55 protein-coding genes and 1 riboswitch (1 of these 56 running past the window's edge) are annotated in these 57,671 nt (G+C 58.8%); of the genes, 11 read left to right on the plus strand and 44 right to left on the minus strand.

Annotated elements, in window-relative coordinates; translation table 11 throughout:
* Positions 1-152 precede the first annotated feature (152 nt).
* Positions 153-578: a 50S ribosomal protein L31 gene (rpmE, locus tag ACQRAP_RS04245; protein WP_154516018.1), complete on the minus strand. Its 426-nt coding sequence runs from the start codon at positions 576-578 to the stop codon at positions 153-155.
* Between the two features lie 349 nt (positions 579-927).
* Here rpmE and ACQRAP_RS04250 point away from each other — a divergent pair, with 349 nt between their 5' ends.
* From ACQRAP_RS04250 to ACQRAP_RS04260, 3 genes are all read left to right on the plus strand, one after another.
* The gene (locus ACQRAP_RS04250) at positions 928-1,215 is read left to right on the plus strand and encodes an ACT domain-containing protein (protein WP_006235289.1); all 288 of its coding nucleotides are present in this window, start codon (positions 928-930) and stop codon (positions 1,213-1,215) included.
* 74 nt (positions 1,216-1,289) lie between these two features.
* Entirely contained in the window at positions 1,290-2,708 is a 1,419-nt protein-coding gene (locus ACQRAP_RS04255) for a citrate synthase (protein WP_427794981.1), read from the plus strand.
* 87 nt (positions 2,709-2,795) lie between these two features.
* Entirely contained in the window at positions 2,796-3,638 is an 843-nt protein-coding gene (locus tag ACQRAP_RS04260; RefSeq protein WP_427794982.1) for a Cof-type HAD-IIB family hydrolase, read from the plus strand.
* Between the two features lie 118 nt (positions 3,639-3,756).
* On the opposite strand, the gene ACQRAP_RS04265 is transcribed toward ACQRAP_RS04260, so the two are convergent.
* The 4 genes from ACQRAP_RS04265 to ACQRAP_RS04280 form a co-directional block, all read right to left on the minus strand.
* Positions 3,757-4,551, minus strand: a complete 795-nt coding sequence (locus ACQRAP_RS04265) for a Cof-type HAD-IIB family hydrolase (RefSeq protein ID WP_427794984.1) — start codon at positions 4,549-4,551, stop codon at positions 3,757-3,759.
* Positions 4,552-4,757: 206 nt separating this feature from the next.
* The gene (locus ACQRAP_RS04270) at positions 4,758-6,578 is read right to left on the minus strand and encodes an adenine deaminase (protein ID WP_427794985.1); all 1,821 of its coding nucleotides are present in this window, start codon (positions 6,576-6,578) and stop codon (positions 4,758-4,760) included.
* A 402-nt stretch (positions 6,579-6,980) separates the two neighbouring features.
* Positions 6,981-8,192, minus strand: coding sequence for a tyrosine--tRNA ligase (gene tyrS / locus ACQRAP_RS04275; protein ID WP_427794987.1), 1,212 nt, complete (start codon positions 8,190-8,192; stop codon positions 6,981-6,983).
* A gap of 96 nt (positions 8,193-8,288) precedes the next feature.
* Positions 8,289-10,247 carry a U32 family peptidase gene (locus ACQRAP_RS04280; protein ID WP_427794988.1) on the minus strand — a complete coding sequence of 653 codons (1,959 nt, stop codon included), beginning with the start codon at positions 10,245-10,247 and terminating at the stop codon, positions 8,289-8,291.
* Positions 10,248-10,407: 160 nt separating this feature from the next.
* Between ACQRAP_RS04280 and ACQRAP_RS04285 the strand changes: the two genes are divergently transcribed.
* A complete protein-coding gene (locus ACQRAP_RS04285; RefSeq protein WP_427794989.1) occupies positions 10,408-12,588 on the plus strand; it encodes a transglycosylase domain-containing protein in 2,181 nt (726 codons plus the stop codon).
* A gap of 172 nt (positions 12,589-12,760) precedes the next feature.
* Here ACQRAP_RS04285 and ACQRAP_RS04290 read toward each other — a convergent pair whose 3' ends face one another.
* From ACQRAP_RS04290 to yqeB, 24 genes are all read right to left on the minus strand, one after another.
* Positions 12,761-13,198 carry an arginine repressor gene (locus ACQRAP_RS04290; protein ID WP_154516043.1) on the minus strand — a complete coding sequence of 146 codons (438 nt, stop codon included), beginning with the start codon at positions 13,196-13,198 and terminating at the stop codon, positions 12,761-12,763.
* Between the two features lie 132 nt (positions 13,199-13,330).
* Positions 13,331-14,491: a glycosyltransferase gene (locus ACQRAP_RS04295; RefSeq protein ID WP_427727171.1), complete on the minus strand. Its 1,161-nt coding sequence runs from the start codon at positions 14,489-14,491 to the stop codon at positions 13,331-13,333.
* Between the two features lie 35 nt (positions 14,492-14,526).
* On the minus strand, positions 14,527-15,351 hold the full coding sequence (gene truA / locus ACQRAP_RS04300; RefSeq protein ID WP_427747848.1) for a tRNA pseudouridine(38-40) synthase TruA: 825 nt from the start codon (positions 15,349-15,351) through the stop codon (positions 14,527-14,529).
* Positions 15,352-15,443: 92 nt separating this feature from the next.
* Complete coding sequence (rplQ, locus tag ACQRAP_RS04305) at positions 15,444-15,926, minus strand: 50S ribosomal protein L17 (RefSeq protein WP_427727167.1); 483 nt, start codon at positions 15,924-15,926, stop codon at positions 15,444-15,446.
* Between the two features lie 30 nt (positions 15,927-15,956).
* Positions 15,957-16,898, minus strand: coding sequence for a DNA-directed RNA polymerase subunit alpha (locus tag ACQRAP_RS04310; protein WP_154516055.1), 942 nt, complete (start codon positions 16,896-16,898; stop codon positions 15,957-15,959).
* A 32-nt stretch (positions 16,899-16,930) separates the two neighbouring features.
* The gene (gene rpsD, locus ACQRAP_RS04315) at positions 16,931-17,527 is read right to left on the minus strand and encodes a 30S ribosomal protein S4 (RefSeq protein ID WP_006235275.1); all 597 of its coding nucleotides are present in this window, start codon (positions 17,525-17,527) and stop codon (positions 16,931-16,933) included.
* A gap of 19 nt (positions 17,528-17,546) precedes the next feature.
* Positions 17,547-17,951, minus strand: coding sequence for a 30S ribosomal protein S11 (gene rpsK, locus ACQRAP_RS04320; protein WP_006235274.1), 405 nt, complete (start codon positions 17,949-17,951; stop codon positions 17,547-17,549).
* Positions 17,952-17,965: 14 nt separating this feature from the next.
* Positions 17,966-18,340, minus strand: a complete 375-nt coding sequence (gene rpsM / locus ACQRAP_RS04325) for a 30S ribosomal protein S13 (RefSeq protein WP_154516058.1) — start codon at positions 18,338-18,340, stop codon at positions 17,966-17,968.
* Between the two features lie 14 nt (positions 18,341-18,354).
* Complete coding sequence (gene rpmJ / locus ACQRAP_RS04330) at positions 18,355-18,468, minus strand: 50S ribosomal protein L36 (protein WP_006363204.1); 114 nt, start codon at positions 18,466-18,468, stop codon at positions 18,355-18,357.
* A 150-nt stretch (positions 18,469-18,618) separates the two neighbouring features.
* Positions 18,619-18,837, minus strand: a complete 219-nt coding sequence (infA, locus tag ACQRAP_RS04335) for a translation initiation factor IF-1 (protein ID WP_035137443.1) — start codon at positions 18,835-18,837, stop codon at positions 18,619-18,621.
* Between the two features lie 232 nt (positions 18,838-19,069).
* Positions 19,070-19,858 carry a type I methionyl aminopeptidase gene (map, locus tag ACQRAP_RS04340; protein ID WP_427794990.1) on the minus strand — a complete coding sequence of 263 codons (789 nt, stop codon included), beginning with the start codon at positions 19,856-19,858 and terminating at the stop codon, positions 19,070-19,072.
* On the minus strand, positions 19,855-20,481 hold the full coding sequence (locus ACQRAP_RS04345) for an adenylate kinase (protein WP_347486596.1): 627 nt from the start codon (positions 20,479-20,481) through the stop codon (positions 19,855-19,857). The genes map and ACQRAP_RS04345 overlap by 4 nt, the downstream gene beginning before the upstream one ends.
* Before the next feature lie 18 nt (positions 20,482-20,499).
* Positions 20,500-21,786 carry a preprotein translocase subunit SecY gene (secY, locus tag ACQRAP_RS04350; protein WP_370450586.1) on the minus strand — a complete coding sequence of 429 codons (1,287 nt, stop codon included), beginning with the start codon at positions 21,784-21,786 and terminating at the stop codon, positions 20,500-20,502.
* Positions 21,780-22,229 carry a 50S ribosomal protein L15 gene (gene rplO, locus ACQRAP_RS04355; protein WP_006235267.1) on the minus strand — a complete coding sequence of 150 codons (450 nt, stop codon included), beginning with the start codon at positions 22,227-22,229 and terminating at the stop codon, positions 21,780-21,782. Before rplO ends, secY begins: the two co-directional genes overlap by 7 nt.
* Before the next feature lie 3 nt (positions 22,230-22,232).
* Positions 22,233-22,415, minus strand: a complete 183-nt coding sequence (gene rpmD / locus ACQRAP_RS04360; protein WP_154516067.1) for a 50S ribosomal protein L30 — start codon at positions 22,413-22,415, stop codon at positions 22,233-22,235.
* A gap of 2 nt (positions 22,416-22,417) precedes the next feature.
* Positions 22,418-22,942 (minus strand): 30S ribosomal protein S5, encoded by a 525-nt coding sequence (gene rpsE, locus ACQRAP_RS04365; protein WP_154516070.1) that lies wholly within the window; start codon positions 22,940-22,942, stop codon positions 22,418-22,420.
* 14 nt (positions 22,943-22,956) lie between these two features.
* Positions 22,957-23,325, minus strand: coding sequence for a 50S ribosomal protein L18 (gene rplR, locus ACQRAP_RS04370; protein ID WP_118270231.1), 369 nt, complete (start codon positions 23,323-23,325; stop codon positions 22,957-22,959).
* Positions 23,326-23,400: 75 nt separating this feature from the next.
* A complete protein-coding gene (rplF, locus tag ACQRAP_RS04375) occupies positions 23,401-23,937 on the minus strand; it encodes a 50S ribosomal protein L6 (RefSeq protein ID WP_370450587.1) in 537 nt (178 codons plus the stop codon).
* A gap of 33 nt (positions 23,938-23,970) precedes the next feature.
* Positions 23,971-24,369, minus strand: a complete 399-nt coding sequence (rpsH, locus tag ACQRAP_RS04380; RefSeq protein ID WP_006235262.1) for a 30S ribosomal protein S8 — start codon at positions 24,367-24,369, stop codon at positions 23,971-23,973.
* Positions 24,370-24,488: 119 nt separating this feature from the next.
* The gene (locus ACQRAP_RS04385; RefSeq protein WP_022094280.1) at positions 24,489-24,674 is read right to left on the minus strand and encodes a type Z 30S ribosomal protein S14; all 186 of its coding nucleotides are present in this window, start codon (positions 24,672-24,674) and stop codon (positions 24,489-24,491) included.
* 79 nt (positions 24,675-24,753) lie between these two features.
* Positions 24,754-25,311, minus strand: coding sequence for a 50S ribosomal protein L5 (rplE, locus tag ACQRAP_RS04390; RefSeq protein WP_154516073.1), 558 nt, complete (start codon positions 25,309-25,311; stop codon positions 24,754-24,756).
* Positions 25,312-25,594: 283 nt separating this feature from the next.
* Entirely contained in the window at positions 25,595-25,777 is a 183-nt protein-coding gene (locus ACQRAP_RS04395; RefSeq protein ID WP_427717692.1) for a hypothetical protein, read from the minus strand.
* A gap of 219 nt (positions 25,778-25,996) precedes the next feature.
* Positions 25,997-27,040 carry an XdhC family protein gene (locus ACQRAP_RS04400; protein ID WP_427794991.1) on the minus strand — a complete coding sequence of 348 codons (1,044 nt, stop codon included), beginning with the start codon at positions 27,038-27,040 and terminating at the stop codon, positions 25,997-25,999.
* Positions 27,041-27,049: 9 nt separating this feature from the next.
* Positions 27,050-27,844 (minus strand): selenium-dependent molybdenum cofactor biosynthesis protein YqeB, encoded by a 795-nt coding sequence (gene yqeB / locus ACQRAP_RS04405; protein WP_427794992.1) that lies wholly within the window; start codon positions 27,842-27,844, stop codon positions 27,050-27,052.
* Positions 27,845-27,946: 102 nt separating this feature from the next.
* Here yqeB and yqeC point away from each other — a divergent pair, with 102 nt between their 5' ends.
* Positions 27,947-28,684 carry a selenium cofactor biosynthesis protein YqeC gene (yqeC, locus tag ACQRAP_RS04410; protein WP_427794993.1) on the plus strand — a complete coding sequence of 246 codons (738 nt, stop codon included), beginning with the start codon at positions 27,947-27,949 and terminating at the stop codon, positions 28,682-28,684.
* 113 nt (positions 28,685-28,797) lie between these two features.
* Here the strand turns inward: yqeC and ACQRAP_RS04415 are convergent, their stop codons facing one another.
* Positions 28,798-29,388: a nucleotidyltransferase family protein gene (locus ACQRAP_RS04415; protein WP_427794994.1), complete on the minus strand. Its 591-nt coding sequence runs from the start codon at positions 29,386-29,388 to the stop codon at positions 28,798-28,800.
* A 267-nt stretch (positions 29,389-29,655) separates the two neighbouring features.
* Between ACQRAP_RS04415 and ACQRAP_RS04420 the strand changes: the two genes are divergently transcribed.
* From ACQRAP_RS04420 to ACQRAP_RS04430, 3 genes are all read left to right on the plus strand, one after another.
* Complete coding sequence (locus tag ACQRAP_RS04420) at positions 29,656-30,309, plus strand: helix-turn-helix transcriptional regulator (RefSeq protein WP_427717686.1); 654 nt, start codon at positions 29,656-29,658, stop codon at positions 30,307-30,309.
* A 124-nt stretch (positions 30,310-30,433) separates the two neighbouring features.
* Positions 30,434-31,123, plus strand: a complete 690-nt coding sequence (locus ACQRAP_RS04425) for a hypothetical protein (RefSeq protein WP_427794996.1) — start codon at positions 30,434-30,436, stop codon at positions 31,121-31,123.
* Positions 31,124-31,421: 298 nt separating this feature from the next.
* Positions 31,422-31,512: riboswitch (SAM riboswitch) on the plus strand.
* Between the two features lie 8 nt (positions 31,513-31,520).
* Positions 31,521-31,943: a hypothetical protein gene (locus ACQRAP_RS04430; RefSeq protein WP_427794997.1), complete on the plus strand. Its 423-nt coding sequence runs from the start codon at positions 31,521-31,523 to the stop codon at positions 31,941-31,943.
* A gap of 239 nt (positions 31,944-32,182) precedes the next feature.
* Here the strand turns inward: ACQRAP_RS04430 and ACQRAP_RS04435 are convergent, their stop codons facing one another.
* The 11 genes from ACQRAP_RS04435 to ACQRAP_RS04485 form a co-directional block, all read right to left on the minus strand.
* On the minus strand, positions 32,183-32,767 hold the full coding sequence (locus ACQRAP_RS04435) for a DUF4230 domain-containing protein (protein ID WP_427794998.1): 585 nt from the start codon (positions 32,765-32,767) through the stop codon (positions 32,183-32,185).
* Complete coding sequence (locus ACQRAP_RS04440; RefSeq protein ID WP_427794999.1) at positions 32,760-33,488, minus strand: DUF4230 domain-containing protein; 729 nt, start codon at positions 33,486-33,488, stop codon at positions 32,760-32,762. Before ACQRAP_RS04440 ends, ACQRAP_RS04435 begins: the two co-directional genes overlap by 8 nt.
* A gap of 451 nt (positions 33,489-33,939) precedes the next feature.
* On the minus strand, positions 33,940-34,575 hold the full coding sequence (locus ACQRAP_RS04445; protein ID WP_427795000.1) for a hypothetical protein: 636 nt from the start codon (positions 34,573-34,575) through the stop codon (positions 33,940-33,942).
* 14 nt (positions 34,576-34,589) lie between these two features.
* Positions 34,590-35,585, minus strand: coding sequence for a restriction endonuclease (locus ACQRAP_RS04450; RefSeq protein ID WP_427795001.1), 996 nt, complete (start codon positions 35,583-35,585; stop codon positions 34,590-34,592).
* Between the two features lie 118 nt (positions 35,586-35,703).
* Positions 35,704-37,845, minus strand: a complete 2,142-nt coding sequence (gene brxL / locus ACQRAP_RS04455; RefSeq protein ID WP_427795002.1) for a BREX system Lon protease-like protein BrxL — start codon at positions 37,843-37,845, stop codon at positions 35,704-35,706.
* 8 nt (positions 37,846-37,853) lie between these two features.
* On the minus strand, positions 37,854-41,321 hold the full coding sequence (gene pglX / locus ACQRAP_RS04460; RefSeq protein ID WP_427795003.1) for a BREX-1 system adenine-specific DNA-methyltransferase PglX: 3,468 nt from the start codon (positions 41,319-41,321) through the stop codon (positions 37,854-37,856).
* Between the two features lie 10 nt (positions 41,322-41,331).
* Positions 41,332-43,911, minus strand: a complete 2,580-nt coding sequence (gene pglZ, locus ACQRAP_RS04465) for a BREX-1 system phosphatase PglZ type A (protein WP_427795004.1) — start codon at positions 43,909-43,911, stop codon at positions 41,332-41,334.
* Positions 43,912-43,916: 5 nt separating this feature from the next.
* Entirely contained in the window at positions 43,917-47,489 is a 3,573-nt protein-coding gene (brxC, locus tag ACQRAP_RS04470) for a BREX system P-loop protein BrxC (protein WP_427795005.1), read from the minus strand.
* A gap of 11 nt (positions 47,490-47,500) precedes the next feature.
* Entirely contained in the window at positions 47,501-48,106 is a 606-nt protein-coding gene (locus ACQRAP_RS04475) for a DUF1788 domain-containing protein (protein WP_427795007.1), read from the minus strand.
* The gene (locus ACQRAP_RS04480) at positions 48,103-48,711 is read right to left on the minus strand and encodes a DUF1819 family protein (protein ID WP_427795008.1); all 609 of its coding nucleotides are present in this window, start codon (positions 48,709-48,711) and stop codon (positions 48,103-48,105) included. The genes ACQRAP_RS04475 and ACQRAP_RS04480 overlap by 4 nt, the downstream gene beginning before the upstream one ends.
* Complete coding sequence (locus ACQRAP_RS04485) at positions 48,701-49,096, minus strand: YlcI/YnfO family protein (protein ID WP_427795009.1); 396 nt, start codon at positions 49,094-49,096, stop codon at positions 48,701-48,703. The genes ACQRAP_RS04480 and ACQRAP_RS04485 overlap by 11 nt, the downstream gene beginning before the upstream one ends.
* Before the next feature lie 73 nt (positions 49,097-49,169).
* Here ACQRAP_RS04485 and ACQRAP_RS04490 point away from each other — a divergent pair, with 73 nt between their 5' ends.
* Positions 49,170-51,071, plus strand: a complete 1,902-nt coding sequence (locus tag ACQRAP_RS04490; RefSeq protein WP_427795011.1) for a hypothetical protein — start codon at positions 49,170-49,172, stop codon at positions 51,069-51,071.
* 34 nt (positions 51,072-51,105) lie between these two features.
* Here ACQRAP_RS04490 and ACQRAP_RS04495 read toward each other — a convergent pair whose 3' ends face one another.
* Positions 51,106-51,840 (minus strand): exonuclease domain-containing protein, encoded by a 735-nt coding sequence (locus ACQRAP_RS04495; protein ID WP_427795012.1) that lies wholly within the window; start codon positions 51,838-51,840, stop codon positions 51,106-51,108.
* Between the two features lie 968 nt (positions 51,841-52,808).
* The gene (locus ACQRAP_RS04500) at positions 52,809-53,402 is read right to left on the minus strand and encodes a solute carrier family 23 protein (protein ID WP_427795013.1); all 594 of its coding nucleotides are present in this window, start codon (positions 53,400-53,402) and stop codon (positions 52,809-52,811) included.
* Positions 53,403-53,643: 241 nt separating this feature from the next.
* On the opposite strand from ACQRAP_RS04500, the gene ACQRAP_RS04505 reads away from it, so the two are divergent.
* The gene (locus tag ACQRAP_RS04505) at positions 53,644-54,300 is read left to right on the plus strand and encodes a helix-turn-helix transcriptional regulator (RefSeq protein WP_427727132.1); all 657 of its coding nucleotides are present in this window, start codon (positions 53,644-53,646) and stop codon (positions 54,298-54,300) included.
* Positions 54,301-54,544: 244 nt separating this feature from the next.
* Here ACQRAP_RS04505 and ACQRAP_RS04510 read toward each other — a convergent pair whose 3' ends face one another.
* The gene (locus ACQRAP_RS04510) at positions 54,545-54,922 is read right to left on the minus strand and encodes a RidA family protein (protein ID WP_152077077.1); all 378 of its coding nucleotides are present in this window, start codon (positions 54,920-54,922) and stop codon (positions 54,545-54,547) included.
* A gap of 299 nt (positions 54,923-55,221) precedes the next feature.
* On the opposite strand from ACQRAP_RS04510, the gene ACQRAP_RS04515 reads away from it, so the two are divergent.
* Positions 55,222-57,671, plus strand: partial view of a DUF3656 domain-containing U32 family peptidase gene (locus tag ACQRAP_RS04515; protein ID WP_427795014.1) — the 5' portion only. It continues 46 nt past the right edge of the window; the window shows 2,450 of its 2,496 coding nt (coding positions 1-2,450); it begins with the start codon at positions 55,222-55,224; the stop codon falls past the right edge of the window.

Below are 57,671 nucleotides of genomic sequence, written 5' to 3' on the forward strand. Positions count from 1 at the left end.
AGTAGACACACATTTTGTCCTATAAGCCGAAAAATCCCCACCGTTCGGTGCAAAGAGGACGTGCTACTTTGCGTCGATAAGAAAAGGGCCGTGCACCCAATTGGATGCACGGCCCTTTTGCCATGAATGCGAGCGATTCCTCGGCGAGCTATTTACTCAGCAGCCTCGGTGGTCTCGGCCTCGGCAGCGGCCTCCTCGACGGGAGCCTCTGCGGGAGCCTCGGCGGCCTGCTTGGCAGCCTCCTCGGCAAACTTAGCGGCACGCTTGGCCTTCTCGGCAGCCTTAGCCTCAGCGGCGGCCTTGCGAGCGGCCTCGGCCTCAGCAGCCTTGGCGGCCTTGGCAGCCTTGGCCTCCTCGGCCTTCTTGAGCTGGGCGGCAGCGGCGCCACCGAACTTGTCGGCGAAGCGCTGGACGCGTCCACCGGTGTCGACGAACTTCTGCTGGCCGGTGTAGAACGGGTGGCACTCGTTGCAAAGCTCGACCCTCATCTCGGACACGGTAGCGTGCGTCTTGAAGGTGTTGCCGCAGGAGCACGTCACCGTGCACTCGACATACTGGGGATGGATACCCTGCTTCATGGTAGGACTCCTTATTGGTCAGGCGCTGGTTACCGATCAGCGCATAAGGCGTCTTGGTTTCCGACCAAGACAACAAACTCGGCTATGTTACCACGGCGTCGAGCGTCCCACAAAAGGTTCACGGTCTTTACGCCGGAGCGCACAGGCGAATCTGCCCGATCGCGGCGCCAACAGAGCCGCCCGAGCTGTCCAGGGTGCCAAAAAAACACCCTGCGAGACAAGCGCTCCATGTTGCAGACGTGTAACGCCGCAGCAAAGGCGCCCCTTTTTGCACAGGACAGGTACAATGATGAACACTGTACCGTAGCGGAGCGCCGCCGCGCGCCGCCAACACGCGAAAGGGTTTCCCATGGCCGAGATCTCGTCCTCCCGTATCGTCATCACCGTCCTTGGCAAGAACCGCCCCGGCATTGTCGCCGGCGTCACCCGCGTCCTGGGCGAAGCCAATGTCGACATCCGCGACATTACGCAGTCCATTATCGAGGACATCTTCACCATGACCATGCTGGCCGACACCGCCGAGTCCAAGCTCGACTTCGCCGAGCTGCAGAAGGCCCTGGCCGAGGCCGGCGAGCTTTCGGGCGTCAACGTGTCCATCCAGCGCGAGGACGTCTTTAACTTTATGTACCGCCTGTAGCGAACAGGCTGCGTGACGACGGCCCAACGTGCGCCCAGGCGCAACGTCGCCACATAGCCCGGAGAGGAGCGCGCATGGCCTACGACGCCAAGAAAATCTATTACCGCTTCGACGACCACCTGAGCCGCCTGGTCCTGGACTACGAGGCCAGCCGCCAGATTGCGCCCGAAAGCGAAAATTTGTATTACGGCATGCCCACCGAGCCTTATGACGAGGGCCTGTTTGTCGAGCACAATGTTAAGCGCGGTCTTCGCAATGCCGACGGATCGGGCGTGGTCGCGGGCCTCACCCGTATCTCGGACGTGCACGGCTACAACAAGGTCGACGGCCAGGTCGTGCCCGACAAGGGTCGACTCACGCTGCGTGGTTACAACATCGAGGACCTCGTCAACAATGCCCAGGCTGAGAACCGCTACGGCTACGAAGAAGTCGCCTACCTGCTCATCACGGGCTCTCTGCCCACCAAGGAAGAGCTTGACGGTTTTTGCGAACGCCTGGGTGCTTTTAGGCACCTGAGCGACGAATACGTCCGTGTGTTCCCCATGACCACGGTATCCTCGAGCATCATGAACGTGCTTCAGCGCGCCGTGTTGCTGCTCTATGCCTTCGATGCCGAGCCCGATGCAATCACACCCGAGCACGAGATCGACGTTGCCATTTCCATGCTGGCACGCCTGCCTCGCATCGCCGCCTTTGCGCACATGGCATCGATCGCAAAGTGCCACGGTTCGGAGATGCACGTGCCGCACCCCACGCCCGGTCTCTCCACCGCCGAGACCATTCTGCAGGTCCTGCGCGGCGGCATGGCGTTCACCCGCGACGAGGCCATGCTGCTCGACGTGATGCTCATGCTCCACGCCGAGCACGGCGGCGGCAACAACTCCACCTTCGCCTGCCGCGTGCTGTCTTCTTCGGCCACCGACCCGTATTCCGCCTACGCCGCGGCTATCGGCTCGCTCAAGGGCCCGCGTCACGGCGGTGCCAACGCCAAGGTCGTATCCATGCACGAGGACATTCGCGCGCATGTTTCCAACTGGGAAGACGATGACGAGGTCGCTGCATATCTGAGCAAGATTCTCGACAAGCAGGCCTTTGACGGCACGGGGCTCATCTACGGCATGGGTCACGCCGTCTACACGCTCAGCGACCCGCGCGCCGAGGTCTGCCGCCACTACGCACGTTCGCTCGCCGCCAAGAAAGATCTGGGCGAGGAATTCGCGCTGATCGAGCGCATCGAGCGCCTGGCGCCCCAGGTCATGCGCGACCACGGCATGACCAAGCCTATCTGCGCCAATATTGACCTGTACACGGGCTTTATCTACAAGATGCTCGGCGTACCCGAGACGCTCTTTACGCCGATGTTCGCCGTGGCCCGCATGGCAGGCTGGTCGGCACACCGCATGGAAGAGCTCTTCTGCGCACACCGTATTATTCGCCCGGCATACCGTCCGGTAATCGAGCCACTGGAGTACAAGCCACTCGCCGACCGTTAGGACGCGCACCGTTATAGAACACGAGCGTGGCCAGGGTATCACCGCCCTCGGCCACGCTTTTTATGCCAGCAGAAAGGGCTGTATCGAATGATTGTTTTTTCCGATATGGATGGAACACTGTTGACGAGTGACAAGCAGATGAGCGACGCCACCTGGGCGATGCTCGACGAGCTCGCACGTCGCGGCATTGAGTTTGTACCGTGCACGGGGCGTCCGCTGTCGGGCGTCTTTGAGGACATCCTCGCCCATCCTGCCGTGCACTACGCGGTCTGCGCCAATGGTGCTAGCGTCTGGCAGCTCGACGAGGATGTGCCCACCGATGCCTCACGCGCCACGTGCATATTGAGCCGACCGCTCGACCGCGCCATCGCCCACCGCGTCCATAGCATTGCCGCTGGCCACGATGTGACCTTCGATATCTTCGCGGATGGGCAGTGCTTCCTCCCCCGCTCGCTCTACACGCGCCTGGACGAATTCTGCGGCGGAGATCCTCACATCGCGGCTTCGCTCAAGCGCACGCGAACGCCGATCGACATGGATATCGACAGCAAGATCGACGAGGTCGAGGTGCTCGAACGCATCGCCATGTACTGGCACGACCCGGCCGATCGCGACGCCATCGCGGCTGAGCTCGACACGCTCGGAGGCATTGAGGTCACGCGTTCGTACGCCATGAATATCGAGGTCATGGGCGAGGGCGCCACCAAGGGAACGGCCCTCACGTGGCTATGCGAGCACCTGGGCGAGCCTCTCGCCGACGCCTGGGCGTTCGGCGACAACATCAACGACATCCCCATGCTGCAGGCAGCGGGCCACGGTACGGCGATGATCAATGCCGAGCCCGAGGACCGCGAAGCCGCCGGCGCCATCACCGAATACGACAACGACCACGACGGCGTCGCCCGCGCCATCATGGCCGCCCTCGCCTAGCAACAGCAACCCGGCAGGGTAGCTAATTTGGGACGGGGCTTTTTTAGCTACCCTGGTCACAGTAGTCGTTGGGGGCACTCTTCGCGGGGCGCTGCAAGGACTGTCCCCATCTGCCGAATTAGGCGAGACTCTCCAGCACGCGACGGAGCTCCTGCTGGACGGCGTGGTCGCGGTTGCACCCCACCACGCGATCGGCGACTGCCTTGAGCGCGGGGCGCGCGTTTTCCATCGCGCAGCCCGTGCCGACAAAGCGAATGATCTCGTAGTCGTTCATCGAGTCGCCAAACGCCATGACCTCGTCGCGTTCGACGCCATAGTGCTCCATGAGCTGTGCGATGCCCGAGGCCTTCGACACACCGGGCTGCATGGCATCGATCCACGCGTTGCCCGAAGGCGCAAAGGTAAAGAACTGGCCGAGCTCGCGCTGCAGTACGTAAGCGCTGTCCATAACGGCACCATCATCGCAAAAGATACTCGCCTTGATGATATTTACGCTGGGATCGGGCAGCTCCCAAATGCGCTCGGCATTGGGAAGGTCCTTATCCACCTCGCGCACGAACTTACTCTCGTCATCGAGCAAGAAGGACTTGGTTCGGTCAAAGAGCGCAAGATGCAGATTGGGAAACGTCGCGACGGCCTGGGCTAGCTTTCGAATCGCCAGGTGCGAATACACCTCACGGCCTACCATTTTGCCGTCGGCGTAGACCTGGGCACCGTTAGCTGCGACAAAGTCCATTTTGTCGCGAACGGGCGCAAAGAACTCGCACAGGCGATCGTAGCGGCGGCCTGACGATGCGGCAAAATGCACGCCATGCTCGCGTAGCGCCAAAATCAGTTCGTAGGTCTCGGGAGGCACCTGGCCATTTTCGTCAAGCAGTGTGCCGTCCATATCGGATGCAATCAGCTTAAACATAGAAAAGCTCCCTTCGGGCTTGCTGGAATCGAACGTGTATCCGATTCCAACGTACCCAAAGGGAGCTCAAATAAGACCCCGCAGTCATAAACGTTACATAGACCTGGCAAATAGCTCACGCGCGCCAGAGAGCCCACGGTCGCGGCGTCAGGCGACACGCCAAAGAGTGTCCCCAGCGACTAGTCGTTTAAGAACGTCCCCAATGATTAGTCGGCGTAGGTGAAGGTCGTGACGTCGAACATGCCCTCGGGGCGGATGCGGAGCGTCGGGATGACCGGCAGGGGCAGGAAGATGATGCCCATGATGGGGTCGAGCGGCGGCTCAATACCCATGGTGCGCGCCTTGACCATAAAGTCGTCGTGCTGCGCTGCGACATCCTCGGCCGTGCCCTCGCTCATCAGGCCACCGAGCGCCAGCGGAATGCGCGCCACGACCTCGCCGTTGCGCACCAGCACGTGACCGCCCTGGCCCACGGCCTCAACAGCAGCCATCATATCGGCGGCGTTGTCGCCCACCACGCACACGTTGTGCGAGTCGTGGCCGATCGTGGAGGCAATGGCACCACCGGTGATGGTGAAACCGCGCACCCAGCCGCGACCGATATGCTTGCCGACCAGGCCCAGGCCAGCGGGGCCGTCGCCGTCGACGCCCTCGGCTTGCAGCGACACGCCGCGGCCATGGCGCTCAATCAGCATAATGCGGCGCAGGCCCTCGGCGCTCTCGGGGCGAGCCATACCCGTGATGGCCTTACCCGGCACCACGTCAATCACAGCCTCGCCCGGCTTAAAGGCATAGTCGAAAACGTCGAGCGAAAGCTTCGGCAGCTTAACAGAGGCGCGCAGCTCGTCGGCAAGGGCTGCAACCTCAGCCATCTCGGGTGCGATCTCGCCCACAAAGGCGCCATCCTGCGCCACCAGAGCACCGGCGGCATATACGCGATGCGGGGCCGTGGCAAACGTCAGATCGTTGAGCACCAGCAGGTCGGCACGCTTACCCGGAGCGATGGCGCCGCGGAGCTCATGCGGATCGCGGCAACCGTGGTCCAGACCAAAGGCCTCGGCCGTGGAAAGGGACGCCATGGAGATGGCGACCACCGGGTCGATGCCGGCCTCGATGGCCACGCGGCAGGCGTTGTCGATCATGCCGGTCGAAAGCGCGTCGGAGGGGGCGCGGTCGTCGGTCGCAAAGCAGCAGCGGCGAGCACGGGCGGGGTTTTCCAGCAGCATAGGCGACAGGTTGGCAAGGTCATGGCTGCAGGTGCCCTCGCGCAGCATGACATACATGCCGCGGGATAGCTTGTCGAGCGCTTCCTCGGGAATCGTCGACTCGTGGTCGGCGATAATACCCGCCGCGGCATAGGCGTTGAGATCCTTGCCGGCAACAAGCGGAGCATGACCGTCAACCTGCTTGGACGGTGTCTGGTTGGCAGCATCGATGCGAGCGCAGGTCTCGGGGTCGGCCATAAAGACACCCGGCAGGTTCATCATTTCGCCCAGGCCAAAGACGTCGCCCGGATGCTCGGCAAAAAACGCCTGCATATCGGCAGCAGTGATGACGGCACCGGCCTGCTCGTCGGGCAGTGCGGGCACGCACGAAGGCATCATGTACTTGATGGAGATGGGCGCGCGACAACCGTCCTCGATCATAAAGCGCAGGCCGTCTAGGCCGGAAACGTTAGCAATCTCGTGGCTGTCGGCAATAGCGGTGGTGGTACCACGCGTCGCCGCCATGCGCGCATACTCGGCAGGGCGGATGTTCGAAGACTCGATATGCAAGTGTCCGTCAATAAAACCGGGTGCGAGATAGCGACCCTGACAGTCGATGACCTCAGCTGCCTCGTACGTACCAGCAGCTTCATCTCGACCATCGTAGAGAACACCGACGATCACGCCGTCCTTGACGGCGACGCTACCGGGCGCCACGCGCTGACCGTACACATCAACGATCTGTGCGTTGGCAAACAGCGTGTCGACGGGCACGCGGCCCTCGGCGGCATCGATCACAGACCTCATGACCTCAACGGACATACATACTCCTTTAACCGTAGAAAAAAGCTGCGGAGCGGACAGACCTTCACCGCAGCAAGCCAATAGCCATTGTATTCCCAAACGATGGGCCAGCAATACGCCCCTCTGCTTAACGGCACACACCACTTGGCGCAATGGGGACAGGCTGCTTTGCACCAAAAAGAAACGTCCCTAAGTGCCAACCGGGACAACGCCGTAGGTGGAGGACGGACAGCGAGCGGACTCCAGAGCGAACAAATTGGCATGAAAAGAGGACGGCATAGACCTTCTGGTCATGCCGTCCTCTTTGAATGACAAGTTGTCGCTCTGGTGCCCGCGCAGCGTCGACCGGTCCGCCGTTCGTTAGAACGGCGGAACTGAGGGCAGCGTCAAGCTGTTACGCGGTTTGGTAAAACCGCGTAACTAAATAAGCTTAAAGCCCTTGCGCTTGCCCACGGAGAGGGTGTCGCCCAGCTTGAGGGCACTGGGGTCGATGTTGTAGCTCTTGGGAGCCACGGCCTTGCCGTTGATCTTGACACCGCCGCCATCGATGTCGCGACGAGCCTGGCCGGCGCTGGCCGAAAGACCCAGGTCCTTGAGCAGGCCGGCAAGGTAAATCTGGCCCTCGTCGTTTACGGTCAGCTCAATATGCTTCTCGGGGAAGTCGGCGAGCTGGCCCTCCTTGAACACGTGGTCGAACTCGGCCTGAGCCTCGTCGCCGGCACCGGCGCCGTGGTAGGTGTCGCACAGGTCGCGGCCCAGAGCGCGCTTGAGCTCATAGGGATCGGCAGAGCCATCGGCCAGGGCAGCGTCGATCTTGTCGACCTCGGCCGGGGTGAGCGAGCTCGCCAGGCGGTAGTACTTGCCGATCATCTCGTCGGGGATGGACATGGTCTTGCCGAACATATCCTTGGGCGCGTCGGTCAGACCGATGTAGTTGCCATAGGACTTGGACATCTTACGGACGCCATCGGTGCCCTCGAGCAGCGGCATGGTGAGCGCGATCTGCGGCTCCATGCCCATCTTCTCCATGAGCTCACGGCCGGCGAGCAGGTTGAAAAGCTGGTCGGTGCCGCCCATCTCCACGTCAGCCTTGATCATGACCGAATCGTATGCTTGCATCACGGGATACAGGAACTCGTGCAGGGCGATCGGCGTCTGGGACTGATAGCGCTTGGTAAAGTCATCGCGCTCAAGAATGCGGGCGACGGTGAACTTGGAGCACACCTGCAGCAGACCGGCCAGGTCCATCGACAAGATCCAGTCGCCGTTGTGCACGATGGTGGTCTTCTCGGGGTCCAAGATCTTCATGGCCTGGCTCACGTAAGTCTCGGCGTTGGCCTCGATCTGCTCCTGAGAAAGCTGCGGGCGGGTGGAGTTCTTGCCCGAAGGATCGCCGATCAGCGCGGTACCGTTGCCGATGATCAGGGTGACGTTGTGGCCCAGGTCCTGGAACTGGCGCATCTTGCGCAGGGGCACGGCGTGGCCCAGGTGCAGGTCGGGGCTGGTGGGATCGACGCCGAGCTTGATGTTGAGGGGCTCACCCTTCTCAAGCTTCTTACGAAGGTCGGCCTCGGGGACGATCTTCGCGGCGCCCGAGGTGATGATACGCATTTGCTCGTCAACAGACAGCATTGGGTATCCTCCTTTTGCTATAGCACCCTCGCCGAAAACGGCGGTGCTGGAAGTCCATAAACTCTCATATGATAACAAACTGACGCGACGCGGCACCTACGACAGGAAAATCCTCGTCCTGCCGCATGCGTCGATGGCAACTGGCAGACGTGTACCGTCACGATCGACCAGATAGCGCGTCTGCCGGCGACGCAAGCAGTCGCGGCAACAGGCCTGTCCCGTCGCATCGGTGGCACAGATGCCCTCGGCGGTCAGCAGGCAGTGCTCGCACACCATGAGCTCGGGACGATCGGTATCGACGGGGCCCAGGACGCCAGGACAGGCGGCAAGCTCGGCAACGCGTTTCGCATCGTGAGCGACAAGTTCGGCAGGCAAAAACACGCGCTGCGCCCCAAGCCCCCGCAACCAGGCGAGCGTTGCCCGGTTCGCACAGAACACCGGCGCTGCCACGTCAAAGACGACGCGCAGTTCGCGAGCTATCGCCACTTGTCCCAGATTACGACAGACGATGCGGCCGGCGCGCTGCATGAGCGACCGAGTCCGCTCGATATCGCCCACACGGCAGACCTCGTCGAGCACAACAGTCGCATCGGACAGGTCGAGCTCTTCGTTCGGGTCCTGGTCCATCAGCTGCCAGGCAAAGACCAAGCGAGCGGCGACAGACTCTGCAGGTTCTTCCGGCTGCGTTCCGCTATCCATCAGAACGCCCGCAAACGGCAGCGTCTCGACAGCGCGTTTCGCAAGCGCGACCGCATCGGCCTCGGCCCGCATGCGCTCCAGTGCCGCCGCCGTTTGCTCAAGCACACCAGCGCTGCGAATCAGATACACTTCGCAGCCTGCGTCGACCTTGCGCTTGCAATGGACAACGATGCGCTCCCCCGCCTCGGCATCCACCGGGCAGGGAACTTGCGGCCAGCGTTTAGGTACATCGGGACGCGCGTCGGCGCCCGGGTAAAACCTGATCTCGAGCGTATCGCCCGCCGCCACGGCGGCATCGAGCTCGACGGTCACTTCCTCGTGTCCCACGGCAACCAAACGGCCCACACGCACGCCCTGGTTGATCGCGCGTTCAAAACTCATAAGCTCCGCGCCCGAGCGGCCTCGCAGATACGCGTCGGTAAACCCGCGGTTAAACGACCTTCCCAGCTCACGTTCGAGCGCCCGCACGGCATCGGGATCCCACGCGCCATCACGCAGCATATCGAGCGCCCGGCGCCACGCCCGCACCACGTTGTAGACGTAGTCGGGGTTCTTCATACGCCCCTCGATCTTGAGCGACGCCACCCCGGCAGCAACAAGCTCGGGTAAATGAGCAATGCCCAGATAGTCACGCGGGCAGAGCAGACGATCGCCTTCGACGGCAACGACGCCCTCCCCAGCCTCATCCACCAAATCGTATGCCAGGCGGCACGGCTGCGTGCAGTCGCCACGCATCGCCGACCGTCCGCGCCGCAGGGCCGAAAACTCGCACGCGCCCGAATAGCCAATGCATATGGCGCCATGGCAGAACACCTCGATGGGCACACCGGTAGCGCAGAGCGTCGCAATCTCTGCCACGGTCAGCTCACGCGCCGTCGTCACGCGCTCGACCCCCAGCTCGTCAGCCGCCAAACGCACGGCCCCCTTGCTATGGACGCCCGCTTGGGTGGACAGATGAATCTCGACCCCCGGAATTGCCGCATGCAGCGCGCGGGCTAGGCCCGCATCTGCCACGATCAGTGCATCGGCGCCCAGCGCATGCGCATGTGCCCCCAGTGCCACAGCTTCGGACAGCTCGTCGTCGAACACGAATACGTTGAGCGTCACGTACACGCGCACACCATGGGCGTGCGCCACGGCACACCCGCGCGCAAATTCGTCATCACTAAACCCGTGCGCACTCACGCGGGCGTTAAATCCGCTCAACCCGGCATAAATGGCATCGGCACCTGCCGCGATCGCGGCGAGCATCTGATTGAGCCCGCCAGCCGGAGCCAACAGCTCGGGCAGTGCCAGACCCGATGTTGGCGTCCCATTCCCGCATTGTCTGCTAGGCTCCGTCGCCCAAATCGCCATCGGCAAACTCCTTACCAAGGTATGCAATCACTCTGTTAATTGCCGTCAACCAGCATACACGAGGCTTCGCGCGGCTCGATTGGTTTATCGTGTAATAACTTATGTCCATCCTGCCCGACGCATACCCGCCGCCTGGCACGACATACTTGGAGGTCAACATATGGGTCCTCGCCAACGACAGGGACACGGTCGCTCTAAGACGCACGCTCTGCCCGTCATCCTGCTTTCGCTTTTGGGCTTTTTGCTCATCGCGGGCGTAGCATTTGGCATCGGCATGATCGGCAACGTCAACCGCTGGCTGTCCGACCTGCCCGACTACACCGACGCCAACGCCTATCTGGTCAGCGAGCCTACCGAGATTGTTGACTGCAACGGCAACAAGATCGCCAGCTTCTATACCCAAAACCGCAAGTCCATCACCAAGGACCAGGTCTCCCCGTACGTCCTGCAGGGCACGATCGACGTCGAGGACGAGCGTTTCTACGAGCACGGCGGCATCGACCTCTTGGGCATCGCGCGTGCCTCGGTGGCAACCCTTGCCGGCGGCCACGAAGGAGCCTCGACCATCACCCAGCAGCTGGTGCGCAACACCATCCTGCAGGAGGAGCAGTTCGACTCGACCATCGAGCGTAAGGTGCGCGAGGCCTATATCGCCATCAAGATGGAGGACATGTACTCCAAAGACGAGATCCTCATGATGTACCTCAACACCATTTACTATGGCCACGGCGCCTATGGCATCGAGGCCGCCGCCGAGACCTACCTCTCCAAGAGTGCTTCCGACCTCACCCTGAGCGAGGCCGCGCTGCTCATCGGTCTGCCCAACTCGCCTTCACAGTACGACCCCACGGTCAATCCCGACCTGGCGCTTTCCCGCCGCAATAAGGTGCTCGACAACATGCTGCGCCTGGGCCACATCACGCAGGAAGAGCACGATGCCGCGCAGGCTGAGCCCATCACCCTCAACGTGACCGAGATCTCGGGCAGCGGCGTCGACGTATACTCACAGCCCTACTTTGTCTCCTACGTCAAGCAGCTGCTCGAGCAGGAGTTCTCCACCGACGTACTCTTTAAGGGTGGCCTGACTGTTAAGACCACCATCGACCCCACCATGCAGCAGGTGGCCGAGGAGGCTGTGCGCGCCCAGCTCGACACGCTTTCGCTCGATGGCCTGGACATGGGCATGGTTGTCGTTGACCCCAAGACCGGCTACATCAAGTGCATGGTGGGCGGCTACGACTACAACGCCGACGAGAATCACGTGAACCACGCTACGGCAAAGCGCCCCGTGGGCTCCACGTTTAAGGCCTTTACGCTGGCAACTGCCATCCAAAACGGCATGAACCCCAACGTCATTCTCAACTGCAACTCGCCACTCAAGGCCAAGGGCACCACGACCGAGGTGCAAAACTATGGCAACCAGAGCTATGGCAACATCACGCTTAAGCAGGCAACGGCATACTCATCCAACACCGGCTATATTCAGGTGGCCGAAGCCATCGGCAATGACAAGATCATGTCGCTCGTCAAAAAGCTCGGCATCGATCCCGCCAAGGACAATATCGAGGACGTTCCCGTCATGACGCTCGGCACCGGGTCCATCTCACCGCTCGAGATGGCATCGGCCTACGCCGCTTTTGCCAACGGCGGCTATTATCGCCAGCCGATCGCCATCACCGAGATCGACTCGCGTACCGGCTCGGTTCTGTACCAGCACACCGACAATCCCACGCGGGTGCTCACCGAAGGTGAGGCTGCCGCGGTTACCGACGTTCTATCCGGCGTCATGCAGGGCAGCGGCACGGGTGCCGCCGGCGCGCTGAGCGTCAACCAGCCCTATGCCGGCAAGACGGGCACCACTGACAACACCACCAACCTGTGGTTCTGCGGCTACACGCCGCAACTGGCATGCGCCCTGTGGACCGGTTATTCCGCAGGCGAGATTCCCATCCAAAAGTACGGTTCGGACCTGCTGGGCGACAGCACCAACCTGCCCGTCTTTAAGAAGTTCATGAACACCGTTCTTGCGGGCGCCGAGCGCGAGGAGTTCCCGACCGGAACGGCTCCCACGTACAAGAACAATAACGTCTGGAAGTTCTACGGCACAAACAACAAGAAGAAGGAAGAGGACGAGGATAAGGACGAAGACGAGGAAGAAGAGACGGAGACCACCGGCGGGAGCGGCAACGAGGGCGGCAACACCGGCGGCGAAGGCGATGGCGGCAGTACCACCCCTACTCCCGACCCCAGCCCCAGCCCCGATCCCAGCCCCAGCCCCGACCCTGGCCCGACCCCCGATCCCAGCCCTAGCCCGACCCCCGATCCCTCCACAGGTCAGTAGATAGCAAAGCGCCCGAGCAGCTCAAATGCTCGGGCGCTTTTTGCTGGGACATACATGGCATATCGCGCGCAATCGAGATGCCACGATAGCACCGTCACAAATAGGGCGTCGGCTCAAAACCGACGCCCCTGTATTTCCACCGTCTTAGCTGGCGTTGTATACGCGCGTAAAGCTATTTACGCGCGGCGCTGAGCTTGTTAATCAGCGCTTCGAGGCGTTCGCCATCCTCGGCAGTCTGAGCGATAACCAAAATCGTGTCATTGCCGGCAAGCGATCCGAGCACATCGGGCAGCTCGGCCGCATCGACAGCCGCGGCAATGCCCGAGGCGGTGCCGGGCTGAGCCTTAATCATAACCAGGTTGTCGGTGCGCAACACACCGGTAACCAGCTCGGAGACCATGCGCTGCAGGTGCAGGTCCTCAGCCAGAACATAGATGCCCTCGGGCAGTTTGCGCAGCCCCATATCGGCGATGTCACGCGAAACCGTCGCCTGCGTGCAATCAAAGCCCATGGCGCGGAGTTCGTCCACCAGCACGCGCTGCGTACGCACGTCTTTATTGCGCACGATATCTCTGATGGCATCCTGGCGCCCGTTGCGTTTTTTAGCCATATAAAACCTCACTCCATAGATGGCGAAGACAATCTATCAGTGATTGAATAGTTTAGCGCTATTTGAGGCTATTTGTGAATAAGAACGCATTTCGAAACAATTCTATGCAAATTATTTGCGAATATGACACAGCTAGGCTATCCTTGCGCCCGTTCTGTTCAAAAAAGCAGCCAGATGCGCATACATAACGCAGCGCATAGGCTTAACGTTGGCAATCGGCCCAAACAAAAGCCCAAGGCCTCGGCGCTCTCCCTTAAGGGCCACCGCCATCTGGCGGGTCCGCACGTCGTTGAGCATATCACGCAATCGTGCCGTGCGCTCAATTGAAGACACCCCATGGGGGCTCAGGCACAAATTCTCGATACAAGCAACCAAGCGGCCATAGTAAAACCGTTGGCAGGCCAGCTTTAGATGGTTATCGTCATCTATTGCGTCAAATGGCACGCAAAGCTCTTCAAGCGCCTTGGCGTCGTCGGAAAGTCGCGAGAACATGGTGGGGTCGAATGAATCCGCAACCGATGGCGCGGCCGTATGGAAACAAGCTTCGGCGCACCCAAATACGCGTTCCGCATGCGAAAGGGCAGGCGCCAAAAAGGCGATCGCACGATACGACTCGGCATGCTGCAGAGACAACTCAAACAGGGAGCGTTCATACATCACGCCGGAATGTTGACAAACCAGACCGCTCTCGACCAGCTTGGCCAGGCCTAAAGCCCGGTCTCCATCGTCGGCAAGGGCAATGGATTGCGCGTCCAACATACGAGAATGGCGTTCCCGATGCGTATCGTAGCGATCGAGCGACACCGAGGGAAATACGATATCTGCCGAGGTCTCACAAGCGACATCGAGCATTGCCAAAAACGCGTGCGGCGCAAACCACTCATCGGCGCTCATTGCGATAATGTGGGCCCCGCGCGAAGCGGCAAAACCCTCGCGAAGGCAAGCTCCGCTCGACGGATCGTCAACGTCTATCAAATCGATGTGAATATCTCTGCCCGCGGCAACATCGAGCGAATGACGAACGCCCGGCGCAGCGTTGCGACATGCAACGACAATCTGCATATCGTAGAGGTCTTGGTTTTGGACGCTTTCGAGTGCGCGCATCGCGTAGCTGGGCGAACCCTCCACAACAAGGATCACCGAAAGTCGCGGAAGCGAGCCACGTCGAAGCAAGTTATCCATCCTCTCGACAGCAATAATCAACTGCCGTTCATGGTACACCCCGGCAATAAACGCAATGAGTCGCCTGATGCGCTGCACGCCAAGAACAGATGTTGCACACGGCTCGCCCACACGAGCAGCATACTTAGATGGCTCTCGCTTCTCCCCTATTCGAGCGCGACGAGCTCGCCGGGGTCATAATCTACGCCCATAAAGGTAAGGCCGCACGCCGGCGCCGTGGGACCCGCAGCAGTACGATCGCAAGCGTCAATCACCTCGCGCATCCACTCGGGATCGCGGCGATGCATGCCGATCTCGACGAGCGTTCCCACGATGGTGCGCACCATCGAATGCAAAAACGCATTGCCCTCGATGGTAAACGTGAGGATATCCTCGCCAAAGGCGACCTCGTGGCCAAACTCGGCACGCATCACGCAACGATGCGTTGGCTTGCCCACGGCAGAAGCGACCTTACAAAAGCTCTTAAAGTCCTGTTCGCCCAAAAGCGCTGGGCAGGCGGCTGCCATCGCATCCACGTCCAAAGGATAACGATGCCACCATACCGCACCACGCGATAGCACCGGACGCGCATCGCGATCGGCAATGCGGTAGGTATAGGTCCGAGAACGTGCGTCAAAACGCGCAGAAAAGCCCTTACGGGCCTTGTAGACCTCATTAACGGCGATATCTTTGGGCAGCAGCGCATCCATAGCTCGCAGCCACCTGCGGCGCGTTAAAGCGAGCTCTGCGTCCGTAACGGGCACGCTGATGTATTGGGCCACCGCATGCACCCCTGCATCGGTGCGCCCGGCACACGTCAAATCGACTGAGCGGCGCAAGAGCGTCTCTATGGCAAGACGCAGCTCTCCGGCAACCGTCGTCTGCCCTGGCTGCTCGGCAAATCCGCTATAGGACGAGCCGTCATAGGCAACACGAAACACCAACGTGGCATCGAGCTCTGGAGTCAAATTGAAATCAGACGGCGCGGTCATGGGCGCTCCCAACAAACAAACAACGATATCGCGACAAAAAAAGAGGGGTACGCGAACGTACCCCTCGAATATAGCCTATGCAGACGAATTGTCTACTCAGCGGTCTCCTCAGCAGGAGCCTCCTCGGCAGCGGTCTCCTCGACAGCCTCGACCTTCTTGGGAGCAGCGGCCTTCTTGGGGGCCGGAGCAGCCTTCTTGGCCTTGGGCGTGCAAGGCTCGGTGACGAGCTCCATGATAACGATGGGAGCGTTGTCGCCCTTACGGGTACCGAGCTTCATGATGCGGGTGTAACCGCCGTTGCGATCCTGCCACATGCCCTGAGCAGCCTTGTCGAAGATCTCGGCAACGAGCTGCTTATCGCCGAGCTTGGCGATAGCCAGACGACGAGAGTGCAGGTCGCCCTTCTTGGCCCAGGTGATGATCGGCTCGACAACCGAACGCAGCGCCTTAGCGCGGGTCTCGGTGGTCTTGATGCGGTCGTTCTCGAAGAGGGCCTTGGCCAGGCTCTTCTTCATGGCCTTGGTGTGGCTCGCATCGGTGCCGAGCTTCAGGCCCTTCTTAACGTTGTGACGCATGGTCTAGTTTCTCCTCAAATATGCGAAGCATTAAGCCTTCAGGCTCAGGCCCATGGACTCAAGCTTGTCCTTCACTTCCTCGATCGACTTAACACCGAAGTTGCGGATGTTCAGAAGATCGTTCTCCGAGAACTCAACGAGCTGACGGACCGAGTGAATGCTGGCACGCTTAAGGCAGTTGTAGGAACGGACAGAAAGGTCCAGATCCTCGATCTGCTTGTCCAGCTCGGCGTTGTCGTTGGTGACCTCGGGAGCGAAGATCGAAACCTCCTCCTCGACCTCGGGGGTCTCGGCAAGGTTCATAAAGGCAGCCATATGCTGGTTGATGATATTGGCAGCCTGGACCACGGCGTCGCGCGGGGCGATGGAGCCGTTGGTCTCGATCTCGAGGACAAGGCGGTCGTAGTCGGTGTGCTGACCGACACGGCAAGCCTCAACGAGCTTGGCGCAACGGGATACCGGCGAGTACAGCGAGTCGACGTGGATCACACCGATGGGATCGTTGTCGCGCTTGTTGGCCTCGCCAGAGACATAGCCGCGGCCATAGCCGATGCGCATGCTCATGGTGAGATGGCCACCCTCGGTGAGCGTAGCGATGTGCTGCTCGGGGTTGACCAACTCAAACTCGGACGGAATAAAGAAGTCCGCACCGGTGACCTCGCAGGGGCCGTCAACCGAGATGGTGGCGGTCGCCTCGTCGGTCGTGCCGAGAGCCCTGAAGACAAGACCCTTGACATTCAGGACGATGTCAGTGACATCCTCGACCATGTTAGGGATGGTCATGAACTCGTGCTGCGCACCATCGATCTGAATAGCCTCGACGGCGGCACCCTCGAGCGAGGACAGAAGAACGCGACGCAGGGAGTTGCCCAGCGTATCACCGTAACCGCGCTCGAGCGGCTCGACGGAGACACGAGCAGACGTCTCGTTGATCTCTTCGACCTGAACCTGAGGCCTAATGAATTCTGACATGTATTACCTCCAGCCTCAGCAGCCCGGATGGACTACTTAGAGTAGAGCTCGACGATGAGCTGCTCGTTGATATCACCGCTGATCTGCTCACGCGTCGGCAGAGCGAGCACGTTACCAGACAGCTTCTCGATATCGACCTCAAGCCAGCCAGGGACCTCAAAGCGCTCGGAGGAAATCAGAGCCTCCTTGATGGGGAGGAGGTCACGGAACTTCTCGCCGACAGCGACGACGTCGCCGGCCTTGACGCGGTAGGACGGGATGTCCACGCGCTTGCCGTTCACGGTGAAGTGACCGTGGCGGACGGACTGACGAGCCTCTTTACGGGTGCGAGCGAAGCCAAGACGGAAAACAACGTTGTCGAGGCGAGACTCAAGGATGATCATGAGGTTCTCACCGGTGACGCCGTTCATCTTACGGGCCTTGTTGAAGTAGCCGTGGAACTGCTTCTCCAGAACGCCATAGATGAACTTGACCTTCTGCTTCTCGCGCAGCTGCATGCCGTACTCAGATTCCTTGCGACGGCGCTTGGGCTGACGGATAGATTCCTTCTTGCTGCTGTAACCGAGCTCAGCGGGATCGATCCCGAGCTGACGGCAGCGCTTAAGAACAGGAGTCCTGTCGATTGCCATATTGATACGATCCTTTCAGTTACACGCGGCGACGCTTCTTGGGGCGGCAGCCGTTGTGCGGGATGGGGGTCTTGTCCTGAATGCTCGAGACCTCGAGGCCAGCAGCCTGGAGGGAGCGGATGGCGGTCTCACGACCGGAGCCGGGGCCCTTGACGAAGACGGAAACCTTCTTCATACCGTGCTCCATGGCCTGCTTGGCAGCAGCCTCGGCAGCCATCTGGGCAGCGAACGGCGTGGACTTACGGGAGCCCTTGAAGCCCACCTGGCCAGCCGACTTCCAGGAAATGACGTTGCCCTGGGGATCGGTGATCGAAACGATCGTGTTATTGAACGTAGAACGGATGTGAGCCTGGCCCACGGAAATGTTCTTACGGTCCGCGCGCTTCAGACGGGCAGCGCGAACGTTCTTCTTAGCAGTAGCCATCTATCTAGCGCTCCTTATTTCTTCTTCTTAGCACCGATCTGACGCTTCGGGCCCTTGCGGGTACGAGCGTTAGTGTGGGTGCGCTGGCCGCGGACCGGGAGGCCCTTGCGGTGACGAAGGCCGCGGTTGCAGCCGATGTCCATAAGGCGCTTGACGTTCTGGTTGCGCTCACGGCGGAGGTCGCCCTCAACCATGATCTGGTTCTTGTCGATATACTCGCGGATGGCGTTAACCTCATCCTCGGTGAGGTCCTTAACGCGCGTATCCACGTTAACGTTGCACTCGACGCAAATCTTCGTCGCAGTGGTGCGGCCGATGCCGTAAATGTAGGTCAGACCGATCTCAACGCGCTTCTCACGCGGGAGGTCGACACCATTAATACGGGCCAACGTAGTCTCCTCTCTTAACCCTGACGCTGCTTATGACGGGGGTTCTCGCAAATGACGAGGACCTTGCCATGGCGCCTAATGATTTTGCACTTATCGCACATCTTCTTGACCGAAGGACGTACCTTCATCGTTCTTCCTTTCGGTAGCGCTCAAACTACTTCCCTACTATCTACTCGCCCAGCCGCAGGCGTTTAAAACTATGGCTGGTCTTCACACACAATCCGACCGTAGGTTGAGCTAAGCCTGCAGTCGGAAATAGAGTGCGTGTATGCGTGCCGCTATTTGTAGCGATAGGTGATGCGGCCGCGGGTCAGGTCGTACGGGGAAAGCTCCACGACAACCCTGTCACCGGGGAGAATACGGATGTAATTCATTCGAATCTTGCCAGAAATGTTGCACAGAACCGAATGACCGTTCTCGAGCTCGACCTTAAACATGGCATTAGGCAACGGTTCCTTTACCGTACCCTCGAGCTCAATTGCGTCTTCCTTCTTCACAAGCAATCATCTTTCTCTAGAAAACGACAGCGATTGAGTATTCTACAACACGTATACACGCATCGTAATAACTTCGTAATGGCTCCACAACTACGTGGAACTTGTTACATTTGAAATGTAAAACAAAGCCGTTCCCTGATGCCCAAGATCGCCTTGAAATGAGAAGGCATAGACCTTGGGGTCATGCCTTCGAAATTGAAAGGCGAGGTTGGGCATCAGGGGGCGGCGACTTTTACATTTCTCCGCCTTGGAGCGAACACCAGGATCCTTGCGCATCCGTGGTGAGAATCACCGGACCGTCATTGGTGATGGCGACGGTGTTCTCGTAGTGCGCGGCGGGCAGGTGGTCGTTGGTGGTGACGATCCAACCGTCGGAGCCCGTGCTCACATGGTTGGAACCCATCGTTACCATCGGCTCGATGGCAATGACCATACCGGCCTGGAGGCGAACGCCCCTCCCCTTCTTTCCATAGTTAGGAACGTTGGGGTCCTCGTGCATCACGCGGCCAATGCCATGACCCACATAGTCACGAAGCACGCCATAACCGTGAGACTCGGCGAGGGACTGGACGGCATAACCAACATCCCCGATATGGTTACCGGGAACAGCCTGCTCAATGGCAGCCTTAAGGCAATCGCACGTAACCTCGCACAGGGCCTTGGCCTCGGGCGTAGGGGTGCCGACGAAAAACGTCCATGCGTTATCGCCAACCCAACCGTCGACAACGGCTCCCGTATCGATGGAGATGATATCGCCATCGCGCAGGATCATATCGGGGTTGGGAATACCGTGGACCACGGCATCGTTGATCGATGCGCAAATGGTCCCCGGGAACCCGCCGTAACCCTTAAAGGCCGGGGTGCCGCCATGCATGCGGATAATCTGCTCCGCGAGCTGATCGAGCTCAAAAGTCGAAACGCCGGGGCGCACCATGGCTCCAACGTGGCGGAGCGCCATCTTAGATAGCGCTCCTGCCTTCTTCATCTGCTCGATTTGCGTTGCAGACTTAATCTTAATCATAGACCGAGGGCCTCTTTGACATCCCCGTATACGGTCTCGCGAGCCTGGTCACCGTTGACCGACTTGAGCAGACCCTGGCCACGATAGTAATCGACAAGCGGGCTCGTGGACTTCTCGTAGACGTCGAGACGGTTCTTGATGGTCTCGGGCTTATCGTCGTCGCGCTGATACATCTCGCCGCCGCATTTGGGGCAGGTAACATCGGCAGCAGTGCCGGTGTAACCGCAGGCGCGGCAGGTGCGACGCGAGGACAGACGATCGATGATGACCTCGGGGGCCACGTCGACCAGAAGGGCACAGTCGATCTCGCGACCCATGGCGGAGAGCTCGGAATCGAGCGTCACAGCCTGGGCGGTGTTGCGCGGGAAGCCGTCGAGGATGAAGCCCTGCTGGGCGTCATCGGCGGCAAGGCGCTCCTTGACAAGGTCGATCACGAGCTGGTCGGGAACGAGCTCGCCAGCGTCCATGTACTTCTTAGCCTGAATACCAAGCTCGGTGCCACCCTTGACGGCAGCACGCAGCAGGTCGCCCGTGGAGATGTGGGCGACGCCAAACTCGGCGACGAGCTCCTGTGCAACGGTGCCCTTACCGGCACCCGGAGCTCCGAGCAATACGAGGTTCATGAGCAATCCTCCTCTAGCCTATTTAAAGAATCCATCGTAATCATACATCTTGATCTGGCCTTCGAGCTTGTCGACCGTGTCGAGCACGACGCCGACCATGATGAGGATGGACGTGCCGCCAAATGCCTGGATCAGCTGATTGCCCGTGAAGGAGAAGATGATCGAAGGCACGATGGCGATGAGCGCCAAAAAGACAGCGCTGGGAAGCGTAATCTTGTTGAGCGCGTTCTTGATGTAGGCCGCGGTAGCCCTACCCGGACGAACGCCCGGAATAAAGCCGCCCTGCTTCTTAAGGTTGTCGGCCGTGTCATCGGGATTGAACACCATGGAGGTGTAGAAGTACGCGAAGAACACGATGAGGACAACGTTAAGCACCCAGTTGAGCCAACCGGTCGAAAGCGCAGAGGCAACTGCCTGAATCCAGCCGATGCCGGGGAAGAACACGGCAACCTGAGCCGGGAAGTACAGCAGCGCCGAAGCGAAGATGATCGGCACGACACCCGCGGTGTTGACCTTGATGGGCAGGTAAGTGGTCTGGCCACCCATCATGCGACGGCCCACGACGCGCTTAGCGTAGGAGACCGGAATGCGGCGCTGGCCGCGCTCAAGGAAAACAATCAGCGGGATAACCAGCAGGATGATGGCGCAGATGATCACCATAGTGATGATGCCACCGCCATTGCCCTCGGTGCTGGAGAAGATCGCCTGCGGCAGACCGGCCATGATGTTCGCAAAGATGATCAGCGACATGCCATTGCCGATACCGCGCTGGGTAATGAGCTCACCAATCCACATGATCAGCATGGCGCCCGCGGTGAGCGTGCCGACGATCATGAGGTCGAAGATGATCTCGGGAGCGGCGGCGCCATTAAAGCTGATGCCGAAGCTCTTAAAGAGGAAGAGGTAACCCACGGAGTTGAGGATTGCCAGAGCCAGGGTGAGGTAACGCGAATACTGCGTAATCTTGGTCTGACCGACCTCGCCCTCGCGGGCAAGCTCATGCAGGGAAGGCACAACGGCCTGGAGCATCTGGAGGATGATCGAGCTGGTGATGTAAGGCATGATGCCCAGCGAAAACACCGACACATAGCTCAACGCGCCGCCAGAGAAAAGATTCAGGAGGGCCATAGCACCTGCGGCGACCGAATTGTTATCGGTCGAGAAAAGGCCCAGCATCCCCTGGAAGGGAATGCCGGGCACAGGAACGTGCGCACCAATGCGGTACACGACGAGCATAGCTATGGTAAAAAGAATCTTTTCGCGCAGTTCTTTGATGCGGAAAGCATTCTTAAGACCATTTAGCACGGCAGCTCGACCTTTCCGCCGGCGGCCTCGATCTTGGCCTGCGCAGAAGCGCTGACCTTGTCGACCTTGACCGTGAACTTCTTGGTAAGCTCACCATTGCCGAGCACCTTGACGGGCTCGAACTCGCTCTTGGTGATGCGAGCGGCCTTAAGAGCGGCACCGTCGATCACAGCACCATCCTCGAACTTACGCTCGAGACGCTCAACGTTAACAGCGGTGTACTCGATACGACGGGGGTTGCGGAAGCCCGGAAGCTTGGGCAGGCGCATAGCCAGCGGAGTCTGGCCACCCTCGAAGCCGGCACCCTTGGTGCCGCCAGAGCGAGAGCCCTGGCCCTTCTGGCCGCGGCCAGAAGTGGTGCCGTGACCCGAAGAATTGCCACGGCCAACGCGCTTGCGGTTCTTGGTGGAACCGGGCGCGGGAGTAAGATCGTGAAGCTGCATTTGCTACTCCTCTACAATCTCGACAAGGTGCTTGACCTTGAAGATCATGCCGCGGACGGACTCGTTGTCAGTAATCTCGCGAACCTCGCGGATCCTGTGGAGACCGAGGGCACGGACAGTACGGACCTGGTCCTGCTTGCAACCGTTGGTGCTGCGGACCTGCTTGATCTTGATGGTGTCAGCCATGCTTAGTTCTCCTTACCGACGAACATCTCGGAGACCGTCAGGCCACGGCGAGCCGCGACGTCCTCAGGGCTGGAGAGCTCCTTGAGGCCCTCGACGGCAGCCTTGATGATGTTGAGGCCGTTGTCGGTACCGAGGGACTTGGACAGGACGTTCTTGATGCCAGCAAGCTCAAAGAGGGGACGCACAGCGCCGCCGGCGATAACGCCGGTACCCTCGACAGCGGGCTTGATGATGATGCGGCCGGCACCAAAGTGGCCGATAACCTCGTGCGGAATGGTGCCCTCTTCGGTCACCGGCACGTGGAACATGTTCTTCTTGGCATCGAGAGACGCCTTGGAGATGGCCATGGGCACCTCAGCGGACTTGCCCATGCCAACGCCGACGTTGCCCTTGCCATCGCCAACGACGACGAGAGCGACGAGGCTCATGCGACGACCGCCCTTGACGGTCTTCGACACGCGGTTGATGTAAACGACGCGCTCCTCGAACTCGGAGGCCTCGCGCTGCTGCTTCTGATTACGAGCCATGTGCTACATACCTCCTAGAACTCGAGACCGGCGGCACGAGCACCGTCGGCGAGGGCCTTGACGCGGCCATGGTAGATACGGCCACCGCGATCGAAGGCGACCTTGGTGATGCCGGCCTCGATGGCACGCTTGCCAACGAGCTGACCGACCTTCTCCGCAGCCTCCTTGTTCGAGGTGTGGGTGCCCTTGAACTCGGCCTCGAGGGTCGAGGCAGAGACGAGCGTCAGGCTGGAGCCCTTGCTGTCGTCGATGATCTGGGCATAGATGTTGGCGTTAGTACGGGTCACGCGAAGACGCGGACGCTCGGCGGTACCCGAGATCTTGCCGCGAACACGACGCTGACGACGCTTGAGGCCTTCCAGCTTCGCCTTATGCTTGTTCATACGTAAACTCCTAAAAAGGTTGATCTTGCCAGCACCTAACGGGGTGCTGGTCTTATGCGAGTGAGTCGGTTACGACTACTTGGCGGCCTTACCCAGCTTGCGGCGGATGTGCTCGCCAACGTAGTGGATACCCTTGCCCTTGTAAGGCTCGGGAGGACGATGGCCGCGGATCTCAGCGGCGATCTGACCGACCTGCTGCTTGTTGATACCCTTGACGTTCACGTGGGTGTTGTCGGGAACCTCGAAGGTAATACCCTCGGGAGCCTCGACGATCACGGGGTGCGAGAAGCCCAGGGAGAACTCGAGGTTCTTGCCCTTCTGCTGCACGCGGTAACCGACGCCGGCGAGCTCGAGCTTCTTCTCGAAGCCCTCGGAAACGCCAACAACCATGTTGTGGATGAGGGCGCGGGTGAGGCCGTGGCGGGCACGGGTCTCACGCTCGTCGTCGGGACGGGAAACGGTGAGGACGTTGTCCTCGATATTGATAGCGAGCTTCTCATAGACATCGAGCTCGAGCTGGCCCTTGGGGCCCTTGACGACAACGTTGTTGCCGTTGACTGCCACTTCGACTCCGGCGGGAATCTGGACAGGCTTATTACCGATACGAGACACGGTGATCTCCTTTCCTTCTACCTACCGAGCGAATTACCAGACGTAAGCGATGATCTCGCCGCCGACGTTGTGCTTGCGAGCATCGCGGTCGGTCATGACGCCATGGCTGGTGGAAATAATGGCGGTACCAAGGCCACCGCGGACGCGGGGCATGTCGGCAACGCCGGTGTACTTACGCAGGCCCGGCTTGGAAATGCGGCGGATGCCGTTGATGACCTTAGCCTTCTTGGGACCATACTTAAGCGTGATGTGCAGAGTCTTCTGGGGGACGGTGTCCTCGACATCGTAGCCCTCGATGTAGCCCTCCTCGTGCAGAACACGAGCGATCTCGACGAGCTTCTTGCTGCTCGGCATGGAGACCGTGGCCTTGTTCACAGAGTTAGCGTTACGAATGCGCGTAAGCATATCTGCGATCGGGTCTGTAAGGTTCATACAGATTCTCCTTCGTTCTTGATGAACACGTGCTCTTGGTTCTTCGCCGCCCTTAACGGCAAAGCCTAACTAGCACGTTTTCCCTGTTCCAAACGGATGCTTGAAACGCTGGTAGTGACTTACCAGCTGGCCTTCTTAACGCCGGGAAGCTCGCCCTTGAGTGCAAGCTCGCGGAAGCAGACACGGCACAGGCCGAACTTGCGGTACACAGAGTGCGGACGGCCGCAGCGCTGGCAGCGCGTGTACTCACGAGTAGAGAACTTCTGCTTGCGATTGCACTTGACGATCATCGATGTCTTAGCCACTTATATCCTCCTCACATAGAGTATTGTTCGCCCCAAGCGCCGCCCCCTTGTGGGAACGGCGCTTATAGGGCAGGTGAACCTATTTCTTGAACGGGAAACCGAAGGCGTCCAGAAGGGCCTTGGCCTCCTCATCGGTGTTGGCGGTGGTCACGAAAGTGATGTCCATACCACGCTGGTGATCAACGGAGTCAAAGTCGATCTCGGGGAAGATGAGCTGCTCGGTGACGCCCATGGAGAAGTTACCACGGCCGTCGAAGCTCTTGGCGGAGATGCCGCGGAAGTCGCGGATACGAGGGATAGCGACGGAGGTCAGACGATCGAAGAACTCCCACATACGGTCGCCACGCAGGGTAACCTTGCAGCCGATCGGCATACCAGCGCGCAGGCGGAAGGTAGCGATGGACTTGCGGGCACGGGTGATCATCGGCTGCTGGCCGGTGATGGCGCGCAGGTCGCGCACGGCACCGTCGATGGCCTTGGAATCGGTAGCGGCCTCGCCGACACCCATGTTCACGACGATCTTCTCAAACTTGGGGATCATCATGACGTTCTCGTACTGGAACTTGTCCTGAAGCTGCTGCTTGACCTCGTTGTTGTACTTGGCCTTCAGACGCGGCACATACTTCTCTTCTGCCATTGTTCACTCCTTCTTGGGGTTTTAAGCACGGGGCGTGGCCACGGTGGGTTGTCCTCGTGCCTCCTGACTGCATCCGCGCCGCTCATGGCATTTCGCGGTTTGGACTCGACACAGCAGGAGCCGACAAAACAATCGGTACTATACGCGCATTGGGTGCGTATTTCCAGAAAAACATCGTCTGCCTGCACAACTCCACAACTCCCCCGCACAAATGGGTCCCAAAAAACAGTTGCGGTGAAATAGGGACTGTTTGACGGCTTAACCGGCTTAAACAATCCGTATTTCACCGCAACTCATCGGCTTCCTCTTGAGGCGTGAAGCCGCAGACCGACGCGATGATGATAGCGGGCGTGACGATACCCGCGAATGCCGCCAGTACATGCTGCAGTGCATGGGGCAATACCTGCACAAACGAAACTTTTCCCGTACGTTCGAACAGGGCGTCCCCTGCCACCGACTCTGCCATTTGCGCCTCCCATACCCTAGGCAGCGGCCCTATGCCGCCCAACGGGCGGACATTATAGGGCATATGGCACAAGTAGCATTTTGACCCGCATGCGGCAGAGGGCTGGGGTAGCTAATTTGGGACGGGGCTCTTTTAGCTACCCAACAGCGAGCGAAAATCATCGAGCAGGCAGGGTAGCTAAAAGAGCCCCGTCCCAAATTAGCTACCCCTGGGATGCGACTAGCGCTTGCGGGGGACGAGCTTGGTGCGACGCAGATGGATCATCTCGGCGGCGATGGAGATGGCGATCTCTTCGGGGTCCTCGGCCTGAATGGCAACGCCGATCGGCAGGTGCAGCTCGTCGATCTGGTCCTGCGTAAAGCCCTCCTGCTCCAAGCGAGCCCGCACAAAGGCCGTCTTGCGGCGCGAACCCAGGCAACCCAAATAGGCGGGCTTGGCGCGCAAGGCCTGAATCACCACATCGATATCGGACTTGTGGCCCGCCGTGGCGACGACTACCAGATCGCGCGGACCGATGGAGCATTGCTCGTCCAGGTTCTTGTAGTCGACCAGACGACGGTCGTAGACGCCGGGCACCCATTCGGGTGTCAACGTGCCGGGGCGATCGTCGCACGCCACGACGGCAAAGCCCGCCGCCGTGAGCACGCGCGCCGTCGCGGCGCCCACGTGACCGCAGCCAAAGATGTATGTCAGGCCCTCGGGGCAAAGCGTCTCGATGTGCGCCGGGGGAATCTCGGAGGCGGCGTTGGTGTAGGTGACCTTACTCCCCTCTTCCGTCAGCGAAAGCCCGGGGCAACCCACAATGGTGCGGCGCGACTCCTCGCCATGGTATTCGGCAGCGTCGCCTTCGAGCGCGCTTGCGATAAACGGTCCAAAGTCGATGACGAAGTCGCCGATGCGTCGATACGCCAAGACGTCGGCAACCGACTGGAACAACGGCGCCTGCGATGCATCCAGGTGCAGATAACACAGGCAGATGGCTCCGCCGCAGATCATGCCGGTATCGGAGTTCTCGCCGCCCATGGTGTAGCGGACCAGGCGCGACTGCCCTGCGGCCAACAGCTCGCGCGCCTCGGCCAGCGCAAGGAGCTCAATCTTACCGCCGCCGATGGTGCCCGCTTGGCTGCCATCGGCAAAGACGGCCATCCAAGCGCCCACGCCGCGCGGCGATGACCCTGCCGTGCCGGCAACTACCACCAGCTCGCACGTCTTACCGGCCTTCAGAGCGCCAAGCGCAGCATTCACCACATCGAGCTTTTCCATCGTCGCTTCCTATCCCCTAAAAACGTCGGTGAACATGGCGAGCGCCTCGAGCACGCCGCCGCCGACCGACGTCGCCTTGTCCGAAATATAGTTGATATAGCTGGCATCGCCGCGTGGATCGACATCGGCACATTTAAAGCCCTCGGTCACCAGAACGCCGTCGGCCAAAAGCCCGCGCAAGCAGCCGTCAATCTGCGTGACCATGGGAGTGTCGCCCGCATACCCGATCACATCGCCGGCACTCACGATGTCGCCGATCACGCGGTCGGACCTAAACACACCGGCGGCGAGGCTGTGGATAACGCGCTCCTTGCCATACCCGGCGATGACACCCGGCACGCCCGTATTGGGCTGGGGCGAGCCCTGGGTGATGACGCGGCCGAGAAAATGACCGCGCATGGTCTCGACCACGGCATCGCAATCGACCGGCGCGGTAAAGCCCGGTCCTACGGCGATGACGACAGGCGCCATATCGCGCGTGGTGCCCAAGTTGCGCTTGGCCAGGATCGCGTCGACCACGGCAGCGGGCTTAAGTTCGTCGAGCATCTTGGCCTGGGGATCCACCACAACGGCGACATCTCCGGCCTGGGTAATTGCAAGCGCCTCTGCCGGCGTCTGCGCCAAGCGGGCGCGAATGCCCTCGACCTCGACCTCGCCCAGGCGAATGGCCTCGCAAAAACTGATCGTGCGACGGATACACGTGGGAACCGCGATATCGGCCATGACAACCGACACGCCGGCGCGCACCAAACGGGCGGCGACGCCCGTGGCGATATCGCCGGCGCCGCGAACATAAACGAGCATTTCCGGGGCACCTCCCTGTGCTACGGTTTGAGCAGAGCAAAAGCGGTTCGACCGCTACTCTGATGATTATTTATTATCACAGTATTATACGGCGGTGAACAGATGGAAACGGTTAGCGGCAATCTCGCCTCGGCGCTCAGGATCGAGCCGGGCATTACCGCGATTATCGGCAGCGGCGGCAAGTCGACCTTGCTAAAGACGCTCGGCCTTGAGCTTATGCGCGCGGGCGGCCGCGTGCTCCTCTGCACCACCACGCATACGTTTCCCGTCGCCGGCGTGCCATGGGACGGGTCGAGTCGTCGCCTGGACGCCGCACCTTGGAAGCCGGGCGCCGCACATGTCCCCGGTTGCACCTGCGAGGCCTGCGCGGGCCTTGCGCGGGGAAGCATCTGCCAAGCAGGTGTCTTGGACCCCGAGACGGGCAAGCTCTCCGCCCCCGCCGAGCCGCTCGGCGAGCTGGCACAGCGCTTTAACTACGTCTTGGCCGAGGCGGACGGCAGCAAGCGGCTCCCGCTCAAGGCCCACGCCGCCTGGGAGCCGGTGATTCCCTCTGGCACGGCCAACATCGTCTGGATCGTTGGCGCCTCGGGGCTCGGCAAGCCCATCAACGAAGCCGTCCACCGCCCCGAGCTCTTTTGCGAGCGTTGCGGCTGCGAGACCACCGACATCGCCACGCCCGAGCGCGTCGCCCAGGTGCTCAATGCCGAGATGCAGGCGCTGAGGCTCGACGCCGCACGCGTCATGCTCAACCAAGTCGACGCGCTCAGCGACTCCACGATGGCCGACCGCTTCGAGGCTGCCCTCGGCCGCCCCGTCGTCGCCACCAGCCTCCAGGGGTAGCTAATTTGGGACGGGGCTCTTTTAGCTACCCCATGTTGAGAGAAAAATCATCAGGTAGGCAGGGTAGCTAAAAGAGCCCCGTCCCAAATTAGCTACCCTGGCGGCACCCCCTGCTAGCGGGGCACGTAGCAGGCCGCAACGTGTTCTGAGGCGCGGCGCCGGCCCTTGGCGGTGTCGACATCCCACAGCTCGTAGCCACGTGCCTCGACCAACTGGATATCGGCACGGCCGCGCAGCAGCGACGATCCGCCGTCCTTGCCCTTAAGCCCCATAAGGTTAGGAAAGAAACTCGCGGGGAACAGCACCGGAGAGGCCGGCTCGCCGTTCAGGGCAAGACGCACGGGCGCGACACCGCCGTTGGCCTTAAAAGCACCGGCGAGTGCCTCAAAGGAATCCGAACTCACGAGCGGCTGGTCGCCCGGCAAAAAGAGGCAACCTTTCCAGTTGTGATCGACTCCCCACGAAAGGCCCGCACGGACGCTTTCGCTGCGCAGCTCGCCCTCGTGCAGCGCGCACGGGCAATGCTTGTCCTCGCAAATCTGAGCAACCTCGGGCCAACGCGTCGAAACCACAACGTCAAAGCCCCGGGGAACCGAATCGATGGTCCGGGCAATCAGCGGCTCGCCATAGATATCGGCAAGCATCTTGTTAGAGCCAAACCGCTTGCCCTCGCCCGAAGCCATAATGACGCAACCAAGTTTCATGGCGATACCTCCCCTGAAGCCATCGTACCCATAACGCGCGTCGCGGGGCATCTACATCGAAAGCGCTTATCCCGCACGCCCACGATGCAAAAAGAGGGCACCCCGCCGGTTGGCAGAGCGCCCCCTTTACATGGTTTACCTCAACCCGGCTTTAGGCCTGAAACCAACGGACGGCGTTTCGCTCATAACGCAGCGACGCTTTCGTTATTTGCGAACAAGTGGGGTTTATGGCAAAGTGTGCCCAAACTAATTTTTAGGAAGGCACCCATGACCCCCGCACAGATTGAGTTTTATAAGCGCCTTGCACACGGCCTGGCGCTCCAGTTTGGCCCCAACTGCGAAGTCGTCGTCCACGACCTGGAGACCGAGGACGTGGACCACTCCATCGTGGTAATCGAAAACGGCCATGTAAGCGGGCGCAAGCTGGGTGACGGTCCCAGCCATATTGTGTTTGAGTCCATGCACGAGGACACCACCGACGTGCACGACCGCGAGCCATACCTCACCAAAACCGCCGATGGCAAGCTGCTTAAGTCCTCGACCATCTTTATCCGCAACGACGAAGGCAAGCCTGTCGGCATTTTGGGCATTAACTTTGACATTACGCTCATGAAAGCTTTTGAGCGCTCGCTCGATGCCTTTACCGGCACCGACGGCACGGGCTACACCGAGCCCGAGCCCATTACCAAAACCATCGGCGACTTGCTCGAAGATCTGCTGCGCGAGTGCGAGCAATACGTGGGCAAGCCCGCAGCCCTTATGACCAAAGATGAGCGCATTCGCGCCATTGGCTACCTCGACCGTCGCGGCGCCTTCCTCATTTCCAAGTCGAGCGAGCGTGCCTGCGAGTTCTTTGGCATCTCTAAGTACAGCTTCTATAGCTACCTCAACGAGGCAAAGGCTGCCGCCGGCGACAAGTAGGCAACTCGGCCGGATCACCTCTCCCCTTTTGGGCGTGAGTTCTGGAATGCACGAATCCAAGACTCGGCCGCAAGGCAAGTTCCATATAATCGAAGGACGAGACAGTTCGAAAGGATGGAACAAGATGGGGTCGAGCAACGCATCGCGCAACGACCACGGAGGCTTCGCTTCTGCCGCCAGGCATGCGAAACGCGCGTTTGACGAGGGCGAAGACGATCTGTTTGCGTTGAGCCTCGACGACGTGATGAGCGATCGCCCCTGGACAGCCGACGAGCCCATGGGCGGCGGAACCCATTCGACAGGCGATCCCTCCGAGACGGCATCGTTTATCGCCGCGGCGCAGCATCTTGCGCCCGAACCGCCCATTGCAGATCTCGACGACTTTGCGACCCGTCAGTTTGCCTTCGATTCCTGGGCTGATGCCGATCTGGACGAAACATCTGCCGGAGCGCCGACGCTCGGCGAGCCGGTAAATCCGCTTGTCGCCGCGTCCGCTTCCGAATACGAGCCGGACGACCATGCGCAAGCTATACCCACATCCTCATACACCGATAGCCACACTGATAACGACGATTATTATGGCGACTACTACGCCACAGAAGAGGCGCCGCGCTTTTTGGATTTCAATCCAGTAGCAAAGATTATCTTTATAGCGATCGTCGTAGTGCTACTTGGCGTCATTGCGTTTGAGGGATTCCAGCTGTTCCGCAGCCCCGTCGAGTCCGAATCGGCAACGCAGCAAAAAGAGGACGAGAGCAACGACTACCTCGACGTCAACAACCTCAAGGGCGACCCCAACGACGGGGACGAGTAGCGAGGGCTGAGGGCGGCTGAAACGTCCATATGTAGCACCAGCTTCTACGTGCTGTTTTGTTATCCGGTTACACTTTTCCAGATGTTGAGACCGTCAGATTCGACACTTTTCCGTACTTTTGAGGTGCCGATTCCGACACTTTTCCGTACTTTCTTACGGCTGATTTCGACACTTTTCCGAATGTTGGCCGAATAATTGCCGCGTAATCAAGCGCCGTCTGCACATCATTTCGCAGGCGGCGCTTGATTATTGTCCGCGCGCGCTGATAGACTCCATCGTGCCCGCAAGGAGCGGGCGCGTTTTATCCAGAGTCGGGGTAGAGAGTTGGCTCCACGATCCCGACGCCAACCGGCCAAGAGGCACGGTGGCCCTGCCAACATCGATGAAAGGAGTCCGTATGGACAATTTCTCCGTGCGCAGCGAGCGCAATTTCCACAACCTGGCAGCCAAGCCAAAACGAATGCATCTTCTGGACGCACCGAGCGGCTATGCCTCGGCCATGGTCAAGAGCAGCCTCTCCCACCAGATGCGCTTTACGGTACAGAAGCTCGAGGAAGAGCTCTGCGCCGCCGGCGACCCGCACGTACTGCAGATCAAGCTGCTCGGAGATGACTCGTGCGAGCCGTCGAGTTGGAAGTTGTTTGCAGACGGCATGTGCGTTGCGGACGGATCCGGCGCCTTTGCCCGCGAGTGCTTCTGCGAGGGAGCCGAGGTGTTTTTGGACCTGTGTCGCGATGCCGTGCGCGCGGCCGAGCTGCGCCAGTGGAGCCAGAGGGAGTACGAGCTGCTGAGTGCTGCCCGCGGGATCGCGATGGCGTAGACGAACGCAGGAGGCATCATGGTGGCGCGCAGTCTTTGATCACACGGTGTCAAAAGGCTGGCACTTGTGTCTGCCTTTGACAGTCCGAAAGCGCTAGCGAAGTTCATTGATGCCGCGGCTAGATACGCAGCAGTAAAGAGATGTTGAATACAAAAGAGGCCTCCCATCTCTAACACAACCAGAAATGGGAGGCCCTTCATATCCGAAGCCCCTCTCAAGCAAGGCAATTGTAAGTCAGCCTATTCTGCATCCTTAAACTGAACTTCGTACTTCTCGCCCATCCGCTCACCAATTCCAGTGACGTACTGACTCAAGAGAGTTTTAGCTCTTTCACGGGCGCTGTTCATCAATGCTGAATTGCCCTCGGCACTTTTTATCATTTCATTTTGGGCTTCTTCAAGCGCAGCAGACTGGTCAACTGTCGTAATAGGAGTTAGCAACCCGGTATCGCTATAGATATCGGAAAAGGTGCTCTCGTCGGCTTGGGGCTGACCGAGGATCTGCGCATTAGGGACTGTGATAGTTACGACATTGTTCTCGTCCGGCCTACTGACATCTACCTTGGAGACGTCAACGCCCAGTTGCACCGTTCCGTCATACTCGAACCACGCTTTCTTGTATCCCACGTTTATCCCAAACAACATATTGGTGCCGTCGTTATAGATTTCCGCGACGTTATGGAATCTGCACTCAACGGTAGCAAGCTCGGCAATCTTCGTATAATCCGAAAAATCAGGCTCTTCGTCTTTTTTTGCGCAACCCGAAAGCCCAGTAAGCGACAGCGCCGCCACGAGGGCAAAGCATACCAACCATGGTTTACGCATTGGAGTCAGCCTCCCCCTTGTAATCGGCCAACGGTTTGAAATCAAGCTCGTACTCACCCTCGATAAGCGGCAGCGTCAGGGCCTTCACGGTATCCCGCAAGCTCGTGTCCGCCTGTTTTTTAATCTCTTTTTTATCGACTTCGTCTGCGGCATCTTTACGACAAAGTGACAGAACATCTTTTATATCTGCAGTTGCGTTTTCGGGAAGGTAGCCAAACTTACTATTGTCGAGCTGAGGCTCGCCAACCTGCGCTTTGGGGAGATAGGCGGTAACGACCTTATTCTCTTCGTCGATGCCAAACTGGATGTCGCTCATCGTAAACGATGCACGAATGTGAGCCTCGTATTTAACGCGATATTCCACGCGATCCATCCAGAGGAACCTGCCGTGTTTCTCGACGATGCCGTGGTAGGTGTAATCAACCGTAGAAAGACTGTCGATATCTACAGCAGACTTAAGATCCGATGTCGTGAGGTACTGAGTTTCGTGGTTATCGGTTATCCAAGGGAGGACGCCGCGAAAAAAGATAAAGAGGACAGCCGCCACAACCACGAGCAAAACAATCTTTACTTTAAATGATAGCTTTCCGAAAAAATCGACAACCTTCTTGCCCCGCTTGTCATTCACCTCGACCGCTTCTTCTCGAATCACTTCCACACGCTCATCATGCCCGGAGGTACATTCGGGCTGAATGTCCCTCTCGTGTTTGCTATGTTCCAAAACAAACCTCACTCATACCGTTGAGTAGTAATCTGCTGGTAAAATTCTATCAGCAGTTATTGCACACATTTCTTCCGGTTCGGTAGGAGGCAAAAATGAAGCGGTTGCATGCGGTTTTGGCAGTTGTGATTGCGTTGATAGCCCTCATTCTTCTCGCCAGCACCATTGGCATTATCAGCATCAGGCTTTAGCTCGCCATCAGATACCTCGCACCTATCCCTCAGCAGATTCAGCCTCAGCTTTCAAACTAGGCAACCACACCGGCATGCACAACGTCTGCGGGCTCACCGATCTCGGTGAGCCCGCTTTCCGCAGTCTAATTGCCAAAGTTTTGGCGTTCAGAATCTCCCAAGTCAATTTACGCACGATGTATGGCCATGGAGAGCCTCAAGTGGCCGAATGTTCGGTGTGCGAGAGTGCAGAAACCCGCATCCCGAATATAGCGGTTCATCTATGCTGCTCGCAGGAGTATTCCTCGCTGGGTGTTGAGACATTCCTTCAGGCCCTCAATGTCATTCGGCTTCTTTTCGAACAGCCCAAGAATGACGTTAGGTGCCTTCTCACCATTTGCCTTCGAAAGACGCTCTGTGTAGTCGCGCACGGACTTAACAATGTCCTCAAACTGCTCGCCCTTAATTTCGACCGAAAAGCCTTCCTTACCGCCATTAAGGGCAGTTATGGCGCCTTCCAACCTGTCAATCATCTCGATTGTGAGTTCGCCATCCCCCAAAGCCTTAAGGTATTCCGAGAATGTGGAGTTAAAGTCTGCCATCTGCTTCTTTCGCATCGCGTCTTCTTTGCTGTGGCGCACATGAGTCATTCCCGCATAGATGCCTCCGCCGACCGCAGCTACGCCCGCAACCGCAAGCGCGGCTATAGCAACTTTCTTGTTCTGCTTCGCAAGCTGAACTGCCTGGTCAGCTATGCGCAGCGCTTTGTTGGCCCCATTTTGAACATCTGCAGGCTTAAGATGCCGAACAATATGACCAGCGCCATCGCGCACAACACCGCCCCATTGGACATACTTACCAGTAGCTAGGCCCACCGCTATTTCTGCGGGAACTTCGAAAGCAACCTGTTGAATCATGGCAATGTCTCCTTTTATGCTGGCCACCAGATACGGGTGAGCGGAAGAATGGAACGGGTATCGTCATCGGTCTTGTCATAGATTTCGACATAGTGCCGCACGAAGGCATCCAGATCGAGTAGTCGAACGGGAATGTTCGCGCGATCGGCCTCGTAGCGCGCCTCTTTCGTAAAGCCCCCAGTTGACACATACAGTCCACGGTCGCCTGCGCGAAGGCCACCGATAAAAGCACGGACTGCCGGAGCGCCCATGGCGCCCTTACGGTGTTTGACCTCAGCGACAATACGAGGCGATTCCAATCCGAGAGCATCCGGAGACGCCACCACATCGCGACCACCATCAGGACCCTTGGGCATAACGCGAGCGCAGTAGCCCATGGCCTTGAGCAAGCCCGCTACCAAGCGCTCCATATCCTCCCAATCGAGCTGGTTAACGCGATCTTTAATGAGCTCAATACCATTGTCATAGGTTGCTGCGAGGGTTTCTTCGTCATTTGTCGCGTTGTTATCATCGATGGCGGAATCATTCGAAGGCACCGCCGACTTATCCTTTGCGGCGTTCATGAGATCGGCCATAACTTCATCAGACACGGCAAAGATGGTTTGGATGCCGCCAAGTGAATTCTTAGAAGAAGGCGAGAGCACGTCACGTGGAGCGGTTTCACCCCATTTGACGTCTCGCGTGTAGGTCACTCCGTCCATATCGCAGACGGCAACGCAGGGGCCAGTGATAACGCCAAGGTGATAAAGGCGGCTCTCTGGATCGTACATGACAACAGTCAAGCCCGTCGTCATATCGTGCGCAAAGCGGTAAACCTGGCCAACACCCGCCGCGACTTTACCCTTGCTGTCACCGGGATGCGCCTGGCCATATGCCGCCCTAATCTGTTCGCGATCCATAGCGGCAATATCGGCACCATCGAAATCCCAACCGATACCTATGACGCCGCGCTCGAGCCAGTCGGACGCATATACGCCGCCGCGCCCCGCACGAATCATCCAAGCACCCACGCGAAACCTGCCTTCCCGCCATAGCGCATCTGTGTTGTGACACCATGGCTTAACTCAAAACCCCAAAGATCACTTCGACGACATTCGCTGCATTGGCAAATGACAACAAGCGGCCCTATTACTCGCTCACCTTCATATAGGTGAGCTCAAATGCCTTTACGCGACGCATTTCGGGTAGGCGGTTCTCGATGCTAAAAGCGTTGCCGCTGTCGAAGCGTTGCCAAATATCCAACCCGCGATCGAGCAGGATGTCCCATTTGCCATCGATCTTGAGATGTCGCGCATGAAGCGTACCGCTGCGATCAATCTCCCAAGTAAAATCAAGGCCCAAGGGAGACATGGACTCCCTGATTTGCTCCAGGTATTCCTCCTGCTTGGAATCGGGGTATTCGTCGGGAGCTGTAATCAGATGCACCTTTACCGAAGTCACGTCAAACTTGCAATGGCGCACGACCACTTCGAGCAGTTCCATTACGTTGCGACATTGATGGAACGTGCGCACGTACGGATCAATAATCTCGACATTCTGCGCTCCCTCCAAGTAAGCACCAAAGAGCTTCTCATAGGAAACACCACGCTGATTCTCGCGCAGGGCAATGTGTCCAGCTCCAGGCTTACGCACCGCTGGCTTCGGCTGAGACTGCGCAGGAGCTGCTGCCTCAGCCTCAGCGGACGCAGCGGGCTTATCCACGGATGCTTCGACGACGCGCTCCTCTGCCTGGACCGCCACCTCGAACCCATCGGTCATAGGCGCTTTGCCCCCGTCGCCCTCCCAAGGCACCTTGTCCAGTGAGTGATACGTCGCGGGATAGTCCAGCTCTTCGAGCGTTGCCACCTGTTTCCAGGCGCCGCCCTCTTTGGACCGATAGGCAAAGTCGACACGCTCGAAGGTCTCGTCAATGCGAATGAGCGTGTCTTTCACGCGCTTGCGCAGCTCTAACGCAAACTCGACGATCTCAGCGGCCTCCTCGGCGGTCTCGTTGCGCCCGGGGAACAGGATTTTCATCAGACCCGCGCACGTCTTCACCACGCCGTCGCGATCGCGTGTCGAAATGCTACTAGAAAGCTCAAAGAACCGGTCAACCTCACCCGAATAGTCCATGGGGCGCATGGCACGCAAGGCCTCGGCAAGGTAGTCAACGATAAAGCCAAAATCACTGCAAAACATGTCGCCACGGATGATGTCCATCTCCCAGCCGGGGATGTACGCATGCAGGCGGTCGATAAACGCCGGGTCGTGGTAGACGGTGGGCAGATCCTCGAGCAGGTCCGTCTTGTTAATCATGTAACTCACATCGTGGCTCGTGTTCCCCACGAACACCATGGATGCCTCTGCCGTTACCTGCTCGATGCCGCGGCTAAAGCTCTTGTTGGCCATATAGTTCTTCATGATGTCGACAATGTCTGCCTTGGGCTTCTTGTTTTTACCGGCGAACTCGTCGAACGCCACGCAATCCCAGTAGCCAACCAGGCCGATCTTACCCGTGGAGTTATTCACGAACAGCTTTGCCGGCGTCACCTCGCCACCCGAGATAAGAATACCGTGTGGACTGAACTCACTGAACACATGACTTTTACCGGTGCCCTTGGGACCCAGCTCAACCAAGTTGTAGTTACGCTCGCAATAGGTTACCAAGCGCGTCAGCTGGAACAATTTGGCACGGCGACCCAGCTGATTAGGATCCAAGCCAATCGAGCGGATGAGTACGTCAATCCACTCGTCCTCAGAAAATTGCGAACGGCGTGCAACGAAGCCCTCAAAGTCGAAACGCGACATCTGAATAGGCTTAAGCGAATTGAGGACATAGGGCGATTCATCGCGCGCCTCATTTGCCTCGTAGGATAAATCGGCGATGCACCACACGCCCGAAACGAGCAGACGACGATTCTTCTTAACTGTGTCAGAGCTCACGAGAACCTTGGATACACCCAAGTTCTCAAAGGACGCCTCATAGGCATCGCGCTTCTCGTTGAGTATGACGGAAACCTTGTCGATGATACGCTTCTGGCCAATTTGCTTAATATCAGAACGTATAGCGCCAGCCTCGGCACGTTGCACGTAGTGCTTGGCAAGGATGCTGCGCACGCGCTCCACGCCCGCCTCAATCTGGCCTTCATCATCGGTGGCGCAGTTCTGCCCCAGCAGGTACTCAAGCACGTAGCTAGGCACCGCTGCATTGCCCTTCACGAGCTTGACGAGGTCCTTACGGACTACGTAGCCCGTAAATACATCGTTCAGTTTCTTGTCCAATGCGTCCATGCGCAGCCCTACTTCCACGTGCTCAGACCCGTAACCTTAGCTAAGGCGTGCGGGAACTTGTTGTAGTTGACCTTAACGCCGTCGTCCAGGTCAATGCCGATTCGCTCATTCGCGAGCGGGTAGATGACGTCGCGCTCCCAGTCGGTAAGCTCGCGCACCACCGCACGATATTTGTCCGCCTGGCGGTTGTCTGCAGCGCGGTCACTCTGCTCCAGCTGGCCGATCTTCGCATTGAGCTTCTCGACGTACTCGCGCAGGTACTTGGTCAGAATCTGGCCGACCGTGCTCGGCGTGTAACGATGCATGTAAACAAGCACCTGGAAGCTGCCCCTAGGGCTCGCGAACATCCAATAGATGGGGCGCTTACCGCTGCCCGTCACCTGATAGGTCGCGCAGTGGTCCTTGTAGAAGTCCTTCACGAAGTATTTGCGCAAGTCCTTGCCCAAGGCTTCCTCGATGAACCTCACGTTCTCATCGAGCGTCTCGGCACCATAGGTCACTTCAAGCCACTTGCGGAACTGAGCCACGATGTCGTCGCCGAACCACTCGCCGTCAAGCACGGGGAGGATGGCGTCGGCGTCGGGCAGGAACCCAGCATTGGGAACTTTTGTCTTGAAGTCATCCACGGTCTGCTGAGCATCCGCCAGAATCAGTCCAGGCGCGAAAGTCGAGTAGCGGCCCATGATGCAGCCGACGCCATAGGAGACGAGAGACTTCACGTCACGCACGAGGTCGGCGCGACGCACCGAGACCTTGTCGTCGGGCACCTCGATGGGCACCTCGCCCTCCATGCCGTAGATTCGCGCGAAAATGCGGTTGAGCTCCTCCTCGTTGGACTTGAGCTGGTTGAAGCGCTCGTCGCAATCGGCGCTCCAGCGCTTAAACCTCTCCGAAATCAGCGAAACGGAGGCCGCGCGGGCGCTGGAGTTCATGCCGTAGGAAAGTTGCTCAGCACGTTCGCGTGCGGAGGGTGCAAGAGGATGACACTCGAAGTCCCATGAGGTTTCAAAAGCGTCCCAATCAGCACGGCTCAACCTTATGCACTCAGAAACAAAAAAAGGGACAGAGGTATTTGTAAGAGCTTCTTCAGCAATAGGCACATTTCGTAGGACACCAACCTCATAATTTAAAGTCGGCGCCATAAGTCCCATCAATTCCATGCTTACGGAAGAATTAAACATCGCAAGCAGAACAGGCTCAGAATTAGGGTTAGTGAATAGGCTGCAACCCGCAACATCATAAACAAAACCTTTAGGGAAAAGGCGCATTGCAAGCTGATCAGTAGACACTTTCGACCATGATAGATTTTGACGGAAATACGTATCCCGATTATCGTGACGATGACCCGCAAATGAATCCATCAGCCGATCAAATTCTTTATCATATCCCAAGACAAACGCCTGGTTCCCCCACCATTTACGAAATTGGCCTCCCTTGTTGTAGGGTACAAACCGAGCGCCGCTTGTGTAAAAATCCTCATGTGACCCAGCATCGAAGCAGATGTCACACAGCCTGACTTCCTGCCATTGCCGCAAGACTTTTTCATTTTTACCCGTGCTCATGCCGTGCTTGAACTCGGCAATAGCTCCTGCATTGGTCCCAGTCAAAAAGGCTAGGCGCGTTTGTTCGCTGGCCCAATAAGCAATCGGCGAACCCGGAATGGCTCCAAAAGTAGATTGCCTTGATTCAAACCTCCATGGACAAGAAGATCTGTCGGCAGCACACCGTAAGGCGGCTTGTTTCTCTTCACTGTTGCCGAACCCAACAAGTCGGACATAGCAACCCATTATATTATCGCGCGGCGCAGCATTAAAAAAAACGCTAGCAGTAACTTGTACGACCTCTCCGCCAATCTGCAAAAATGCGCGGGACCCAAGATGCGCCATGGAGACAATCATCTTATTGCAAAGAATCGACTTCCTCATCTGCTCAAAAGAACCAAGGAACATCCAAGAATGCATCGTAACCATGGAGCTATAGCCATAACTACGCACAAGGCTAAAACCACGACGAATAAAACAAGCGCACAAGTCGCTTTTCTCGTCCGGATAGCGCCCCCTAATCCAATCCCTCATATAATCGTTAAAGTGGCTGCTCCCCAAATACGGCGGGTTCGCGACCACGCAATCGACTCTGCGAGACAGCGCCTCAAGCACGCTCTTCATCGTGTGGAGCTTCCTGAGCACGCCGGCGCCCAGCAGGTCGTCCTCGCTGAAGCTCGCAATGGCGTTGTCCACGGCGGCAATGTCGCCGGGGGCGGGCACGTAGAGACTGCCGACCTCGGTCATGTGCTCGAAGGCGTCGAGGAGCTCGGTCGCCCCCGCGAGCGGGCCCGCGCTGGCAAGCGCGCCGGGCTCAAACGCGACGGGCTCGAGCACCGTCACGTTCGCGTCGATTTTCTTCTCGAAGAAATCGGGGTCCTTCTCGCACGCTTTCATCTCGAGCGCGAACTTGGCGATCTCGGCGGCGCGGCCGTCGATTTCCATGCCGAAGAGGTTGTTCTGCAGGATGAGCGCCGGGACGTCCTCCGGGAAGTAGCCCTCCTCCTGGTAGATCTCGAAGAGCAGGTCGAAGGCGTACACGAGGATGTGGCCCGATCCGCACGCCGGGTCGCACAGCGTTAGCTCCTCGGGCGAGTAGACCTTGATGTAGTCCTCGGTCTCGCCCTCGGGTGCTATGTAGTAATCCATCTTGCAAGCGAGCGCCGAGCCCGGGTTGTTGAGCATCCACAGGCGCCCGAGGGAGTTCTCCACCAGGTATTTAACGATCCAGTCGGGCGTGAACAGCTGCGTGGCGGGCGCGATGTCGTCCGCGGTCGCCTTGCGGCCGCTGTCGTTGTACTCCGCCTTGCGTTCCGCCACGTAGAACTGGTAGAGCCAGCCCAGTACCTCGACGGTCTCGCACTCCGCATCGTCCATGTCCTCGACGATGCGGCGCAGGATCGAGCCCTCGGCGAGGAGGCCCTGCGGCATGACGAGGCTCGACGCCGCCGCCTCACCAAACAGGTAGGGCATCGCTGCGGCGTAGCGGTCGCATACTGCCACCAGTAGCTCGCCGTAGGCCGCCTCGGTGCGGTTCGCGCCGGAGCCGCTGCCACCGGCGAGGGCGCTCTGCACGCGGTCGCGCACCAGGCGCGAGAAGCCGAAGTCCGGGTCGAACACGCCCTGGGCGGCGTCCGCGAGGATCGCGGGCTGGGTCGCGCCCGGGCGCGGCGTCACCACGGGGACGGGCGTGTAGCCCTTCGCGTCCATGAAGCGCAGCGCGCACAGGCGGTTGAACCAGGTGTACGCCGTCGACTCGATGATGGCGTCCAAACCCTTGTCGTCGATGGCGGCCTCGAGCCTCCTGACCTTCTCGGGCAGGTCGAGCCGCTCGGGGCTACCGGGCTCCAGGACGGCGTCGATCCTCGCGGCGACCTCGGCGCGCAATGCGTCGCGGGCGCCGAAGGCCAGGTTCTTTATCTTGTTGGAGTCCATGTCTGCCATCCTAGAAGTCGAAGTCGTTGCCGAACGCGCGGTTCACGGAGAGCCGCTGCTCCCACTCGGCATCGAACTGGTTGGTGTTTCCCACGCGCGCGCTTATCCTGAGCACCGCGGCGACGCAGTCGTCCACGTCGTCAGTCACGTGGAGCGTGACACGGGTCTTACGTTCCTCGGAGCCCTGAGCCGCACTTGCGAGCTCGAGCGTCTGTACCTCGGCACATAGGAGGCGGCTCGCGTCATCGGGGTCGTAGAGGCCGACGCGCACGGTCAGCGGATTCACCTTCTCGGAGCACGGCTCCGTTTGGTATACGTCGAGGGTCACCGTTGAGCCGGTAATGGCGGACCTTCCGCAAAGGAAGCCCTGAACCCCCGTGCACTCCGCCGTCTGACGAGCGTCGACTCGGTTTATGGTTACCACTGGAACGACATTCTCTTGCGGAGAGACACCGCCGTGGACATAGCGTGCGCCGCTGCCGCGCAAACGCAAGCGTGTAATACCTCGAGGGAAGGCAAACCGCCCCTCGCCACCAAGCGAAAGTTGCGCTGAAGAGTATTCAATAAGAACGTCGCTCTTTGGCAGCGTCAAGCCCATGGCATATCTTCTGCCGTGGCTAAGATTGTGACCGGAAGCATGAACAAGATCGGTAAGACCGTCCGCCGCGGCAAAGTTATACTCTTCGACTTGGCCATCTTGATAGAGGAAACCGTGATCGGCGGTCACGAGGACCTTACCGCATCCCGCGCGCAGAAGCTCACCGGCAATCTTCATCACCTGGGTGATTGCATCTTCGCATGCTGCGAAGACCTCGCCTTCGGTGTCGCGAGAGTCACCGCGCTTGTCAATCGCGTTATGGTAGACCATCACGAGCGGAGCGCCCTCGACATTGGGCAAACCCTCTTCAAGGACTTTTGACGCCTGGATGAGCATAGCGCCAGGAATCGCTGCCTCTACGACCTTTTGGCGATTGGCGAGCCCATCGGTGGCGTCACCATCCTTAAGCACGTTAGCCGTAGCCAGGTCAACCTCCATGGTCCCTTCAGGAAGTAGTGCCGCCATACCCAACTGGGTATAACTCGGCAGCATGCAGGCCATCCCCTCACAGCTCGCACTCACGAGAACACGTCCCGAAGACAAGGCTCCGCCGGCGATACGAGTCGAAAGGTCGGCGCCAACCTCATAGCGCATCGCATCGGAAACGATAACGCCCAGACGCTTGCCCTTCTCGGCCATCGGGAGTTCTTTCTCGACTTTCTCGTAGAAGAATCCCGACTGCGAGGGAATAGTCGAGGGTGGATAGACCCCCGAATCCATAAGATGCAGCTGCCAGCGATCGGTCAGGTCAACGAGAAACTTGCCATAGGCGTCATCGACCCTGGACACAAGCTCGTTGGCCCTCCTCCTAAACTGGGCAGTCGTATTGCGCATGGCATTCACAAAGCTACGGTATCCCTCGTCGATGCGGTGCCAATTGGCGCAGTACGCGTCAAAGATTTCTCTCTCGGTTGTCGCCGCGGTGCATTCCGTCTTATATGCCTCGATTCCCTCAAGCGTCGTGACTGCAGCGGCCAGAGCCTCATACTGGTGGACATAGTCCCCAAACCAGTGGGTATGCAGGCGCACGTTTAGCTCGTTTTGGGCATCAGCCGCGTGCAGCGTGCCGTCGAGAGCACGTCCAAGCATATCTGTGATAATCCAGTCATCGAAGACTGCCAGAGCATCGTTGGTGCCGATAGACTCCATTGAACGCTTGTCAGTACCCACCGATGAAACGACAGCGTCGGAGTATTCGCGTGCCAGCGAGTCATATGAATCGCTAGTGCGGCTGCTGGCGGCAAGGTCAGCGAGTATTCGCGCAGCATCCGCTTTGAGCGACGCACTGTCACAAATGAGATCGGCGCAGCGTGCCTTGAGCATCTTGAGAGCAAGGTCTTCGAGGGTCGGGTCTTCACCCGTGGGTGCGGCATATCCCACAACTTCAAAGATCTCGGACCAAAGCGTTGTGACAAGCCCACACTCGTAAATGACTCGCAACGTCCTATCCTGCCCGCGCCCAAGCTCGGCGAGGAGCTTCTTCACCACATCGCGCACGGCGTCGCGAGGAATCTCCGCCCTCGATCCTACGCACGCGGAGAGCATCGCCAAGCGAAGAGAACGGTCGTCACTCTTACTTAGCACGCTTGCCGCAAGGGCCTTGCGACGCTCCTTTGAGTTGAAGAAGCGCCCATGTTCGGCGAGGGCGTCGGCAAGGGCCATAGGAACGCCGCATTCGCTCGCCCAGATACCTTCCATCTTGCAAGTGAAGGGCGTGGCAGCGAGCTTTATGTCGTATAGAAAGTCATCCTGAAAACGTGGCTTTGCACCCGAACGATAGACAACAAGATTATGGGCAGGTCGCTCGCGAAGGATCGTCCGCTTGCATGCAAGCTCCGCACCGGTCGCGTCGAGGATAGCGCCGCCGTCCAAATCTAAAGAGGCGACAGTCTCGGCGTACTCGCCGGACTCGTCCTCCCAGAACAGCGTCGCATGACCAAGGCTGAACTGGCCCTTAATCCTGTCCTCGATTTCATGAACGTCGATGTCCACAGTTCCTACCTCGTAACGATGATTCCGTCGTCGACCTTGGCCTCGAGCTCGGCGCGCAGCGCCTCGAGATAGTCGTCGACATCCTGCCTACTCTTGATGGTCGGTTTACCATAAGCCCCCGCGCGTAGCGAGCTCAGCGCGCAGGTCATGGGCGCTTGGGTCCGGGCGGGCTCGGGCTGCGACCCAGCGGCTTCCCCGTCAGACTCGTCGTTTTCTTGCGTGTGCGCAGGAGCGACCGCAGGTGGATTGAGCAGGGAAACTATGCTTGCCGCCTTGGCATCCTTAAACGACTCAAGGAAAGTCCGTATGCGCAGCGATGACTGCTCTTCGGCGAGTCTCGTCGCTGCTTGATCGAAAATCTCTGCAAGCGAGAGACGCGCTTCCTCTGGCACCGCATCCATGTCATACGCGCTCTCAAACGAAGCGCGATATTCGTCGAGTTCCTTAGCAACGTCGGACCTTAAGCTCTCCCTAGCACGGTCAATCTCGCTCTTCGCCCGCCTGACATCACTCGCAGCGCGAGGGATATCGCGCGATTTATAGCACTGAGGGTCGTTCACGACCGCAAGCGCTCCCTCAAGGTCGGAGGTAATTTCGATGCCGAGGTCACGCATCTCGGCAAGGCCGGTTTCGCCGAACTCCTTGACCTCATTCCACTTAACAGCGAGCGGCGAGCCTTCAATAAACTGCTTCATACTCGACAGGTCTACCTTGTCCTCCGCGAGGGCGTCAGCCTTCTCGGGAAACTGGTCAACGAGCCATTTCCAATCAGCATTCACCGCGCCAAGCGCAGCGTTAAGCTTGTTAAGCTTCCCGGTAAATTCGGTGGCGAATGGATAAGTCGAGGCTCGTCCCTCGGCAGCGCGGAACGCTGGAACTTCCTGCTCGAGATAGGCCACCATCTCGCCTGCGATGGACTTGGCATCGCCGCCAACGGGATTGGTGCCCACGAGCTTTCTAAACGAGCTCTTAATCGATGCAAGACGCTCGGGAGACACGGCCTCGACCTTGGCAACGACAAGTTTATCCATATCGCGACCAACTTTGAGCGCTTGCGCGAGAGCGGTGCCCTCGAGGAGCGACCCCGCCTTACGAATCTCGACGCGACCGGCGGCGTAGAGCGTCGCCACCGCATTGCGAACGGCAACGTCGGGCCATCCGTACTCATCCTTCGTAAAGTGCGCCATCAGACTCGACGTGCCATCGCCGCCGACGGTTACCGCGTAGCCCGGACCCATGATGCCGATCCAGCTAAGTACCGTCTGGGCATACTCGGGAAGAGGAAGGTCAATCATCGATTGGGCCGGCAGACAGCTGTTGTAAACGTCTCTGTCGGTGTAGTTCTGCACAATTTGTTGCAAGCCCGTGTAGCTGCGCCGCACAAGTTCGCCCACAGCACACTCGATGGCGACCTTGCCCGAACCACTCACAGAGTCGGTAATGTTGACTCCAGAAACATAAAAGCGCGCCTCTCCAATCAGCTCATCTAAATCGGCGCGGAGTTTACGCGACTGCGCGTTGAGTACTGCCCTCTTGTCAGCGATTATCGCGTTGCGAATCTCGTTCGAACCACTCGCCTGGTTTACGTACTTATTTGTCTTTACGAACAAGGCGACATCGTTGAGAAACGCATTGGGATTGTGCAACACAACCGTGAGTGTCTTGGGGCCAGAGGTTTGAACATCCACGATACCACCGGATGGAGCATCGGTCACAATGTCAACAGTCAGGTCGTTACCCGAACGTCCGATGGCGTCGCCGTTCACCTTAAGATTGTATGGGAAGGCATGCGAGAAGGAACCATTCTCGTAGCTTGCGCGCGAGGCGCCAACGATATCCTTAAACGCATCGCCAATCTTATCGCGTACATCCGAGGTCTGAATCTCCGTCGTACGGATTTCCGTCTCGATCTCTTTCTCATCGTCGGTAAGGTACTCATAGATGTTCGAGTTGGGATTACGACGTATGTAGAGCTGTCGTTCAAGCTCGGCAAGCGCATCCTTAATCTCCTGCTCGAGCGTTGCCGTGTTCTGCTTGAAAGAGCCATACAGGAGCACACGCAGGTTTCCCGGCGTTGCCTTGAAGTCCTTGCAGTATTTGACGAGCAGCAGTGCCTTGAGGACGCGGATTGCCATGGGCATGTCAGCAAGGTTTGTCTCGGCAATGCTGATGGCACCATAGACCTCGCTCTTTAACGAATTGCGCAGTCCTTCGAACATTGAGTCGAACGTTGCCAGGTCCTGGCCCTCCGTTGAACCGTCACCGCGGTTGAGTTCGACGCCAACCTCCTGGAACACGCCGAGCATGGAGCGGGCTCCCGTAGAATGGTGCTTGCCCGTGAAGGCATTGTAGTCGGAAAGACCACGCATCGCAGTGATGAACAAGTCAAACTGATAGGGCACAAAGGGGTACGTGCCTACAAAATCGTCCTCATCCTTATAACCCACATAGCGCTTCGAACCATCGGCGAAGTCAAAGAGCACCGGGAAGTCGTCCCTGTACTTATCGTACATGCTGTCTAAGGCAGAAACGGCATCGCGGCTTTTGGCCAAAAGTCGCTGTTTGATGACCTCCTTGGCATCCTTGGACGTGAGCTGCATCTTAATTTTGAATCGCGCTTGGATTTTGGAGAAGTCATTGGCGGACTTGTCGGTCATCTGACCGATCGTATCTTCCATGTTTTCCTGGCTGGTAACAACGACCCAGGACGCCCCATCGCATACGGTTGCGAGCTCTTCTGCCACGGACTGCAAATTCGTCATGAGGTTTGAATCCTTGGCGATAAACTGGCCAACTTCATCAACGAAGAAATTCAGGCGGAACCCCGGCTCGTGATCATCGATGTATTCCTTCACGCGAACGGCAAACGAGTGAATATCGGGCTTATATGTTTGCTGGTAGTAGCGCACGGCATTGTCGGTGGTTCCGGGCTCGTTGCCGCACACCTCATCGAATGCTGCAGTGATCTTTGCAGCATGCAAAAGCGCTGCTTTGCGAACATCAACCCATGCCTTGCCGGTAGCCTCCTCAACTTTAGCTATAAAAGCATCGAGCAGTCCCTCCCGGTCGAGGTCATATTCCATCTTGGCAATATGCTGTTGATCACCATCGAAATAGCCGCAATGACGGTTGAAAACCTTAATGAATGCGGCAAGCAGAGCGCCGGCCTCGGTGCGTCCCTGGTTAGGCGCAATCGTATCAATATTGAAAAGGATGGACTCGCTCGGATGGCGGGTGCGGGCCACTTCCATGGCGCCCCGCAGGGCAGGGTCGTCCTCGAGCTTAGGCAGGATGTAGTCAACAGCGCGTTTACCGGCAACTTCCTGGTCCTCCAAAAGCACTGCGAGAATCTTGAGCATGTGAGATTTACCGCTACCGAAGAAGCCCGCGATCCATGCGCCATTACCGGTGGCATCGGGATCGTTGTACTCATCAAAGAAGCGGTTAAGGTGGCCGGCAAGTTCGGGAGTAATCACGTACTCGTCGAGCTCGTTAGCAAGATGCTCAACGCTGGAAGCCTTCACAACAGCATCAATCGGCCTGTCGATCGGCTTTTCGTACATATACTCGTATTTCATAGAGTTGCCCCCTAAAGGTCAAACACGTTCGTCGCGCGGTAGTAGCCGCCGTTTGCTTCAGACGGGATATTCAATATGTCAAGCGAGGTCGAACCGTCGGCGTTCTGGCGGTATTCGCCAGGGAACACCAACACGACGGGTTTATCCGTCTCGATTTCGCCGAGCAGCGTATGAGTTCGGACAAAGGGAAATGTCTCTCCAACGCCTGTGATGAACGCAATGTCGCACGCAGAGTCGTCGATAGCCGCCTCGACGGCAGGCTTAATGACGTCGCTCACGCTAATGGTGTCCTGAAGCATCATGATGAGCTCGTCGCGCGTGGCGGTTTGCTCGGCTTCACAAAGAGGCTCCCACATGCCCTCAGAATCCAGGTAGTCGAGAACGATGTCATAAAGGTTCACCCGCACAGCGCGGACGCCCCTATTGGGTAGGTCGTCGGAACAGATGGCGGCTATGAGATCTCGAGCATACGACCTCTGCGCCGGAGGATACGGCAAAACATACGTCGACTGTCGCATCGTGTAGCCCTTGCGGCCGAGAAGCGTGTCGTCGGAGAGACGCTCCACGATGAAAGCGCGCGCATCGGGCGATCCGATGTGCTCGAACTTTTTGGTCACAACAAAACACCCGCCTTCGGGAACAGCTCGATATCCTGTGGAGCGCGCTCGCGAATGAGGTCCGCAAAATGGAGCGAGGGATAGAGCGGGGTGATGTTACCCGCGTTGTCAAGGAGGCGGCACTCGCGAAGCATCCCGAATGCTCTGAGCTCGAGTTGTTTGAGCGACTTTTCGGTGAGGCGTGCAAGTTCGGGATGATCGACAGACTGCTCATCTACAAAAGCGGCCCATACCGTTCGGGGCACATCGGGCACCATATTGGAGAAGCGTGCAGCGACGACGTCAGTCGAAAACGAATAGAGCACCTGATAGGTTCGGCAAATGGCGAGCCACGTCATGGCAAGCTGGTCGTCGTCAACGGCATCGGCCAAAAATGCCAGCTCATCTGCGTCAAGCATCTTGAGTCGCTTAATGATCTCGGCACCGACACGCTTGCGAGTGCTCTCTTTGTTGAGGCTGATAATGTCGTCCTCGACTATGCGACGCCTAACCTCTGCCCAATCGGGGGTCTCAACAAAGGCCCTCGCGACCTCAGCAGTCTCGAGCCTGCGGGCACCAATGCTCGTAAAGGAGAGACTGTACTTCTGTCGTTCATTACCTGTCATTCGTAAGCTCCTTGATTAAACATTCGCGAACGTATGCACTTAAGCTTGTGCCCTTCAGAGAAGCGGCTTCCTTAGCGGCGTCACGCAACGTATCGGGGATGCGCACGGTTATTGCAGTCTGTTCGCCACTCACGAGAAACTCGCGAATATCCGTGGCGTTTGCATCTTTGCGCAGCAAGTCGGCATAACCCATGTTGACCATCCCTATGTTTGCGATATGCAATACATTGTTAGTAAAAAAATCGATTCCCATTGTCTTGCAATAGACTTGTGATGTCATCGCCTTTTCTGTAAATGGACCCGTTTTTACCTCGCATGGTTTGTTGTTCAACAATGCTGCGAATGACGTGAATGCCTTATGATCGCTCCGCGTCACTACCACCATTTAGCGCGCTTACAGACGCTTTGGCACCTAACGCCCGTTGTTCGATGCGCGCCCTTTACTCAAACGCCTACACTTGAGCATTACAGGTCAATTCCGCCAACAGGCAAGAGAGGCTAACATGCGGTCCGAAAACGAGCAGATTCATTACCGAGCAAAGTTCAGGCTTTCGCCCTATTCGACCACCACGCCCTCAATCGTCGATGCGTATCGTCAGATCTACACCTGGGTGCGCGATAAAGAGCAGCGCAAGCGTCATGAGCAGAGTGCCTTTGAGTTTTTGTCGAGCAATAAAAACATCGCCTCCGATTTTATATTTGGAAACCTCAGCTATCCCGTTGGCTATTCTGGAGGCATGACCACGGGCAGCCGCGTGAGCATTTGCACTCGCGCAGCCTTTGATGACAAGCGAGGCAGGATTCCCGTCGCTTGGGCCTTTGAATATGACGAGCCCGACAGTCACTATCCGTTTCGTCACTGGCACACCTGTATTGGTCTCGAGACCGCCGAGGACGACTCATGTCTGGTCAATATCAAGGTCACCTATGCGACCCTGCCCGATTATGTGGGCTGGCCACTGCCAGAACCGGACCTCAATATTCCCCGCATCGCAAAGGTTCTGTTTTCGCTTCCCAATCATCAGGCATGCGTTGGAGAGACAATCGTCAACACATCGTGCACGCGCCTGACGTTTGAGAACTTTGACGCCGAGTTCTCCGACAACCTTCTGAGCAGCCAGCGCGAACTCCCTTTGATTCTAATAACCAGCGATGATACCGGTCGATATCCCGTCAAAGATCCCGGCAAGCTCGCCAATAATCTTATGGGCCTAGCCAACGTGTTTGCCGCCGACGAATCCGATGGTCGGCTCAAATCAAAGCTGTTCAATCTTTTTCTCTACGATACGCCTGCCTATCGATACAACTGTCCCAAGTCGTCACTTCGTATTTACCAACCGAACATCAATCTGTCTGACGAAGAAGACGCCCGTCGACACCTCTGCATCAGGCACGATAGGCTGACCGTGTACGGCAACAAGACATCCACGATACTTAACCGGAGCCTGGGGCGCTCGTTCTTGCGCGGCAGGGGCGATATTGTAGACACGAGCGATATTGCCTGGTACAAATCGCGCCAATCAATCGGGGCGCTACGCAGCCGCATGGCAGAGATGAAACGCCACGCAGAGAATGAAACCGTAGCCGAGGCAAAACGCACCGAAGCGCTTGCCGCCTCGTACAGCCAAGAGGCAATGGACAACCTTAAAGAGCTGTTGTCAAAGGAGACTGCTGACAGGCAGCTCTGGGAGGGGCTGGCCAACGATTACGCCGACAGCAACGCCGCGTACGAGCAGCGTATTGAGCAACTGGAAAACAGCCTACTCGAGTTGGATGAATCCGAGAACACGATCGCCAACTTAAAGTATCGACTCCAAGAGGCGCTGGAGCGAGCCGATCGCTCGGAAAAGCAGGTAGCCGCGCTCAGAGCGGAAGCATGTTTTGTCGAGGGGCTCGAGGCATTTCCGCGCACCCTTGAGGACGAGCTTAGGTTTGCTGCGAATCTCTGGCCCTCGCGCATTTTCGTTTTGCCCGAGGCATACGACTCGGCACGCCGATATGATTTTGCCGATCTTGACGAGGAATGGCAGATCCTTAAATCCATAGCGACCGTTATGTGGCAACTCAAGTTTGGGGAGCGCCCGACGACCGGAGACCTCTATAGCGAGTTTAGAAATCAGACCTCGTTTGACGCCGCACCGACCGAGACCAAGCTGACTAAAAACGACACCGAGCTCATGCGGCTCCGCCAACGCACTTACAACGGTAAGCAGGTTTGCATCTTGCCGCACATTAAGGGCAACGGTCGCAACCGCCGCGACCCATTCCGTTTGCACTTTTGTTTTGATGACGAGGCACAGTTAATCGTGATAGGCCACTGCGGCAGCCACCTGCCGACATCAGGAACTGCCAGGCAGTAAGGCACCACACCAGCATGGGCGGAGGGTGCCCCCCCTACCTCCCCTCCGCCTTCAACTTCAGCAGCAGGTCGCCCAGCTCGGGGCACTTGCTGGAGAGGCGCGTCTGGGCTCGCTCGCCCATCCCCCACCGTTGGCGGACTTCCTGGGCGCGCGGACTCACGTGATAGTCCCCGTCCATCACCTGCTTGAGCAGCTTGGCGGTCACGCGTGCATCGGCCAGGGCGCTGTGGGCGTGACCCGTCGACTCGTCGAACTCGATGCCAAACCACATTGCCGCGTCACCCAACGAGACGCGCCCGTGGCTGCCCACGTCCATAATCGAGGTGTAAAACGCCTGCAGGTCGGCCCAGTCCGTAGGAAATGCAGAAAGGTCGATGTGCTTTGCCTGGCACTCGGTCAAAAGCTGTCGACGGTCCGTCCCGCTCCAGCAAACCACCTGGGCGGAGTAGCGACCGATCCAATCGCTGAGCCTTTTGATCACCATGTAGAGCGGATCGGCCATCGCGGTGTCCACGGCCGATATCCCCGTTAGCTCGCGGACGGGAAACGCAACGCCTTCGGTAAATTCCGTCTGCACAAACTGCGAGAACTCGCCCATAACGTTGCCGTGGTAATCGAGCTTAACGGCGCCGACCTCGATAATCTCATTGCGCAGCCCACGGCGCTGGCGCTGCTTTGGCACCGGCGCAAACTCAAAGTCCAGCACGATCTGGCGCGCAAAGTTCGTCGTATCGATAGCCGAGATTCCCGGCGTCTTTTCAGCTGACACGGTTATGGCCTCTCTCCGTTGCCTGCCGCTTGCTATATAGGCGGCTACATTGCCGTAAGGATAGACGCCCGCGCGGACATGAAAGCGGGGCGCAATGCCATGCGCCAAGCACACGCCATGCAGGCGGCCCCAAGGGAGTCGCCCGCTCTATTCAGATGCATGAAAAAGATTGAGGCCCGGTGACTTGAATCAGAGGTCATCCCGGGCCCATCAGAGCTCGTAGAGCTCTTGGTTGCTTTGGTCTCGCTCCTCACCGCGCTTATCGGGCTTACCGAGGCACTCAAGCAGCGTACGAAGCAAAAGAAGAGGGGTCGACGCCGTTAAGGCATTGACCCCTTGAACTAAGTAACGGCGCTGCCCAGCTATCACCCTTGGGCTGCCGTCGACTTTATTCTACCCACGGTTGCCAGGTTTAACAAATGGTTTTTCAGTAATGGAGCCTCGGAGCCCGCTCCTGCGTTCGCTCAACTCGTCGCTCTACTCCAGCCACCACTCAACATCCACGGAGCACTCAACCGAAAATGCTAAAGACCACGCGATCGGGCAAAGCCCCGTCACCAACAACACAGGACGGACCCTCAGCTTCCTTTACGTTATAGCTAGCTATATTATACTTTCCGATAATATAGCTAGCTATAACGTAATTCGACAAGCGGCGCACGCAAAAGGGGCGGTACACCACCGCACACGGACCGTTCCGGAAGCTCCTGACTGCTCTGGTCTCGCTCCTCACAGCGCTCATCGGACTTTCCGAGGCACTCAAGCAGCTTCCGAAGCATAAAAAGAGGGGTCGACGCGGTTAAGGCATCGACCCCTTAATCTAAACAACGACACTGCCCAGCTCTTCACCACTTGGGCTGCCGTCAGCCTTATTTTACCCACGGGGCAAACCCTTTGAAGTGCGGCTTGGCGCCGCATGACGTCGGCGGACGAGGCGATGTGTCCGCCGACGAATAGCACCAAATTGGTTACTTCTTGCTCTCGGGCAAGACCAGATCAACGGCAGCGTCCTTGGCAGCATCGATGTGCTGAGCCACGACCGGCGTCTGCGGAAGGATCAGGTTAAGGACAATGGCCATGATGACGGTGGGGGTTACGGCATTGGAGCCGATGACGGTGGACACCCAGGTAGGCATGCCCTCGCCGGCAAGGCAACCGCTGGCCATCCAGATACCCAGGCCAAAGACGACGGAGGTGCCGACGATGGTGGTGGTGCGCTGCGTAAGGCCCTCGCGGGTGAACATGCGCACGCCGTTCATGGTGATGGTGCCAAAGACGCCGACGGTCGCGCCGCCGATGACGGGCTGTGGGATAGCGGAAAGGACGGCAGAAAGCTGCGGGAACAGGCCGGCGATGGCAAAGACGGACGCGATGATCACAAAGACCCACTTGTTGACGACCTTGTTGGAGCAGATGATGCCCACGTTCTGGCCAAGGGCGCTGGTGGGAAGTCCGCCCAGCAGGCCGCCGCCGATGCGGCGGAAAGGAGCGAAGGCCTGAAGGGCCGTGTCGATTGCCGAAAGAATGAGCGCCACCTGAATGATGTCGGTGCTCTTTCTCATTCTCAATAATAATTTTTTGTTATCAGACTATTTTTTAGCTGAGACAACGCATTTCCGCAGGTCAGGAAAGTGTCTGGTCAAAATAACCTCTAACTTTTCTTTTGGTCGACCGCTTACCGCCAAAATCCTACCGTTCGTCTGTATTACGCAATATACCTGCGAATATACGAGTCAATAGACACCGTGTTACCATGAGAAAAAATTGTTATGAAACTTCCGATTTCATCCAAAGGAGTTGCCCGTGAACGAGACTGTACGTCGCTTTTTGCCGATGGTCGATTTCCTGGAGCAGATACTCGGCAAAAACAGCGAAATCGTGCTGCACGATTTCTCGGATCCCGACCACGCCATCGTCGATATCCGCAACGGCATCGTGAGCGGCCGCAAGGTCGGCGGTCCCGCCACCGATCTGGCACTCAAGATCATGCACGATCCCAAGTATCGCGACCTGCCGTTTATTACGGGCTACGAGGGGCGCGGTGCCGGTGGCAAGACATTGGAATCCGCAACGTACTTTATTCGCGAGGATAACGAGATCGTCGGCATGCTCTGCGTCAACACCGATCTTTCCACGGTACGCTCCATCAACGCCATGGCTCAGCAGCTCATGGCCTGCTTCGACGCTGTGCCAAGGCAGGCGGAGCCCGCGTCTATCGAGGTCGAAATTCTTTCGGAGTCTACACAGGAGCTCATCGACCACAGCATTTCCGAATTGCTCGAAAGCCGCGGCCAGGATGTCGCCTCGCTTGGGCAGGCCGATCGCGTGGACGTTATTCGCCACCTTAACGGCAACGGCGTATTTATGCTCAAGGGCGCTGTTGCCTGCGCTGCCACCGCACTGGGCATCTCGGAGCCCAGCGTCTACCGCTACCTGCAAAAAGTTCGCAAGGAGGGCTAACGAGCAAAATGGAGCGCGGGCAGTCTTTTTGGGACGGGGCTATTTTAGCTACCCTCCCTCTGCCCACGATTTCGATGAGCCGCAAGTAAAATCAATCCTGCATATAGGGGTAGCTAAAATGGCCCCGTCCCAAAAAGACTGCCCTTGGTGGCTCCGCAAGCGATCCGTCACGTGACAAAAGACCCTGCAGCTCACACGCGCTGCAGGGTCTTTTTGCATGTCATGTTTAGTTGTTGCCAACGCCTTAGAGAGCGGCGACGACCTCGATCTCGACCAGACCGCCAGCCGGAAGAGCGGCAACCTGGAAAGCGCTGCGCGCGGGGAACGGGGCCTCAAACTTGGAGGCATAAATCTCGTTCACGGCGGCAAAGTCGGCGATGTCAGCCAGGTAGACCGTGGTCTTGACGACATCGGCAAACGTAGCGCCGGCAGCGGTCAGCAGGGCTTCGACGTTGGCGAGGGACTGCTTGGCCTGGGCCTCGATGCCCTCGGGCAGCTTGCCGGTCGCGGGATCGATGCCCAGCTGGCCGGACAGGAACACCATGTTGCCGGTCTGGATACCGGGGGAATACGGGCCGATGGCTGCGGGCGCGTTATCGGAAGACACGACGGTCTTGCTCATGTTTTTCTCCTTACGATCAAATAGAGAGCGTGAGCGCGGCGTTCGCACCGGGAGGCACAGTTCGGTCTGAACACCGCGCTTGATTGGGATAGTAGGGGATGATTTCGCCCGCTGCAAGATAATTATCAGAATGCGAGAATATTTTATCTCCCAACGGTTTCCCCGAACCGCTGAACGGTTCTCCACGGGGTCAGCCAGCCCAGGCTGCTGAAGACTTTGTCCTGCTTAGGCTGCGGGCATCGCCCATCGCGACGGCGCCACTATACTTTTGAATATCTGAGCATTTTGAAAGGCAGGATATGACCGCAACCGCCAGCCGAACCACCAACCGCAGGCCCGAGCTTCTGGCCCCCGCCGGAGGCCCGGAGCCCTTTGCCGCCGCGCTCGCCGCCGGGGCAGACGCCATCTACTGCGGCATGGGCAGCTTCAACGCCCGCCGCAAGGCCACCAACTTTACCGATGAGGCCTTTGAGCAGGCCTGCCGCGCTGCGCACCTGGCCGGCTCGCGCGTCTACGTCACGGTCAACATCGTCATCAAGCAGTCCGAGATGAACGATGCACTGCAGCTCATCCACCGCTGCTCCACGCTGGGCGCCGACGCCTTTATCATCCAGGACTGGGGCCTGTTCTTTGAGGTCAAGCGCACCATGCCCGGCATCGAGACCCATATCTCGACCCAGGCGAACATCCACGATGACCGTGGAACCATCTGGTGCCGCGAGCAGGGCGCCGACCGCGTGACCCTCTCGCGCGAGCTTTCCATCGACGAGATCGCCGCCATCCACGACGCCGCGCCCGACGTTGACCTGGAGGTCTTTAGCCACGGCGCCATCTGCTTTTGCTACTCGGGCCTGTGCCTGCTCTCGAGCTTTGCCATGGCGGGCCGCTCGGCCAACCGCGGCATGTGCGCTCAGCCCTGCCGTCTGCCCTACGAGCTGATCGACGAGAACGGCCGCACGCTCTCCCCTGCCGGTCGCGAGCGCGCGCTATGCCCGCGCGACACCAACACTTCACAGCTTGTTCGCCGCCTGTATGACGCCGGCGCCGCATCGCTCAAGCTCGAGGGCCGCATGAAGGCGCCCGATTACGTGTACTCCATCGTCGATGTGTATCGTCATCAGATCGATGACATGCTGGCCGGGGCCGTCGTAGATAAGGACGAGGACGCCGCTCGCCAGCGCCAACTCAAGCGCTGCTTTAACCGCGACTTTACGCACGCCTATCAGGACGGCACCTCGGGCGACGAGATGATGAGCTACGAGCGCTCCAACAACCGCGGCCAGATTGTGGGCACGGTGCTGGGCAGCCGTCTGGCCAACCGCGACGTGCGCGGGCTCAAACCCGACGACCGTCGTCGCCGCGCCGCCATCGCCCGCATTGAGCTGTTTGAGCCCGTGGGCAAGGGCGACCTGTTGGAGCTTCGTCACGACGACGAGTTCGACCAATTCCTGACTACCATCGCCGCCGATGATGCCGCCGTCGGCGACATCATCGAGTGCCGCGTGCCCCGCAGCATGCCCGAGGGCTGCCGCGTGCGTGTGATTCGCAGCCAGCGCGCCATTGACGCTGCCGGCGCTGCGCTCAAGCGCGACGTGCTACGCCGCCGCGCCGTAGACGTGTCCGTCGTGGCGCGTCTGGGCGAGCCGTTTACCGTCACGCTCACCTGCTGCGACGACCCCACGCTCACCGCCACCGCCACCGGCTTTACCGTCGAGGCCGCCAAGACCCGCGCGGTTGAGGCGTCCGATCTGGTGGAGCATGTGGGCCGCATGGGCTCCTCGCCCTTTGAGGCCGCGAGCTTTGACGTGGCGCTCGATGAGGGCTGTGGCATGGGTTTCTCCGCTGTGCACAAGGTGCGCGCCGCCGCTTGCAAGGCGCTCGAGGAGGCCATTCTGGCGCCGTATGACGAGCGCGCCCACACGCTCGAGCTGCCGGCGATTGTCACCAGTGATTCCCGCCCCGCGCCCGAGCACTACCGCGATGAGGCGCAGATCTGCGCCACCGTCACCTCACTCGAGGCCGCCGAGGCAGCGCGCGCGGAGGGAGCCGCGCGCATCTACATGACCACCGACGCGCTCGATGCGGCCGAGCTCTCCCCCGCCGATGCGTTTGAGCAGGGTATTGTTCCCGTGCTCGATGAGGTCTGCCGCGCCGTCGACCACGCGCGCGTCGACCCGTGGGTCGTTGCCGGTGCCACGGTCGCTATTGGCAACATCTCTGAGCTTGCCCTGGCCGCCCAGGTTGGTGCCACGGCCGAGATTCGCTCTTGCCTGCCCGTGCACAACACGCCTTGCATGGAGGCACTCGCCAAGCGCGGAGCCGGGGCGTTTTGGCTCTCGCCCGAGATCACGCTCGACGAGATCATCTCGCTTGGTACCTCCGCGCCCGCGGCCCTGGGCATCACCGTTTTCGGCCGCCCGCGCGTTATGACGAGCGAGCACTGCATCCTGCAGGTGGCCAATGGCTGCATCCACGATTGCGCCCACTGCCGTCTGCGCGCCCGCAAGCTGTCGCTCAAGAATATCGACGGAAAGGTCATGCCGGTGCGTACCGACATCCACGGCCGCTCGCGCCTGTACGACGCCTACCCCATCGACCTCACACCGCAGGTTCCACAGCTGCTCGACGCCGGCGTGCGCCGTCTCATGGTCGACGGAACCCTGCTCGAAGCCGATGAGATTGGCCGCGCCGTCGCACGCGTCCGTCGCGCCGTCGAGGCCGCGCAGGCCGGCCGTAAGCCCGCCGCCCG

Origin of the sequence: Collinsella sp. SGI.180, assembly GCF_050313455.1 — a bacterium.
In the GTDB taxonomy this organism is placed as follows: domain Bacteria; phylum Actinomycetota; class Coriobacteriia; order Coriobacteriales; family Coriobacteriaceae; genus Collinsella.

Excerpts from the sequence above, each read along its gene's own strand:
- rpmE (WP_154516018.1), bottom strand. The coding sequence starts at position 578 with ATGAAGCAGGGTATCCATCCCCAGTATGTCGAGTGCACGGTGACGTGC.
- ACQRAP_RS04250 (WP_006235289.1), top strand. The coding sequence starts at position 928 with ATGGCCGAGATCTCGTCCTCCCGTATCGTCATCACCGTCCTTGGCAAG.
- ACQRAP_RS04255 (WP_427794981.1), top strand. The coding sequence starts at position 1,290 with ATGGCCTACGACGCCAAGAAAATCTATTACCGCTTCGACGACCACCTG.
- ACQRAP_RS04260 (WP_427794982.1), top strand. The coding sequence starts at position 2,796 with ATGATTGTTTTTTCCGATATGGATGGAACACTGTTGACGAGTGACAAG.
- ACQRAP_RS04265 (WP_427794984.1), bottom strand. The coding sequence starts at position 4,551 with ATGTTTAAGCTGATTGCATCCGATATGGACGGCACACTGCTTGACGAA.
- ACQRAP_RS04270 (WP_427794985.1), bottom strand. The coding sequence starts at position 6,578 with ATGTCCGTTGAGGTCATGAGGTCTGTGATCGATGCCGCCGAGGGCCGC.
- tyrS (WP_427794987.1), bottom strand. The coding sequence starts at position 8,192 with ATGCTGTCTGTTGACGAGCAAATGCGTATCATCACCTCGGGCGCCGCG.
- ACQRAP_RS04280 (WP_427794988.1), bottom strand. The coding sequence starts at position 10,247 with ATGGCGATTTGGGCGACGGAGCCTAGCAGACAATGCGGGAATGGGACG.
- ACQRAP_RS04285 (WP_427794989.1), top strand. The coding sequence starts at position 10,408 with ATGGGTCCTCGCCAACGACAGGGACACGGTCGCTCTAAGACGCACGCT.
- ACQRAP_RS04290 (WP_154516043.1), bottom strand. The coding sequence starts at position 13,198 with ATGGCTAAAAAACGCAACGGGCGCCAGGATGCCATCAGAGATATCGTG.
- truA (WP_427747848.1), bottom strand. The coding sequence starts at position 15,351 with ATGACCGCGCCGTCTGATTTCAATTTGACTCCAGAGCTCGATGCCACG.
- rplQ (WP_427727167.1), bottom strand. The coding sequence starts at position 15,926 with ATGCGTCACAACGTTAAGAAGGGCCTGAAGCTCGGCACCGATGCGAGC.
- ACQRAP_RS04310 (WP_154516055.1), bottom strand. The coding sequence starts at position 16,898 with ATGTCAGAATTCATTAGGCCTCAGGTTCAGGTCGAAGAGATCAACGAG.
- rpsD (WP_006235275.1), bottom strand. The coding sequence starts at position 17,527 with ATGGCAATCGACAGGACTCCTGTTCTTAAGCGCTGCCGTCAGCTCGGG.
- rpsK (WP_006235274.1), bottom strand. The coding sequence starts at position 17,951 with ATGGCTACTGCTAAGAAGAACGTTCGCGCTGCCCGTCTGAAGCGCGCG.
- rpmJ (WP_006363204.1), bottom strand. The coding sequence starts at position 18,468 with ATGAAGGTACGTCCTTCGGTCAAGAAGATGTGCGATAAGTGCAAAATC.
- map (WP_427794990.1), bottom strand. The coding sequence starts at position 19,858 with ATGATTAAGATTAAGTCTGCAACGCAAATCGAGCAGATGAAGAAGGCA.
- ACQRAP_RS04345 (WP_347486596.1), bottom strand. The coding sequence starts at position 20,481 with ATGAACCTCGTATTGCTCGGAGCTCCGGGTGCCGGTAAGGGCACCGTT.
- rplO (WP_006235267.1), bottom strand. The coding sequence starts at position 22,229 with ATGCAGCTTCACGATCTTACTCCCGCGCCCGGTTCCACCAAGAACCGC.
- rpmD (WP_154516067.1), bottom strand. The coding sequence starts at position 22,415 with ATGGCTGACACCATCAAGATCAAGCAGGTCCGCAGCACCAACGGTTGC.
- rpsE (WP_154516070.1), bottom strand. The coding sequence starts at position 22,942 with ATGGCTCGTAATCAGAAGCAGCAGCGCGAGGCCTCCGAGTTCGAGGAG.
- rplR (WP_118270231.1), bottom strand. The coding sequence starts at position 23,325 with ATGAACAAGCATAAGGCGAAGCTGGAAGGCCTCAAGCGTCGTCAGCGT.
- rpsH (WP_006235262.1), bottom strand. The coding sequence starts at position 24,369 with ATGAACCTTACAGACCCGATCGCAGATATGCTTACGCGCATTCGTAAC.
- rplE (WP_154516073.1), bottom strand. The coding sequence starts at position 25,311 with ATGGCAGAAGAGAAGTATGTGCCGCGTCTGAAGGCCAAGTACAACAAC.
- ACQRAP_RS04395 (WP_427717692.1), bottom strand. The coding sequence starts at position 25,777 with ATGGCAGAGTCGGTGGCAGGGGACGCCCTGTTCGAACGTACGGGAAAA.
- ACQRAP_RS04400 (WP_427794991.1), bottom strand. The coding sequence starts at position 27,040 with ATGGAAAAGCTCGATGTGGTGAATGCTGCGCTTGGCGCTCTGAAGGCC.
- yqeB (WP_427794992.1), bottom strand. The coding sequence starts at position 27,844 with ATGCTCGTTTATGTTCGCGGCGCCGGCGATATCGCCACGGGCGTCGCC.
- yqeC (WP_427794993.1), top strand. The coding sequence starts at position 27,947 with ATGGAAACGGTTAGCGGCAATCTCGCCTCGGCGCTCAGGATCGAGCCG.
- ACQRAP_RS04415 (WP_427794994.1), bottom strand. The coding sequence starts at position 29,388 with ATGAAACTTGGTTGCGTCATTATGGCTTCGGGCGAGGGCAAGCGGTTT.
- ACQRAP_RS04420 (WP_427717686.1), top strand. The coding sequence starts at position 29,656 with ATGACCCCCGCACAGATTGAGTTTTATAAGCGCCTTGCACACGGCCTG.
- ACQRAP_RS04425 (WP_427794996.1), top strand. The coding sequence starts at position 30,434 with ATGGGGTCGAGCAACGCATCGCGCAACGACCACGGAGGCTTCGCTTCT.
- ACQRAP_RS04430 (WP_427794997.1), top strand. The coding sequence starts at position 31,521 with ATGGACAATTTCTCCGTGCGCAGCGAGCGCAATTTCCACAACCTGGCA.
- ACQRAP_RS04435 (WP_427794998.1), bottom strand. The coding sequence starts at position 32,767 with ATGCGTAAACCATGGTTGGTATGCTTTGCCCTCGTGGCGGCGCTGTCG.
- ACQRAP_RS04445 (WP_427795000.1), bottom strand. The coding sequence starts at position 34,575 with ATGATTCAACAGGTTGCTTTCGAAGTTCCCGCAGAAATAGCGGTGGGC.
- brxL (WP_427795002.1), bottom strand. The coding sequence starts at position 37,845 with ATGGACGCATTGGACAAGAAACTGAACGATGTATTTACGGGCTACGTA.
- pglX (WP_427795003.1), bottom strand. The coding sequence starts at position 41,321 with ATGGACTCCAACAAGATAAAGAACCTGGCCTTCGGCGCCCGCGACGCA.
- brxC (WP_427795005.1), bottom strand. The coding sequence starts at position 47,489 with ATGAAATACGAGTATATGTACGAAAAGCCGATCGACAGGCCGATTGAT.
- ACQRAP_RS04480 (WP_427795008.1), bottom strand. The coding sequence starts at position 48,711 with ATGACAGGTAATGAACGACAGAAGTACAGTCTCTCCTTTACGAGCATT.
- ACQRAP_RS04485 (WP_427795009.1), bottom strand. The coding sequence starts at position 49,096 with ATGGTGGTAGTGACGCGGAGCGATCATAAGGCATTCACGTCATTCGCA.
- ACQRAP_RS04500 (WP_427795013.1), bottom strand. The coding sequence starts at position 53,402 with ATGAGAAAGAGCACCGACATCATTCAGGTGGCGCTCATTCTTTCGGCA.
- ACQRAP_RS04510 (WP_152077077.1), bottom strand. The coding sequence starts at position 54,922 with ATGAGCAAGACCGTCGTGTCTTCCGATAACGCGCCCGCAGCCATCGGC.